This is a genomic window from Acidovorax sp. sif1233, from assembly GCF_019218755.1.
GTDB lineage: Bacteria > Pseudomonadota > Gammaproteobacteria > Burkholderiales > Burkholderiaceae_C > Acidovorax.
This window is the reverse complement of record NZ_JAHUWZ010000002.1, coordinates 392,016-447,708: the sequence shown is the minus strand read 5'-3', so window position 1 is coordinate 447,708 and position 55,693 is coordinate 392,016. Positions and strand designations below refer to the sequence as shown.

Below are 55,693 nucleotides of genomic sequence, written 5' to 3'. Positions count from 1 at the left end.
TTCTGGACCTGCTGTGCGCCGTGGACCTCGCCAGCGGCCACTGCGAGCACGCCGCGGGCACCCGCAGCCACCGCGACCGCCACGGCATCCAGGAGATTTTGCGGCCCGTCGGGCGTGAGCGCCGTGGCCGGGCGCATGGCGCAGGTCAGCACCACGGGTTTCAGCCGGGTATCCAGCACCTGGTTCAGGAACCAGGCCGTCTCCTCCAGCGTATCGGTGCCGTGGGTGATGACCACCCCGCGCACGGAAGCATCCTGGAGGTGGTGGGCGCAGCGCAGCGCCAGGGCCTGCCACACCCCGCCATCCATGTCCTTGCTGTCGATCTGAGCCACCTGCTCCGCCACGAGCATGCCACCGGCCGCCTCCTGCAATCCGGGGACCGCTGCCAGCAGCTGCTCCACCCCGACCTGCGCGGCGGTGTACCCGATGTTGTCACCCGCCTGTGCCGACGTGCCGGCAATGGTTCCTCCAGTGCCCAAAACCACAATTTTTTGCCCACTCACTTGCATACTCCGAAAAACTGGTGAAAAATACAGTTACTGGATTAAAAAACAGTTGTCCTTCACTGTAGCCGCCTCCACCGGAAACCACCATGCTCGACAACCCGAAACTCACGGCCCGCCAGCAACAGATCCTGGACCTCATCCAGACCGCCATTGCACGCACAGGGGCGCCTCCCACCCGCGCCGAAATCGCGGCTGAACTGGGCTTCAAGTCGGCCAATGCGGCAGAAGAACATCTGCAGGCCCTCGCACGCAAGGGCGTGATCGAACTGGTGAGCGGCACATCGCGGGGCATCCGGTTGCGCAGCGACACGCTGCGCTCCATCAATGCAGCGCGCGGCAGCCAGTTCCACCTGCCCATTCCCGGGCTCTCCCAGCTGGTCCTGCCCCTGGTGGGGCGGGTGGCGGCGGGTTCGCCCATTCTCGCGCAGGAACACGTCGACCAGACCTACAGCGTGGAAAACAGCCTGTTCCAGCACAAGCCCGACTACCTGCTCAAGGTGCGTGGCATGTCCATGCGCGATGCCGGCATCATGGACGGCGACCTGCTGGCCGTGCAGTCCACCCGCGAGGCGCGCAACGGCCAGATCATCGTGGCCCGCCTGGGAGACGACGTGACGGTCAAGCGCCTGCGGCGCACCGCCACGGCCATCGAGTTGCTGCCTGAAAACCCGGACTACCCGGTCATCGTGGTACAGCCTGGCGAACCTTTCGAAATCGAAGGTCTCGCGGTAGGCCTCATTCGCAACACCATGCTGATGTAGCCGGTCCCGGCTGCTGGTCCATTCACTACCGCATTGCAGGTGGCGGGCGTTTGGTGTGCCGGGCAAACCGGCACGCCAGCCCTGCGGTGCGGGTTCAATTTGCAATCCTGCCTATGTCCAACCCCCGACCTTCGGAGTTTTCACATGGGAATTGCCTTGATCACCTTTTCCACCTTGTCCATGCCGCTGCGCTCGCTGACGCGCTGGTTTCACTCGACCGCCGCGCTCGCGGTGCCGTCTGCGGCAGGTTCGCCCCCACCCCGTTCCCACCATGATGACACGGACCGCAGCGACGGCCGGGGCACGGCCGGCTCCAGGAGCATCCACCGCCCGCAGGGTCTCCCTGGCCCACGTCCGCTGCGCGGCAACTGGCCCTTCACGGTCAACACGCCCCAGACGCCCCCCGCCGAAGGCCCCGGGCGGCAGGCCGGCACCCGCAGAGCACCGCCCGCGATGCCGGTACCGCCCGCAGGAAGCCGCAGCGCCTGCGCCGCGCCGCGGCCCACCGATGGATCGGGCCGCCGGACCGCCAAGGTCTTGCGCAGGATCTCAGCCCCCGGCACGGGCCGGCTGGTGATCGCCGGCAGGATGGCCGACGTGTGCGCGGAACTGGACCGCATGGTGGCCTGCGAGGGAGCCCTGCAGGCCTCTTGAGACCAAGATACTTCCTTCATCACGGGCCAACGGCGCCAACGGCACGGTCCTCGTTGGCGTGTGGCGTTCCTTCTCGAAAGAGATGGATCTGCGGGCGTGAGAAAAACGGCCGGGGAGCGATGGCACGGCCCCGCCACGTCCTGCCATGGGCGGCAGCGTTTTGCGGGATGCGCCAACACTCCGTCACCAAAAGCCCCGTACTTTGATGCCCCAGGACGGCGGCCCGGTGAATGCCGGTGGCGCCACCAAGGCACAATATCGGGATGAACATTGTGATTCTCGACGACTACCAGGACGCAGTCCGCAAGCTGCACTGCGCATCCCGGCTCGACGCGTACACCGCCAAGGTCTACACCAATACCGTCAAAGGACTTGGGCAGCTTTCTGTCCGCCTGAAGGATGCCGACATCATCGTTCTGGTGCGGGAGCGCACACAGATCACGCGCCAACTGGTGGAAAAGCTTCCCCGCCTCAAACTGATCGCGCAAACCGGCAAGATCGGCAGTCACATCGACGTGACGGCGTGCACGGAGCGGGGCATTGCCGTGGCCGAGGGCATAGGGTCCCCGGTGGCCCCGGCCGAACTGACCTGGGCCCTCGTGATGGCAGCCATGCGCAGGCTGCCGCAGTACATCGCCAACCTCAAGCACGGCGCCTGGCAGCAGTCGGGGCTGAAGACCGCATCCATGCCCGCCAACTTCGGCCTTGGCAACGTGCTGCGCGGCAAAACGCTGGGCATTTGGGGATATGGCCGCATCGGACAGCTCGTGGCTGGCTACGGACGCGCTTTCGGCATGAACGTGCGTATCTGGGGCCGCGAGGCGTCCCGCGCCCAGGCCTTGACGGACGGCTACCAGGCCGCGACCACGCGCGAGGAGTTCTTCTCGCAGTGTGACGTGATCTCGCTGCACCTGCGCCTCAACGATGAAACGCGCGGCATCGTCTCGCTGGAAGACCTGTCTTGCATGAAGCCCACCTCCCTTCTCGTCAACACGTCGCGGGCCGAATTGATCGAGCCTGACGCGCTGATCGCAGCGTTGAACCGGGGCCGTCCCGGCATGGCGGCGGTCGATGTGTTCGAGAGCGAACCCATCCTTCAGGGCCACGCCTTGCTGCGGCTGGAGAATTGCATCTGCACGCCCCACATTGGCTATGTCGAGCAGGACAGCTATGAGCTGTACTTTGGCGCGGCATTCGACAACGTGGTGAATTTCATCAAGGGCACGCCCACCAATATCGTGAATCCAGGCTCGCTTCAGGTAAGACGCTAGCCAGCAGGGCAACAACCGGGCCGCTTGCGCCATCGACGGCGCGGGTGCCCAATAAAAAAGGCTTCCCGAGGGAAGCCTTTTTTGAGCCCTGCAGGGCACAGGGGCCCTGCAGCGCGGTACCGCGCTGACTAATTACAGCGGGGTCTTCTTGCCGTCCTTGTAGACGTACAGGGTGATGGCGGGGTTCTTCATTTCGCCGTTGGGTTCGAAAGCGATGGTGGAGGTCACACCCTTGAAGCTGGCCTTGGCCAGTTCGTTCACGTACACCTTGGGGTCCACGGAGTTGGCACGCTTCATGGCGTCCACCAGCAGGAACGTGGCGTCATAGGTGTAGGGGCTGTACACCTGGAACTGGTTGGGGTACTTGGCGTCGTACTTGGCCTTCCAGGCCGTGCCGCCAGGCATCTTGGCCAGCGAAGAACCGCCTTCGGCGCAGATCACGTTGCCCAGGGTCTTGGCACCGGCGGCCAGCTTGGCGATTTCCGACGTGCAGACGCCATCACCACCAAAGTACTTCACGTTGCCCATGCCCAGCTGTTCCATCTGGCGCAGCATGGGGCCGGCTTGTGGGTCCATGCCGCCGTAGAACACGGCATCAGGGTTCTTGGACTTGATGGCGGTCAGGATGGCCATGAAGTCGGTGGCCTTGTCGGTCGTGAACTGCTCGTCCACCACCTTCATGCCCTTGGCCGTGGCCGTCTTCTTGAACACGTCTGCCACGCCTTGGCCGTAAGCGGTACGGTCGTCGATGATGGCAACGGTCTTGAGCTTGAGCGTGTCGACCGCGTAGAAAGCCAAGCCAGCGCCCAGGGCGTTGTCGTTGGCGATGATGCGGAAGGTGGTCTTGTAGCCTGGCTTGGTCAGGTTGGGGTTGGTCGCAGCGCCCGTCACCATCGGAATGCCGCAGTCGTTGTAGACCTTGGATGCTGGGATGGTGGTACCGGAGTTGAGGTGACCGACAACGCCTGCGACCTTGGAGTCGCACAGCTTTTGTGCAGCGGCCGTGCCCTGCTTTGGATCGGCTGCATCGTCTTCGGCCTGCAGTTCGAACTTGATCTTCTTGCCGCCGATGGTGACGCCTTGAGCGTTCAGCTCTTCAATGGCCATGCGGGCGCCATTTTCGTTGTCCTTGCCGTAGTGGGCTTGGGCACCGGAAACCGGAGCCACGTGGCCGATCTTGACCACCTGCTCTTGTGCAGAGGCCACACCAGCAGCAGCCGCGATAGCAGCAACCACGGTCAGTTTCAACTTCAATTGCATATCAATCTCCAGTAAAGATAAACGCTGAGAATATTCTTGTGTCTCAACGCAGGCGAACATATCGCAATTTACGGGCCAGATCATTAGGGAACACGATTAAAAGCGAGAGAAACCACAGGGGAATACCCTGTCATCCCTTTGGCACCGAGGGCGTCCCGCTGGCCAGCTCATCCGCCACCGCCTCGTACACAGCGTGCCGGACCACCGATTCAATCTCTTCGCGCAGCCGTGGCAGCACCGATCGTGTCTGCTCCTGCACCACCGTGGCGATCGCTTCGCGCAAACGTTGATCCAGCACAACGTCCACGCGCTGCATGACCCTGTGCACCATGTATTCCTCCATGCCCTCCGGCAATGGTCGGGTCAGCGCAACCGGACTCACGGCCCCCACGGACACGGGCGGCGCCACGGTGCCCGCTGCCGGAGCATTGCGGGCCGGCGCGGGCACGATGCCCGGCGGGGCGGCGGGCCTTGGCGGGACCACGGCGGGCCGATGGGCACCGGACACGAAGGAACCCGAAGGCTGCGCCGCCTGGTGCACGGCGTTCGCCGCCGGCCGCGCCTCGGGCAGCATGGAGGGATGCATGACCGTGGTGCGCGATGGTGCAGCAGCCGCGGCCTGCGATGGGGCGGAATCCGGCGCCCGCACCACTTCGGTGAGGGTGGGGACAAAGCGCGGAGGCGTCTTGGGGGGCAGCGCCATCAGCCGGCTTTCAGCACCAGGTCGTGGCGGGTGATCTCATACCCGCGCGAGGCATAGTGGCGCCAGCGCGACCTCGCCTCGCCGCGATCGGCCTCATCCTGCGCGCTCACCACCTCGACCAGGCGATCAAACCGGCCAAACCCTTCCGGCACTTCGGCGTGCAGGTTCAACAGCACCTCGTGGTGCGCGGCGGAACGCGCGTCGGCCGTCAGCAGCACGGGCGATGCATGGACCAGTTCTTCGTCGGCACCGCCCAGGCAATGGGCCACAAAATCCTGCGGCGCCAGCACCCAGAGCATGCGGTCCAGCACCGCCAGCGTCTCGGCCGGTGCTGCAATCACCAGCCGTGCACCGCTGCGCTGCACCTTGCGCGCAAAGCGGCATGCATAGGCCAGCTTGTCCGGCGCATTGAAGTGAAACGCGACCTCGGTCATGGCGAGATCAGCCGAGCTTGGCGCGCGGCGCCTTCACCGTCGCCGGCCTGGGGGAGGCCGCGCGCGCGGCCGAAGAGGCCTTGGAGGCGGGCTTGGTGTTGGCCGCCTGCCCCAGAAGGTAATGCACCAGCAGCCCGACCGGCCGCCCCGTGGCCCCCTTGGCGGCCCCACCCTTCCAGGCCGTCCCCGCGATATCCAGATGGGCCCAGGGCAGGTCGCCCACATATTTCTGCAGGAACTTGGCCGCGGTGATGGAACCGCCCGCGCGGCCCGCCACGTTCCCCATGTCCGCGAAATTGCTTTTGAGGCCATCCGCGTAATCGTCGTCCAGCGGCATGCGCCAGCAGGGGTCCTGCGCGGCCTCCCCGGCCTCCTGCAGCGCGGCTGCGAGGGGATCGTTGTTGGCAAACAGCCCGCTGCGCACGCCACCCAGCGCAATCACGCACGCGCCGGTCAACGTGGCGATGTCCACCACGGCGGCGGGCTTGAAGCGGGACGCATAAGTGAGCGCATCACAGAGCACCAGCCGGCCTTCGGCGTCGGTGTTGAGGATCTCAATGGTCTGGCCGCTCATGCTCGTGACCACGTCGCCGGGCTTGACAGCACGGCCGTCGGGCATGTTCTCGCAGGCGGGGATCAGCCCCACCACGTTGATGGCGGGTTGCAGCTCGCCCAGCGCGCGGAACGTTCCCAGCACGCTGGCGGCGCCGCACATGTCGAACTTCATCTCGTCCATCTCCGGCGCGGGCTTGATCGAGATGCCCCCCGTGTCGAACGTGATGCCCTTGCCCACCAGCACGACAGGCACCTGGTCCTTGGCCGCGCCGCTGTAGCGCAGCTCGATGAACCGCAAAGGCTCCTCGGACCCCCTCGCCACGGCGAGGAAGGCGCCCATTCCCAGGCGGGCCACCTCGGCCGGGCCATGGACCTTGCACTGGATGCGGGGCAGCTTGGCCAGTGTCTTGGCCGCATCGGCGAGCAGGCTGGGCGTGGCGTGGTTGGCGGGGCGGTTGCCCCATTCCCGCGCGAACTCGACCCCGGCGACCAGTGCCACGCCGGCATCGAAATCCTCGCGCACCTCGGGGACGCTGTGCACACCCACCACGCAGCGGTTCAGGCTGCGCGCCTCCACCTTTGTCTTGGTGGTCGTATAGACGTAGCTCGCTTCGGCCACGGCCTGCACGGCGGCACTGACGGCAGCTGGCTGCGCAGCACCCGCAAAACAGAGCGCCACCCGCTTGGTCTGCGGCGCCTTGATGGCCGATCCCAACGCCTGCAGGGCCTGGCGCGTGGCGCGGGCCGCGCCGTCGCCCTGCCCGACCAGCACCACCCGGCGGGCCGCAACGGCAGGCACCTGGTACAGCTGCAGGTGCTTGCCTGCCTTGGTGGACAGATCTCCGTTCTTGAGCGCCAGCGCCGCCAGGGCAGACAGCGCATCCTTGCCGGGCTTGAAGCCCTCGGGAAGCAGGACGACCAGCAGGTCGCATTTTTCCGAAGCTGCCGCAGCAAGGTCAAGGGTCTTGAGATCAAAGTTCATAATCGGTGTTTTCCTTTTGAGCGTGCTATGCACTTTGACATGCACGCAAAAGTGCATAGCGCGCTCCTAGCCAATGTTATTCGATTCATCCATCCGCAAGGAGCTGGCGCGCAGCTTCGGCGCGACCCTCGTGGTGCTGGTGACCGTGGTCATGACCATGATGCTCATCCGCACGCTGGGCCAGGCATCGCGGGGCAGCGTGAGCCCTTCCGATGTCATGCTGGTCATGGGGTTCACGGTGCTGGGCCAGTTGCCCACCATCCTGAGCCTGAGCCTCTTCATCGCCGTGGTCGGGACGCTGTCGCGCATGTACCGAGACAGTGAAATGGTCATCTGGTTCGCCAGCGGCCGCGGACTGGTCAGCCTGCTGCGGCCCTTGCTGCGTTTTGCCTGGCCGGTGATGGTCATCATCGCCGTGCTGTCGCTGCTGGTCTGGCCCTGGGCCAATTCCCAGATCCAGGAACTCAAGACGCGCTATGAACAGCGCAGCGACATCGACCGCATCGCACCCGGCGAGTTCCAGGAATCCTCCAATGGCAGCCGGGTGTTCTTCATCGACAAGGACAGCCCGGACACCCAGGCAGGCAACAACATCTTCATCGCCGCCACCGACGGTGCCCGCGAATCCGTCACCTCCGCGCGCAGCGCCCGGCTGGAGACACGGGGCGGCGAGCGCATGGCCGTGCTGAGCGAGGGCCAGCGGCTGGAGACCTCACGCGACAAACCCGGCGTGAAAATCAGCGAGTTCGTCGAATACGGCACCCGCATTGGCTCCGCGCCCGCGGGCTCGGCCGAAGAGCTCTCCGTCAAGACCCGCGCCACGCACGAGCTGCTCATGCAGCCCCTGCCCGCCTACAGGGCCGAGCTGGGCTGGCGCCTGGGGCTGGCGCTGGCGGCGCTCAACTTCGTGGTACTGGGGCTGGCCGTGGCCAGCGTCAACCCGCGCGCCGCGCGCAGCACCAGCCTGGTGTTCGCGCTCTTTGCCTTCATCGTGTACTACAACCTCATGACGCTGGGGCAAAGCTGGGTGGGCGCAGGCCGGCTCGGCCTGGTGAGCTTCATGGTGCTGCTGCACGGCGGCATGCTGCTCATGTCGCTGCTGGTACTGGCCGCGCGCCACAACCACTGGACGCTGCGGCGGCTTTGGCAGCCCACGCCGCCAGGGAGCCCCGCATGAAAACCATCCGCCGCCTGATCCACCGCGAAGCCCTGTTCGCGGTCGCTTTCGTCACCGCCGGGTTTCTGGCGCTGTTCTTCTTCTTTGACCTGGTGGACGAACTGCGCTGGGTGGGCCGCACCGGCGCCGAGGGTTACCAGCTCTCGCACGCGTTCCTGTTCGTGGTGCTGAGCATTCCCAGCCACCTATACGAGCTGCTGCCCATCACGGTGCTCATCGGCACCATCTTCGTGATGGCGCGGCTCGCCCAAAGCTCCGAGTTCACCATCATGCGCACGAGCGGCATGGGCCCCTGGCGTGCCTTGCGCACGCTGGTGGCGCTGGGCGGCTTCTTCGTGCTTCTGACCTTCGCCGTGGGCGACTACATTGCGCCGCTGACCGACCGCGCCGCCCAGCTGGTCAAGGTGCGGTACCTCGGGCGCCTGACCACGGGCGCCACCGGCGCCTGGCTCAAGGAGCGCCAGGACGACCACTCCTATGCGGTGAACGTGCGCGCGCTCACGACCAACGGCGGCATGCTGGACGTGCGCATCTTCGAGTTCGATGCCAAGGGCCGGCTGGCATCGCAGACACGGGCGGCGGCGGGACAGTTTGGGCCGGACGGCGCGTGGAATCTGGAGAAGGTGCAGCGCAGCCGCTTCGAGCAGCGCGGCGGCGACGAAGCGCGCGTGGAGCACCTGGATGCCCCCACCCTGCAATGGCCCACCCGCATCAGCGCCGACATGGTGGCCGCCTCGCTGCTCAAACCCGACCGCATGGCCACCATCGACCTGTTCCAGTACATCCGCCACCTCGACGCCAACGGCCAGTCCGCCCAGCGCTACGAGATCGAGTTCTGGCGCAAGGTGTTCTATCCCCTCAGCTGCCTGGTGATGGTGGTGCTGGCCCTGCCTTTTGCCTACCTGCACTTCCGCTCGGGCGGCATCGCGGGCTATGTGTTTGGCGGCGTCATGGCCGGCATCAGCTTCTTCCTGCTGAACAACGTGTTTGGCTATGCGGGCAACCTGCAGAACTGGTCGCCGTGGCTCACGGCGGCCGCGCCCGGGCTGATCTACTCCGTGCTTTCGCTCGCGGCCTTTGGATGGCTGGTGCTCCGGCGCTAGCCCCGGCTGTCACCCTGCCCCGATCTGCAACCCATGAACCACCGCGCCATCGTCCTGTTCTCCCACGGCTCGCGCGACCCCCTGTGGCGCGCCCCCATGGAAGCCGTGGCCGCCCGCATCGGTGGGCAGCACCCGGGCCGCCCTGTGGCCTGCGCGTACCTGGAGCTGTGCACCCCCACGCTGGCACAGGCCACAGACCAGCTCGTCGCGCAGGGAGCGGCCCATGTCACGGTCGTGCCCATGTTCCTTGGCACGGGCAAGCATGCGCGGAACGACCTGCCGCTGCTGGTGGAGGAGTTGCGAGCGGCCCATCCCGCCGTGCGGTTCCATGTGCAGCCCGCCATTGGCGAAGACCCGCGCATGACGGCTTTGATGGCAGAAATTGCCTGTGAGGTGCCTTCCGCTGAAATCCCTTAGATAGCTGCAGCATAATGATGCAACTCTTTAGGCGATATCAGATATGAATCTGCACCAATTCCGCTTCGTTCAAGAGGCTGCGCGCCGCAATCTCAACCTGACCGAAGCGGCCAAGGCCCTGCACACCTCCCAGCCGGGCGTGTCCAAGGCCATCATCGAGCTCGAAGAAGAACTGGGAGTGGACATCTTCGCGCGCCATGGCAAGCGCCTCAAGCGCATCACCGAACCCGGCCAGCACGTGCTCAAGAGCATCGAGGTCATCATGCGGGAGGTGGGCAACCTCAAGCGCATCGGCGAGCAGTTCAGCGCCCAGGACAGCGGCACCCTCAGCATCGCCACCACCCACACCCAGGCCCGCTACGTGCTGCCCGTGCCCGTGGCGCGCCTGCGCGAGGCCTATCCCAAGGTCAACATCAGCCTGCACCAGGCCACACCGCACGAAGTGGCGCGCATGGTGATCGATGAAGTGGCCGAGATCGGCATGGCCACCGAATCCCTGGCCGACTACCCCGAACTCGTCACCCTGCCCTGCTATGAATGGCAGCACGTGCTGGTGGTGCCCAACGCCCACCCGCTGGCGCAGAAGGAGCGCATCGGGCTGGACGACCTGGCCCACGAGGCGCTGATCACCTACCACCCCTCCTTCACCGGCCGCGGCAAGATCGACCATGCCTTTGCCGCACGCAAGCTGCAGCCGCGCATCGTGCTCGAGGCCATCGATTCCGACGTGATCAAGACCTACGTGCGCCTGGGCCTGGGCATCGGCATCGTGGCCGAAATGGCCATGCGCGACGACCCCGTGGGTGACCTTGCCGTGCGTCCCGTGGGGCACCTGTTCGGCCAGAGCGTGGCGCGGGTGGCCTTCAAGCGGGGTGCGTACCTGCGCAACTTCGTCTACAAGTTCGCCGAACTGCTCAGCGACCGGCTGAGCCGCGAGCTCATCGCCCGCGCGATGACCGGCCACGTCAACGACTACGAACTCTGACACCGGCACCCGCCCGATTGCCCATTCCACCGCCCCATTGCTTCCCAGCCTGACCTTCCGCCACAGCGCCATGACTGAGACCACCGACACCGCCCGCACACCCGCCTTCCCCAGCAAGCTGCCCCAGGTGGGTACCACCATCTTCACCGTGATGTCGGCCCTGGCGGCCGAGCACGGCGCGGTCAACCTGGGCCAGGGGTTTCCCGACTTCGAATGCGCCCCGGAGCTGGTGGACGCCGTGACGCGGGCCATGCAGGCCGGCCACAACCAGTACCCGCCCATGCCCGGCATCCCGGCCCTGCGCGAGGCGGTCGCCAGCAAGATCGCGGCGCTGCACGGCCGCCGGTACAGCCCGGGCACCGAGATCACCATCACGGCCGGCGCCACGCAGGCCATCATCACCGCCATCCTGGCCATCGTGCACCCGGGCGATGAAGTCATCGTGCTCGACCCCTGCTACGACAGCTACGTGCCCAACATCGAACTGGCGGGCGGCAAGGCGGTGCGCGTGCCGCTCACGCCGGGCACCTTCCGCCCCGACTTCGGCAAGATCGGTGCGGCCATCACGCCGCGCACGCGCGCCATCCTCATCAACAGCCCGCACAACCCCAGCGCCACCATCTGGACGGCCCAGGAGATGCGCCAGCTGGAAGACCTGCTCGCGCCCACCGACATCCTGCTCATCAGCGACGAGGTGTACGAGCACATGGTGTTCGACGGCGCCGAGCATGAAAGCGCCGCACGCTTTCCCGGCCTGGCGGCACGCGCCTTCATCGTGTCGAGCTTTGGCAAGACCTTTCACGTCACCGGCTGGAAGGTCGGCACCGTGGCCGCCCCCGCAGCGCTGACGGCCGAGTTCCGCAAGGTGCACCAGTTCAACGTGTTCACCGTGAACACGCCCATGCAGCACGGCCTGGCCGCCTACCTGCAGGACCCGGCGCCCTACCTGCAGCTGCCCGCGTTCTATCAGGCCAAGCGCGACCTGTTCCGCCAGGGCCTGGAGGGCTCGCGCCTGAAGCTGCTGCCGAGCACCGGCAGCTACTTTCAGTGCGTGGACATCTCGGCCGTGAGCGACCTGAACGAATCGGACTTCTGCCAGTGGCTCACCCGCGAGGTGGGCGTGGCGGCGATTCCGCTGTCGGCGTTCTACGGCGACGGATTTGACCAGCGCGTGGTGCGTTTCTGTTTTGCCAAGAAGGACGACACGCTGCGCGCCGCACTGGAGCGGCTGCGCAAGCTCTGACCAGGCAACGGCCCCCGGCCCTACCGGGTCTGCCGGGCCAGCCAGACACCCAGAACCGCCAGCGCCATGCCCGCCAGCGCCCAGCCGCCGAGCGTCTCGCCAAACACGGCCCAGGCGATCAGCGCGGTGGTGGGCGGGGTCAGGTAGAACAGGCTGGCCACGTTCACCGCGCCACCACGGCGGATCAGCAGGTTCAGCAAACTGACGGCGCCCAGGGACAGCACCAGCACCAGCCAGCCCAGCGCGAACAGGAACTCGCCGCTCCACTGCACGGCCATGGTTTCCGTCGCGTACGCCAGCACTGCCATGGCCACCACGCACGGCAGGTACTGGATAACCGAGCCGGTGCGCAGGTCGAACGCGGGGCAAAAGCGCTTTTGGTACAGCGTGCCGGCCGTGATGCCCAGCAGCGCCACCACGGCCGGCAGCAGCATGCCCACCAGCGCACCGCCCGGCACGGTGGCCACCTTGCCGGCCACCACCAGCGCCACGCCGGTAAACCCCAGCGCCAGGCCCGCCCACTGCGCGGGCCGCACCTTCTCGCCCAGCAGGGCGCCCGCCACCAGCGCGGTCAAGAGCGGCTGCAGCCCCACCACCAGCGCCGTGATGCCCGACGGCAGCCCGTGGCCGATGGCGATGAACACCCCGCCCAGGTACACCCCGTGCATCAAGAGGCCCGACACGCCGATGTGCAGCCAGGCCCTGCCCGATGGCGGCCACGGAGCACGCACCAGCGTCACCACCGCCAGCATCAGCACGGCGACGATCGCGAAACGAATGGCCAAAAAGGTGAGCGGCTCCACATACGGCAGCCCCAGCTTGGCGCCGATGAAGCCGGTGCTCCACAGCGCGACGAAGAGCAGGGGAATGAGCGCGTCGAGCGTGCCCGGCGTGGCGGTGGGGTGCTGCTGGGGCTGGGGCGTTGCCTGGGTCATGGAATGTCAATAGAGGAAGAAGCGCGGACCGGCATCACAGCCGAAACAAGACGAAGTTGACAACACAAGGACGCCAAGCTCACGGGGGCACATCCACGGTGGCCTGGTCATGACCGTTGTCCGCCCGCGCGGCAAACCAGTCCACCACCCAGGCGCGAAAGGCCGCCATCGCCGCCGTGCTGAAGCGTGCCGAGGGCCGCACCAGATAGATCCCCGCGTCGGTGTTGAGCTGCCACTGCGGCAGCACCTGCACCAGCTGGCCCGATGCGATGCCGGGGTCGATCAGCCAGTCGCCGCCCGCCAGGATGCCCACGCCCAGGATGGCGGCCGCGAGCAGTGCCTCATTGTCGTTGCTGACCAGCGATCCGCGCACCACCACGCTGTGGCTCGCCCCCGCCTGCGTGAGCTGCCATTCAGGGTAGGACTGCAGGCCGGTGAAGCCCAGGCAGTTGTGCTGCGCCAGGTCCGCGGGCACCTGCGGGGTGCCGTTCTTCGCCAAGTAGCCCGGCGCCGCCGCCATGATGCGGCGGTGGCTGCACAGCCGCGTGGCCACCAGCCGGCTGTCGGCCAGCTGGCCGATGCGGATCGCGGCGTCGAAGCGCTCGCCCACGATGTCCACCAGCCGGTCGGCGTACTCCAGCTCCAGCGTGACCTGCGGATGGGCCAGCGCAAATTCGGCCACCATCGGGCTGAGCAGGCGCCGCCCCATGGCGGCGGGCACCGACACGCGCAGCCGCCCGCGCACCTGCGCCGCGCCATCGGCCGCTTCCTTCTGGGCCTGTGCGATCAAATCCGTCGCCTCGCGCACCTTCTCGACCAGGCGCTGGCCTTCGTGCGTCAGGTGCAACTGGCGGGTGGTGCGCTCGACCAGCCTCACGCCCAGGCGGCGCTCCAGCGCGTTCAAACGCTTGGACAGCACCGAGGGGTGGCGCTGCAGCGCGCGGCCCGCCGCCGCGAACGAACCCGCGTAGCTCAGGGCAATAAGGGTGGCCAGTTCATCGGCGTGCTGGCTGTCGAGCAGGTCCATCGGGTATCAAAAGCGCCATGGCATGGCGCGAGGGGCTACGGAGCCAGGATGATCGCACCTTGCGAGCGCCCCTGCTCCAGGTCGGCATGTGCCGTGCCCGCATCGGCCAGCGCGTAGCGGCGCCAGATGCGCGGCGTGATGACGCCGTCCGCCACGGCCCGCAGCACGTCCTGGGCGCGCTCCTGGTACTCCGCCGCCGTGGCCGTGTGCGCGGCCAGCGAGGGGCGCGTGAGGAACAGCGAGCCCTTGGCATTGAGCGTGCCCACCGCGATGGGCGCCGGCACGCCCGAGGTGGCACCGAAGGACACCAGCAGGCCGCGCGGGCGCAGGCTGTCGAGCGAGGCCTCCAGCGTGGCCCGCCCGATGGGATCGTACGCCACGTCGGCCCCGCTGCCGTGCGTGGCCTCGCGCACCTGACCCGCCAGCGTGGCGGAGTCGAACACGAACACCGCGTCGCAGCCCGCCGCCCGGGCGCGCTCCACGCTCTCGGGCCGGGAGACCACGCCCATCACAAAGGCGCCCAGGTGACGGGCCCAGGCGCACATCAGCTGGCCCAGCGCGCCGCCCGCGCCATAGATGAGCACCTTCGAGCCCGGGGCCACGGAATATGTCGTCTTGAGCAGGTACTGCGCCGTGATGCCCTTGAAGAGCACCGCCGCCGCCTCGTCCAACCCCAGCGCATCGGGCAGCCTGACCAGCCGCTCGGCCGGGAACAGGCGCGCGCTGGCATAGGCCCCCAGCGGCCCGGTAGCGTAGCCCACGCGATCTCCCACCGCCACATTCAGCACCCCCGGCCCCACGGCCGCCACCTGCCCCGCGCCTTCCAGCCCCAGGCCGGACGGGAACGGGATGGGCACCGCGCCCTTGCGCTGGCTCACATCCAGCGGGTTCACGCCGATGGCCGCCTGTGCGAGCCACACCTGGCCTGGGCCGGGCGCCTGGGGCTCCACCCCTTCCAGCCGCAGGACATCGGGCCCTCCGGCTGCATCGATCCGCACGCGGTGGTGCATGGGTTTTTCCTTGTCGGTTGATTCCATGCACAGAGCGTAAATTGTGGTGCCGTATCCAGCAATCGGGGGGCATGCAGTTGACTCCTGCAACGGGTGCAGCAGTTGCCAGGAAGGGCCCGGCTCTGGTGGCCGGAGCGGGATCGGCCATCGATGCCTGCCACAGCCCCCCAAGGGCTCATGCCGTGCAGCGCAACGCCCGCTCGCCCGCCACCCGCAGCCGCTCCTTCAGCGATGCCGGCGCGAGCACCTCGAATTCGACATCGAGCGCCATCAGCCAGTAGACCAGGGAGTCATTGGCCGCGCACTCCAGCTGGCACCGCAGCCCCTTGCCCAGGGTGGAGACCACGCCCGCGGACTTGGGAATGCGGCGCGACATCACCGCATACGGCGCATGCAGCACGACGCGCGCCTGCTCGGCGTGGTGCGGCGCCGAGATGGAGCGCGCAACGTAGCCCTTCAGATCGCCGCCGTCAGGCGAGGCCCGGGGCGCGAAATGCGCGCCCACCTGGGGGTCGCCCACGATGCGGTCGATGCGGAAGGTGCGCCAGTCGGTGCGCACCCGGTCCCAGGCGACCAGGTACCAGCGCTCGCCGGTGTGCACCACGCCTTGCGGCTCCACCTGGCGCTGTGCGCTGCGGCCCTTGCCGTCCTCGTAGCTGAACTCGATGCGCAGCTGGTCGCGGCAGGCGGACGCCAGCGTGGCCAGCAGCGATGCTTCCACCACCGGCCCGGTGCGGTCCAGCGGCAGGATGGCCGAACGCAGCGCGTCCACGCGTTTGCGCAGGCGCGCGGGCATGGCCTGCTCCAGCTTGACCAGCGCCCGGAGCGCGGGCTCCTCGATGCCGCCCACCGCGCCGGCCGTGGCGGTGCGCAGCGCGATCGACACGGCCAGGGCCTCATCGTCGTCCAGCAGCAGGGGCGGCAGCGCCTGCCCGGCCCGGAAGGCATATCCACCCGCCACACCGCTGCTTGCGTGCACGGGGTAGCCCAGCTGGCGCAGGCGGTCGATGTCCCGCCGCAGGGTGCGCGGGTGCACCTCCAGGCGCTCGGCCAGTTCTGGCCCCATCCAGTGGTTGCGCGTCTGCAGCAGCGACAGCAGGCGCAAAAGACGGGTCGATGACGTGAGCATGGTGCGACTGTACTTTTTATTGAGGACCGAAACTGTCCGCAATGGAATCTACAGTGGCACCACCTTTTCTTCCACCACCACCAAGGAGTTTTCCATGTCCATCGTCCTCTACTGGCACCCCATGTCCAGCGCCAGCCCCATTGCCTGCGCCCTTGCCGAACTGGGCGTGCCCCACGAGCGCGTGAAGATCGACATCCGCACTGGCGAGCAGCGCCGCCCGGAGTACCTGGCCCTCAACCCCAACGGCAAGGTGCCCACCCTGACCGTGGACGGCGCCCCCATGTTCGAGGCGCTGGCCATCCACCTGTGGCTGGGCCACCGCTACGGCATCGAGCGGGGGCTGTGGCCCGCCGCGGGCACGCCAGAGGCGCTGCAGGCCCTGTCGTGGTGCGTCTGGGCCTATGTCACCTACGGCACGGTCCTGGTGCGCCTGCAGGTGGCCACGCAAGGCGACGAGGCCCTGCGCAGCCCCGCGCACGCCGAGGCCGCCACCCGGGGGCTGAACGAACTGCTGGCGCTGCTGGATGCACGGCTGGCCGCGCAGCCCTGGATGCTGGGCGCGGACTACTCGCTGGTGGACCTGGTGGTGGGCTCGGTCCTGGGCTACAGCGTGTACCTGGGTGCGCCCGTCAACGCACACCCCCACGTGCAGGCCTGGCTGGCGCGCGTGCAGGCGCGTCCGGCGATGCAGATCGAAAGCTGAGCTGGCGGCGAAAAAGGCGGCCAGGGCTAGAGCAGCACGATGTCGTACTGCTCCTGCCCCATCGCGCTTTCGGACTGCAGCGAGATCGGCTTCTTGATGAAGTCCGAGAGACCGGCCAGGTGCTGGCTTTCCTCGTCCAGGAACAGCTCCACCACCCGCGGCGAGGCCACCACGCGGAACTCGCGCGGGTTGAACTGGCGGGCTTCGCGCAGGATCTCGCGCAAGATGTCGTAGCACACGCTGCGCGCGGTCTTCACGCTGCCCTTGCCCTGGCAGGCCTCGCAGGGTTCGCACAGCATGTGGGCCAGCGATTCGCGGGTGCGCTTGCGCGTCATCTCCACCAGGCCCAGCTGCGAGAAGCCGCCGGCCATGGTCTTCACGCGATCGCGGCCAAGCTGCTTTCGGAACTCCGCCAGCACGGCCTGCTGGTGGTCCTCGCGCACCATGTCGATGAAGTCCACGATGATGATGCCGCCCAGGTTGCGCAGGCGCAGCTGGCGCGCAATGGCCTGCGCGGCCTCCAGGTTGGTCTTGAAGATGGTGTCGTCGAAATTGCGCGCGCCCACGTAGCCACCGGTGTTCACGTCGATGGTGGTCAGCGCCTCGGTCTGGTCCACGATGAGGTAGCCGCCGGATTTCAGATCGACGCGCCGGCCCAGCGCCTTCGCCACTTCCTCGTCGATGGAGTACAGGTCGAAGATCGGGCGCTCGCCCTTGTAGTGCTGCAGCTTGCCGGCGGCGGCGGGCATGAACTCCACACCAAACGCCCGCAGCCGCTGGAACTGCTCCATCGAGTCGAGCCGGATGGTCTGCGTGTGGTCGCCCACCAGGTCGCGCAGCACGCGCTGCAGCAGGTCCAGGTCCTGGTGCAGCAGCGACATCGCGGGCAGCTTGAGCGATGCCTCCTTGATGCGCGCCCAGGTCTTGCGCAGGTAGGCGATGTCCTCCGCCAGCTCGGCGTCGGTCGAATCCTCTCCGTTGGTGCGCAGGATGAAGCCGCCGCCACCGCCCGTGGCCTTGTCGCCCACCAGCGCCTGCAGCCGCGCGCGCAGCGCATCGCGCTCCGCGCCGGGGATTTTTTGCGACACGCCCACATGGTCGTCCTGCGGCAGAAACACCAGCAGGCGCCCGGCCACGCTGATCTGCGTGGACAGGCGTGCGCCCTTGGTGCCGATCGGGTCCTTGATGACCTGCACCATCAGCGACTGGCCTTCGAACACCTGCTTTTCAATGGGTACCTGCGGCTCGTTCTTGCGGGCGAATGCCGGCGGCTCGCCATCGGGCTGGCGTTGCCACACATCGGCCACGTGCAAAAAGGCCGCGCGCTCCAGCCCGATGTCGATGAAGGCCGACTGCATGCCCGGCAGCACACGCGAGACCTTGCCCAGGTAGACGTTGCCCACCAGGCCGCGCTCCAGCGTGCGCTCGATGTGCAGCTCCTGCACGGCGCCATGCTCCACCACGGCCACGCGGGTTTCCTGGGGCGACCAGTTGATCAGGATGTCTTGTTGCATGGCTTCTTCTTTTCTGAAATCGGTCGCGTTCTTGCTGCTGTTGGAATCACCGGGGCGCTACGCCAGGGCCGCCGGGGAACTGGCCTTGCCAGGCCCCTGGCGGCGTCCCCCTGGGGGGAAGGCGCCGCAGGCGACTCAGGAGGGTCATATCTGAAACCCGGCGGCGCGCAGGAGTTGCGCTGTCTCGTACATCGGCAACCCCATGATGCCCGAATAGCTGCCAGCCAGGTGCTCCACATAGGCAGCAGCCCGGCCCTGAATACCGTAAGCCCCGGCCTTGCCCAGTGGCTCACCCGTGGCCACGTAGGCATCAATCTGCGCGGGCGTCATGGCGGCGAAGGTCACGCGCGACACCGACAGCGCAGAAAGGCGCCTGGGGCCCACCTGCAGCGCCACGGCGGTGAGCACGCGGTGCTCGTGCCCTGCCAGTTCGGCCAGCATGCGCGCAGCGTGTTGCGCGTCGTCGGGTTTTCCGTAAATCGTGCGGCCCAGGGCCACGGTGGTGTCGGAGCACAGGATGGGCGCATCCGGCAAACCCCGGCGCGCGCGCCGGGCCACGGCGGCATCCAGCTTGAGGCCGGTCACGCGCTCCACATAGGCCGTGGGCGCCTCGCCGGGCAGCACCGCCTCGATGGCCTCGGCGTCTTCGGGCTCGTCGCCGTCCACGTTGGGCAGCAGCAGTTCGTGGCGCACGCCCAGCTGTTCGAGCAGCTGGCGCCGGCGGGGGCTCTGGGAGGCAAGGTAGATGAAATCGGGCATGAACGGATTTTGAGAAGAAAACCGGCTCTAGCGCTTATCCATCAAGCGCTAGCAGCTATAAAAAATATAGTATTTCGCCCGCACGCCGATCCAGCCCTCATTCGCGGTGGTAAGGGTGCCCGGCGTTCACCGACCAGGCGCGGTACAGCTGCTCGATGAGCAGCACGCGCACCATGGCGTGGGGCAAAGTCAGGTCCGAGAGGCGGATGCGCTCGTGCGCGCCCTGGCGAAACGCCGGATCGAGCCCGTCCGGGCCGCCGATGACCAGTGCCACGTCATCGCCACCCAGCTGCCAGCCCTTGAGCCGTTCGGCCAGGGCCTTGGTGGTGAGGTTGGTGCCGCGCTCGTCCAGCGCCACCACGCGCGTGCCGCGCGGGATGGCCGCCTCGATGCGCTCGCGCTCGGCGGCGTACAGCGTCTCCAGGGTCTTGGAGCCGCGCGGTTCGGTCTTGACGGCCTTGAGTTCGACCTTGAGTTCGGGCGGAAAGCGTTTGGCGTAGTCGTCGTAAGCCGTTTGCGCCCAGTCAGGCACCCGCTGCCCGACCGCCACGATAAGCAGCTTCATGTGATGTGCACCTGGGGTTCAGAGGGGGGCGCCGTGCGCAGGCGTAGCGGCCAGCACACAGCCCCGCCCACGCATCAGCCCTTGCGGGCTGGAGCCTTCTTGGCCGCGGGCTTGGCCGCTGCGGCGGCGCCAGCGGTCCTGGACGCCGGCTTGGCGGCCGCGCGCGCAGGCGCCTTGCCCACGGGGGCCGATGATTTCTTGGCTGCGGGCTTTTTCGCGCCGCCTGGCTTCACGACCACGGTCTTGACGGGTGCCTTGGGCGCTGCGGGCTTCCTGGCGGCTGCCGTGCCGGCAACCTTGCCCGCGGTCTTGCTGGCGGGTTTGGCGGCGGGCTTGCCAACGTGGGCCTTCGCAGCCGGCTTGGCGGCAGCAGACTTGGCCGGCGCAGCCGCGGCAGTCTTGGCGGCGGTCCTGGCCACGGCCTTCACCGTGGCCTTGCCGGAACGGGCCGCCACGGTGGGCGCCGCCGTCTTTTTTGCAGGCGCCTTGCCAGCGGCCTTGGCGTCGGATTTCGCCGCCTTCTGGGCCGACTTCTTCTCGGCCAGCTCGGTGGCCGCGCTGGAGACCGGCTTGGCCGCGCCGAGCTTCAGGCGCACGGGCGTGTCGCCCCACAGCTCTTCCAGGCGGTAGTACTGGCGGATGGCGGGCTGCATGATGTGCGCCACGGCGGCGCCGCAGTCCACGATGATCCATTCGCCGTTGTCTTCGCCCTCGATGCGCGGCTTGGTAAAGCCCGCTTCTTTCACCGCGTCGCGCACGCTCGCGGCGAGGGCCTTGGTCTGGCGGTTGGAGGTGCCCGATGCCACGATCACCCGTTCAAACAGCGGCGAGAGATGCTCGGTGTTGAAGACCTGGATGTCTTGCGCCTTGACGTCCTCCAGGCCATCGACGATGGCGCGCTGGAGTTTGGTGACGTCTTTCTTGGCGGCGGTTTCCGATTTGGTGGAGGTGGTCATCAGGCGGTGAATAGAGAGGGAATGGAATCAATATAGCGTGCAACGCAGCGCACAGCCAGCGGGCTGAGCCTTGGGTGTTGCGCTGGTGTTGTGCTTTGGCGCTGCAGCAGTTTGAGGTGTTTTTGGCCTCTTGCGCTGGTGTGAAAAGCGCGGGCAGCTATTGAAATTATAGCTTTTGCGGTGCTCACACCCTTGGACCCGGCTTTCAGGCGGTGGGGGCGGCACCTTCGGCAAGCCAGTCGCGGCGCACCAGGAACCTCTGCAACAGCGCCGCCTCGGCCGAATCGGCGGCATCGGAGCGCTGGTACGACCACGACACCAGCGGCGGCATGGACAGCAAAATGGACTCGGTGCGCCCCCCCGACTGCAGGCCAAAGTGGGTGCCCCGGTCCCACACCAGGTTGAACTCCACATAGCGGCCCCGGCGGTAGAGCTGGAAGTCGCGCTCGCGCTCGCCAAACGGCAGGTTCTGGCGCTTCTCCACGATGGGCAGATAGGCCTTGAGGAAGGCGTCGCCCACCGACTGCGTCATGGCCAGGCTCTGGTCAAAGCCCAGCTCCGAGAAGTCGTCATAGAACACCCCGCCCACGCCACGCTGCTCGTCGCGGTGCTTGAGGTAGAAGTATTCGTCGCACCACTGCTTGAAGCGTGGATACTTGTCGTCGCCAAAGGCGCTGAGCGCATCGCGGCAAGTGCGGTGAAAGTGCACCGCGTCTTCCTCGAAGCCGTAGTACGGCGTGAGGTCCATGCCACCGCCAAACCAGCAGGTCGGCGCCTGCCCCGGATGGCCCGCCGCGATCATGCGCACATTCATGTGCACGGTAGGCACATAGGGGTTGCGCGGGTGGAAGACCAGCGACACGCCCATGGCCTCGAACGGCGCACCGGCCAGCTCGGGCCGGTGCTGCGTGGCCGAGGGTGGCAGCTGCGGGCCGCGCACATGGCTGAAGCCACAGCCCGCGCGTTCGAACACCCGGCCGCCTTCCAGGATCTTGGTGATGCCGTCGCCCTGCAGCAGCTCGCCGGGCGGCTTGCTCCAGGCATCGGCCAGAAAGCGTGCACCGCCCTCTCCTTCCACGGCCTCGAGCGCATCGGTGATGCGCGCCTGCAGGCCCTGCAAGTAGCTGCGTACGGTCGCCACGGTCGTGGCCGGATTCAATCCAGGTTGTTGCATTTCAGTTGTCCATTGCCATCGGCGCCATGCGCTGCCGGTAAAACTGGCGCGGCCCAGGCCAGGGACGCCCAGCAAGGGCCGCCCCCGCAAGGGCGTCGTCCCCTGCGGGGGAAGGCGCCGCAGGGGGCGACTCAGGAGGGGGCTATTTCACCGCGCGGAAACCAATGTCGCGGCGGTACTGCGCGCCATCGAACTGGATGCCACGCGCCACGTCGTAGGCACGCTGCTGCGCCTGCTTGACGCTGTCGGCCAGCACCGTCACGCACAGCACCCGGCCACCGGTCACGCTGACCACGCCGTCTTTCAGCTGCGTGCCGGCATGGAACACCACGGCATCGTCGGCCTCGGCGGGCAGGCCGGTGATGGGGTCGCCCTTGCGCGGGTTCTCCGGGTAGCCGTGGGCTGCCATGACCACGCCCAGCGCGGTGCGGCGGTCCCATTGCAGCTCCATCTGGTCGAGCTTGCCATCGGCCGCGGCGGCCATCACATCGCTGAAATCGCTTTTCAGGCGCATCAGGATGGGCTGGGTCTCGGGATCGCCCATGCGGCAGTTGAATTCGAGCGTCTTGGGGTGGCCCTTGGCGTCGATCATCAGCCCGGCATACAGAAAACCGGTGTAGGGAATGCCGTCCTTTTCCATGCCCCGGATGGTGGGCAGGATGATCTCGCGCATGGCGCGGGCGTGCACGTCGGCCGTGACCACGGGCGCGGGCGAGTAGGCCCCCATGCCGCCGGTGTTGGGGCCTTCGTCGCCGTCTTTGAGGCGCTTGTGGTCCTGGCTGGTGGCCAGCGCCAGCACGTTCTTGCCATCGCACAGCACGATGAAACTGGCTTCCTCGCCTTCGAGGAATTCCTCGATCACCACGCGCGCGCCACCTTCGTTGTGCGTCACGCCGTACTTGTTGTCCACCAGCATGAAGTCCACGGCATCGTGAGCCTCCTGCAGCGTCATGGCCACGACCACGCCCTTGCCAGCGGCCAGGCCGTCGGCCTTGATGACGATGGGGGCGCCCAGGCGGTCCACGAAGGCGTGGGCGGCGGCCGGGTCGGTGAAGGTGTCGTAGTCGGCCGTGGGAATGCCATGGCGGCGCATGAAGGCCTTGGAGAAGGCCTTGGAGCTTTCGAGCTGCGCAGCGGCCTTGGTGGGGCCGAAGATGCGCAGGCCGTTGGCACGGAACTCATCGACCACGCCGGCGGCCAGCGGCGCCTCGGGGCCCACCACGGTCAGCGCGATCTTCTCGGCCTGCGCCCACACGCGCAGCTCGCGCACGTCGGAGATGGCCACGTTGTCGAGCTTGGGGTTCAGCGCGGTGCCACCGTTGCCGGGCGCCACATACACCTTGGTCACCTTGGGGGACTGGCTCAGTTTCCACGCCATCGCGTGTTCACGGCCGCCGCCACCAATCACAAGTACTTTCATAGGAGCCTTTGGTGAACCCGGCCCACAGCACCGGGCTGCGTGGCGGGGTTCGGGGAAATATCAGTCGGAAAACAGGTCAGCGCAAGAAAAAATCGGCGATCCAGCGGCGCCGAGGTCAGAGCGCGGCGTTGTGGTAGACCTCTTGCGTATCGTCCAGGTCTTCCAGCACGTCCAGCAGCTTTTGCATCCTGGCGGCGTCGTCGCCGGTCAGTTCAATGGTGTTCTCGGGCCGCATGGTCACGCCCGCCACCTCGGCAGTGAGGCCCGCCGCCTCCAGCGCGTTCTTCACGGCCTCGAAGTCGGCCGGGGCGGTCAGCACCTCCACGGCGCCATCGTCGTCGGTCACCACGTCTTCGGCGCCCGCCTCCAGCGCCACTTCCATCACCTTGTCCTCGCTGGTGCCAGGGGCAAAGATCAGCTGGCCGCAGTGCTTGAACTGGAACACCACCGAGCCTTCGGTCCCCATGTTGCCACCGTGTTTGCTGAACGCGTGTCGCACTTCGGCCACGGTGCGCACCCGGTTGTCGGTCATGGTGTCGATCATGATGGCCGCGCCGCCAATGCCATAGCCTTCGTAGCGGATTTCCTCGTAGGTCAGGCCTTCGGCGTTGCCCGTGGCCTTGTCGATGTTGTATTTGATGCGGTCGGCGGGCATGTTGGCCGCCTTGGCCTTGTCCACCGCCAGGCGCAGGCGGGGGTTGGCAGACAGGTCGCCGCCGCCCGAGCGGGCAGCCACGGTGATTTCGCGAATGATGCGGGTCCAGATCTTGCCGCGTTTTTCATCCTGCCGCCCCTTGCGGTGCTGGATATTCGCCCATTTGCTGTGTCCTGCCACGAGAGATCCTTTTGTATTGATTTAATCTACTGAGCGCGATTTTACTTTTTGCCGAACCTGTACCCCCGAGGAAACCCCAAATGGCCGAACCCCTGCTGATTGCCAAGCACGACACCATCGAATGCCACCTGCTTCCAGGGCTGGCCAACCGCCACGGGCTCATCACCGGCGCCACCGGCACGGGCAAGACAGTGACCTTGCAGACCCTGGCCGAGAACTTCTCGCGCATCGGCGTGCCGGTGTTCATGGCCGATGTGAAGGGCGACCTCACGGGCGCCAGCCAGCCCGGCAAGATCGGCGACAAGCTGGCCGCCGTGCTCAAGGAGCGCGGCCTTCCCCTGCCCGCCCCCCTGGCCTGCCCCACCACGCTGTGGGACGTGTTCGGCGAACAGGGCCACCCGGTGCGCGCCACCGTGTCCGACATGGGCCCGCTGCTGCTGGGCCGCATGCTCAACCTCAATGAAACCCAGCTGGGCGTGCTCAACCTGGTGTTCAAGATCGCCGACGACAACGGCATGCTGCTGCTGGACCTCAAGGACCTGCGCGCCATGCTGCAGTACGTGGGCGACAACGCCAAGGAGTTCACCACCGAATATGGCAACGTGAGCGCCGCCAGCGTGGGCGCCATCCAGCGCGGGCTGCTGCAGATCGAGCAGCAGGGCGGCAGCGAGTTCTTCGGCGAGCCCATGCTCAATATCCAGGACTTCATGCAAACCGTCGATGGCCACGGTGTCGTCAATATCCTGGCGGCCGACAAGCTCATGAACTCGCCGCGCCTGTACGCCACTTTCCTCTTGTGGATGCTGTCCGAGCTGTTCGAACAACTGCCCGAGATCGGCGACCCCGAGCAGCCCAAGCTGGTGTTCTTCTTCGACGAGGCCCACCTCCTGTTCAACGAGGCGCCCAAGGTGCTCATCGAGCGCATCGAACTCGTGGTGCGCCTGGTGCGCTCCAAGGGCGTGGGCGTGTACTTCGTGACGCAAAACCCGCTGGACATCCCCGACAGCGTGCTCGCCCAGCTGGGCAACCGCGTGCAGCATGCGCTGCGCGCCTTCACGCCACGCGACCAGAAGGCCGTGAAGGCCACGGCCACCACCATGCGGCAAAAGCCGGGCCTCGACATCGAGACCGCCATCACCGAACTGGCCGTGGGCGAGGCGCTGGTGAGCTTTCTCGATGCCAAGGGCCGCCCGAGCATCACCGAACGGGTGTTCGTGCTGCCGCCCGGCAGCCAGCTCGGTCCCATCACGCCGCAGCAGCGCCAGATGCTGGTGGCCAACTCGCTGGTCGCGGGCGTGTATGAAAAGGTGGTGGACCGCGAGTCGGCCTACGAAAAACTCAAGGGCCGCGCGGCCGAAGCCAGTGCCCAGGCGCCAGCCAATGGCAGCAAAGGCACGCCCGCCAACACGGAAGACAGCGGCGGCGGCCTGATGGGCGGGCTCAACGACGTGCTGTTTGGCACCACCGGCCCGCGCGGCGGCAAACGCGATGGCCTGGCCCAGACCATGGCCAAGTCGGCCGTGCGCACCATGGGCACCTCGCTGGGCAAGGAGATCCTGCGCGGAGTGCTGGGCAGCATCTTCGGCGGCAGCAAGCGCCGTTGACCACGGGCGGGGCGCAGATTCCCGCCCCTGCCCTGCGTCCCCGGCGCGGCACTGTCGCCGCGGCTGCAGCAGGGTGGTGATGGTGCGGCGGGCACACCAGCCGTGCCCCCTGGCGACACCACCCGAAGTGTCATCAATCGGTCACAAAACCGCCGTGAAATCGCCACACAACAACAAAAAAGGAGGGACGATGAAACGCATCGACAACATGCTGCTGTGGTGGGCAAGCAAGGTCGTGCCGCTGGCGATTGCCGTGTGGGTGGTTGCCATCGCCGGGCTCCTGGGCGGCGCCTGGCGCCTGCGCTGGCCCTGGCTCCTGTATTTCCTTGCCACGGTCATCATCACGGCCCTGGCGATCCAGTGGACCCGCGCGGTGCGCCAGCGCACCATCCGCGAAGCCCCCCTGCCCCGCTTTCTGCAGCGCAAGCTGCGCGAAACCTACCCCCACCTGAGCACGCGCGACTGCGAGCTGGTGGAGCGGGGCCTGCGCCAGTTCTTCATGGCCTGCCTGCGCGGCAACAAGCAGTTCGTGGCCATGCCCTCCAGGGCGGTCGACGTGCTGTGGCATGAGTTCATCCTGCACACCCAGGCCTACAAGCACTGGTGCCACCATGCGCTGGGCTTCTTCCTGCATCACACGCCCGCCGAGGCGCTGGGCGCGAAGGCCCGGCACAACGACGGCCTGCGCCGCTGCTGGTACTGGGTGTGCAAGGAGGAATCCATCGACCCCAAGGCCCCCAGCCGCCTGCCCCTGCTGTTCGCGCTGGATGCCAAGTTCGCCATCCCGGGCGGCTTTGCCTACGTGCCTGACTGCTCCGACATCGCCCGCAAGAGCGATGCCGGCGGCAGCGGCGGCGACAGCTACTGCGGCACCAGCTTCTCGGACGGCGGCTACAGCGGCAGCTCGGGAGACTTCGGCGGCGCCGACAGCTCGGATGGAGGCGGGAGCGACGGCGCAGGGGATGGCGGCGGCTGCGGCGGCGGGGGCGGGGGCGGCGATTGACGGGCCATGCCACGGCCGTCTGCCACCCTCGTGCAAACGCTCCTTATTTGATAGCTATTGGCGCTTGATAGATAAGGGCTTGAAGCCAGAATCGTCCAAAGTCACCCAGGCGACGACACTGCCGGGGCCAGCGGGTCTACAGTGGCACCCCATGAACAAGACCCTCACCTGCTTCAGCCTCGGCATCTCCCAGCATGTCGCCCACCTGGTGATGAACCGGCCCGAGGCCATGAACACCATGCACCCCACCTTCTGGCGCGAGCTGGACGAGGTGCTGGCCCACCTGCAACAGGCGGGCGAGGCGCGCGCGCTGGTCATCAGCAGCACGGGCAAGCATTTCAGCGCGGGCATGGCGCTGGAGACCTTCGGCGGCGCCATCACCATGGACGACCAGAGCCCCGAAGGCCGCGCCGCCATCTTCGACCTGCTCACCGACATGCAGGCCACCTTCACCCGCATCGAGAACCTGCGCATTCCCGTGATCATGGCCATCCACGGCGGCTGCATCGGCGGCGCGGTGGACATGGTGACGGCGGCCTGCGTGCGCTACGCCACGGCGGATGCGTTCTTCTGCATCCAGGAAATCAACATCGGCATGGTGGCCGACGTGGGCACGCTGCAGCGCCTGCCCAAGCTCATCCCGCTGGGCGTGGTGAAAGAACTGGCCTACACCGGCCGCCGCCTGGGCGCCGCCAGGGCCCTGGGCCACGGGCTGGTCAACGAGGTGTTCGACACGCAGGAGGCCATGCTGGCCGCCGCCCTGCAATGCGCCCAGGAGATCGCCGCCAAGCCCCCCGTCGCCATCTGGGGCACCAAGCAGGCCGTGAACTACGCGCGCGACCACAGCGTGGAAGACAGCCTGCGCCAGATGGGCTGGCTGCAGGGCGCCATCTGGAGCAACCAGCACGTGCGCGAGTCGGTCACGGCCATGAAGCAAAAGCGCGCGGGCGACTTCCCGGCCCTGGCGCCGCTGGTACGGTTCAGCGAACTGGGCTGAGAGCGCCGCGCCGCGAGACCGGCGCGAAAAGTCAAAATTGATAGCTGCCCGCGCTGACAGGACAACCGGCAGAGGCCTTTTCGGCGCGCGGCGATCGCGTCTGGGGCTATCATGTGGCGAACACGGGCAACCCCTTGCCCGCCCCTGCCCCGAGGACGCCGCCATGACATTGCCCAGTCTGACCCCGCCCACCTACGACGACGTGGCCGCCGCCGCGCACCGGCTCAAGGGCATCGCGCACCGCACGCCGGTGCTGCGCTCCACCACCGCCGACGAAATGCTGGGCGCCCAGCTCTTCTTCAAATGCGAGAACCTGCAGCGCACGGGCGCGTTCAAGTTCCGCGGCGCCTTCAACACGCTCGCCCAGTTCACCGACGAGCAGCGCGAACGCGGCGTGCTGGCTTTCTCGGCCGGCAACCATGCGCAGGCGATCGCGCTGTCGGCCCGCCTGCTGGACATGCCCGTCGCCATCGTCATGCCCGAAGACGCGCCCGCCTCCAAGATGGCGGCCACGCGCGCCTATGGAGCCCAGGTCGTCACCTACGACCGCTACACCGAGGACCGCGAGGCCATCAGCCGCCGCCTGGCGCTGGAGCGCGGCATGACGCTGGTGCCTCCGTTCGACCATCCCCACGTCATCGCGGGCCAGGGCACCGCGGCGCTGGAGCTTTTTGAAGAAGTGCCCGACCTCGACTACCTGTTCGTGTGCGTGGGCGGCGGGGGCCTGCTGGCAGGCAGCCTGCTGGCCGCGGGCGCCCTGGCACCGCGCTGCCGCGTGATCGGCGTGGAGCCCGAAAACGGCAACGACGGCCAGCAGTCGCTGCGGGCGGGGCAGATCGTGCGCATCCCGACGCCGCACACCATCGCCGATGGCGCGCAGACCCAGGCGCTGGGCGAGCTCACCTTTCCCATCATCCGCGAGCGGGTGGAAGACATCCTGAGCGTGAGCGACGCCCAGCTCATGCAGTCCCTGCGCTTCTTCGCGGAGCGCATGAAGATCGTGGTGGAGCCCACGGGCGCCCTTGCCTATGCGGGCGCGCACGCGTTCTCGGGTGTCGATGACGGCGGCAAGCTGCTGCAGGGCGAACGGGTGGGTGTCATCATCAGCGGCGGCAATGTGGACCTGGCGCGCTATGCGCGGTTCCTGTCGGATTAGACTCACCCATGCGCCGCGCCGCCGCCACCAGCCCCAGAGGGCGACGCCAGCGGCCCGCCACGGCCAGCCACACGGCAGCACGGCAGCCCGCAACCCTGACAGTGCCTGCCGCCAGCGCCTCTGTCAGGTAAAAATGCGGGCGCGCCTCTTTCCATCCCCCAAAACACAGGCCCAGCCATGAGCAACGTCACCGTCATCAACCACCCCCTCGTCCAGCACAAGCTCACGCTGATGCGCAAGAAGGACGCCAGCACCAACAGCTTTCGCCGCCTGCTGGGCGAGCTCAGCACGCTCATGGCGTACGAAGTCACGCGCGACATGCCCCTGCAGGACGTGCAGATCGAAACCCCGCTGGAGACCATGACCGGCCAGGTGATCGACGGCAAGAAGCTGGTACTGGTCTCCATCCTGCGCGCGGGCAACGGCTTCCTCGACGGCATGCTCAACGTGGTGCCCGGCGCCCGCGTGGGCCACATCGGGCTGTACCGCGACCCGGCCACGCTGCAGCCGGTGGAGTACTACTTCAAGATGCCGTCCGAAATGGACGAGCGCGACATCATCGTGGTGGACCCCATGCTGGCCACCGGCAACTCGGCCGCCGCCTGCGTGGACCGCCTGAAAAAGCTCAACCCCCGCTCCATCAAGTTCGTGTGCCTGCTGGCCGCCCCCGAAGGCGTGGCCACGCTGCAGAAGGCCCACCCCGACGTGCCGATCTTCACCGCCGCCATCGACCGCGAACTGAACGACCACGGCTACATCCTGCCGGGGCTGGGGGATGCGGGGGACCGGATCTTCGGCACCAAGTAGGCGCACGGCACGCCATCGCGAACCAGCCACCGCGGGGCCAGGCCCTCCGGTGGTTTTTTTGGCGCTTCATTTTTTTACCAACTGGTGGCTTTCCTCTGGCAGACTTGCCTCCGGCCTCGTGCCACCGGGCGGCTGCCCATTGGCGCGCTCCTTGCTTGGCTGCTGACACCCATTCCTCCTTGTTTGCCTGTCTGAAGGACTCCACCATGACCACTCGCCGCATCTTCACCGGACGCCTGCTCTGCACTTCCATGGCCCTTTCGGCCGCCATGGGCCTGGCACCCTCGCTGGCCCACGCGCAGTCCAAGCTCAAGGTCGCGGCGATCTACACGGTGCCCTACGAGCAGCAGTGGGTGAGCCGCATCCACAAGGCCCTGAAGGCCGCCGAAGCGCGCGGCGAGATCGAATACAAGGCCAGCGAGAACGTCTCCAACGCCGACTACGAGCGCGTGATGCGCGAGTACGCCACCGGCGGCAACCAGCTCATCGTGGGCGAGGCCTTCGCGGTGGAGACCGCCGCCCGCAAGGTGGCCAAGGACTTCCCCAAGACCTCGTTCCTGCTGGGCTCCTCGGGCAAGCCGCAGGCGCCCAATTTCAGCGTGTTCGACAACTACATCCAGGAGCCCGCCTACCTGTCCGGCATGGTCGCGGGCGGCATGACCAAGACGAACAAGATCGGCATGGTCGGCGGCTTCCCCATTCCCGAGGTCAACCGCCTGATGCACGCCTTCATGGCCGGCGCGAAGGAGACCAACCCCAAGGTCGAGTTCACCATCACCTTCATCAACAGCTGGTTCGACCCGCCCAAGGCCAAGGAAGCCACCTTCGCCATGATCGACAAGGGCGCCGACGTGCTCTATGCCGAGCGCTTTGGCGTGTCCGACGCGGCCAAGGAAAAGGGCAAGCTGGCCATCGGCAACGTGATCAACACGCAGGACAAGTACCCCGACACCGTGGTCGCCTCCGCGCTGTGGCACATGGAGCCCAGCATCGAACGCGCCCTCAAGCTGGTCAAGGACGGCAAGTTCACAGCCGAGGACTACGGCCCCTACTCGATGATGAAGCACAAGGGCTCTGAATTGGCGCCGCTGGGCACGTTCGAGAAGAAGGTGCCCGCCGACATCGTGGCCAAGGTCAAGGCCAAGGAGGCCGACATCCTGGCCGGCAAGTTCAGCGTGAAGGTGGACGACAGCCAGCCCAAGTCCACGGCCAGGTAGGCACCCCGGCGCGCGGGCACCGGCTGCGCTGTGGCCTGCGCCGCCGTGCGCTGCGCTGCGCTGTACGATTTTTCCTTTTCTTCTTTTTCCCGACAAGGAGCGCCATGCCCGCACCGCTTTCCCACCGCCCCGAGACAACCGCCCTGGCCGCGCGGTGCATGCGCCTGCTGGGCGCCCTGGCCCTGGCCACGCTGGTGGCGGGTTGCGCCGCGATCGCGCCGGGCCAGGCGGCACGGCTGGACAGCACCCCGCGCATCGCCGTCATCTCGGCCTTTGCACCCGAGCTGACGGTGCTGCTGCCCCAGGTGCAGCAGCCGGCCAGGCACAGCGTCAACGGCGTGGAGTTCACCACCGGCACGCTCTCGGGCAAGCCCGTGGTGGTGTTCCTGTCGGGCATCAGCATGACCAACGCGGCCATGAACACGCAATTGGTGCTGGACCGCTTCAACGTGAGCCACATCGTCTTTTCCGGCATCGCCGGCGGCGTGAACCCCGGCCTGCACATTGGCGACGTGACCGTGCCCGCGCAGTGGGGCCAGTACATGGAATGGCTGATGGCGCGTGAAGACCAGCCCGGCCAGTACAGCGCCCCCGCGTGGATGAAAAGCGAGCTGACGATGCCCGCCTTCGGCATGATGCATCCGCGCCCGGTCGAGGTGAGGTCGGCGGCCAAGCCCGGCATCACCAAACAGTTCTGGTTTGAGGCGGACCCCCAAATGCTGGCCACCGCGCGCGGCCTGCAGGACGTGGGCCTGGCGCATTGCCTGGCCAGCACCTGCCTGAAACAGCGCCCGCAGCTCGTGGTGGGCGGCAACGGTGTGTCGGGCCAGGCCTTCGTGGACAACAAGGCTTTCCGCGAATACGCGTTCAAGACCTTCGAGGCCAATGTGCTCGACATGGAGACCGCCGCCACCGCCATGGTGGCCCACAGCAACGGCGTGCCCTACATCGCCTTTCGCTCGCTGAGCGATCTGGCCGGTGGTGGCGAAGGCGAGAATGAAATGGGCACCTTCATGGGCCTGGCGGCGGCCAATTCCGCCAAGGTGCTGCTGGCCTTTCTCTCGAACTGGAAATGACGGACCCCTCCGGCCCCGTCCTGCGGCTGCAGGGCATCACCAAACGCTTCGGCAAGCTGGTGGCCAACGACGGCATCAGCCTTGCGCTGCAGCGCGGCGAGGTGCTGGCACTGCTGGGGGAGAACGGGGCGGGCAAGTCCACGCTGATGTCCATCCTGTTCGGCCACTACATGGCCGACGCGGGCCACATCGAGGTCTTCGGCCAGCCGCTGCCGCCCGGCCAGCCACGCGCGGCGCTGGCGGCGGGCATCGGCATGGTGCACCAGCATTTCACCCTGGCCGACAACCTCACGGTGCTGGACAACGTGCTGCTGGGCACCGAGCCCTTGTGGCAGCCCTTCTCACGGCGCGCGGGTGCGCGCGAGCGCCTGCTGGCGGTGTCCCGCCAGTTCGGCCTGCCCGTGCGGCCCGAGGCGCTGGTGGGCGGCCTCTCGGTCGGCGAGCGCCAGCGCGTGGAGATCCTCAAGGCGCTGTACCGGGGCGCGCGCATCCTCATCCTGGACGAACCCACCGCCGTGCTCACGCCGCAGGAAAGCGAAGCACTGTTCGACACGCTCGCGCAGATGGTGGCGCAGGGCCTGTCCATCATCTTCATCAGCCACAAGCTGGCCGAGGTGCTGCGCGTATCGCACCGCGTGGCCGTGCTGCGCCAGGGCAAGCTCGTGGCCGAGGCGCCCGCGCAGGGCACCACGCAAGGCCAGCTCGCGCAGTGGATGGTGGGCCATGCCATCGAGGCCAGCGAACGCCGCCCCGCCCGGAGCGTGGGTGCGCCGGTGTGCGCGCTGGCCAACGTATCCACGGCATCCACGGGTCGTGATCGGCTGCAGGGCGTATCGCTCACCCTGAACGCCGGCGAGATCGTCGCCATCGCCGGTGTCTCGGGCAATGGCCAGGTGGCGCTGGCCGATGTGCTGTGCGGCGTGCGCGCCGCCACCGCCGGCCAGGTCACGCTGCTGGGCACGCCGCTGCAGGCCCGCCCGGCTTGGGTGGTGGACCAGGGAGTGGCCCGCATCCCCGAGGACCGCCATGCCGTGGGCGTGGTGGGCGACCTGCCAGTGTGGGAGAACGCCGTGTCCGAACGCCTGCGCAGCCACTGGTTCGCCCACCCCTGGTTCCGGGCCTTCTGGGTCAAGCGCGGCGCCGCGCGCCAGCATGCCCAGCGCGTGGCCGAGACCTTCGACGTGCGCGGCGGCGGGCCCGACACCCCTGCCCGCGCGCTCTCGGGCGGCAACATGCAAAAGCTCATCCTGGGCCGCGCCCTGCTGCCGCCCTACGACGCCAGCCAGAGCGCCCCTGCGCCGCGCCTCATCGTGGCCCACCAGCCCACCTGGGGGCTCGATATCGGCGCCGTCACCTTCGTGCAGCAGCAGCTCATCAACGCGCGCGACGGCGGTGCCGCCGTGCTGCTGATCTCGGACGATCTCGACGAGGTGCTGGCCCTGGGCGACCGCGTGGCGGTGATGCACGAGGGGCACCTGAGCGCAGCGCGGCCCGCAGAGGGCTGGACGCGCGAGGCCATCGGCCTGGCGATGGCGGGCGCCGCCAGCAGCGCGGAGGAAACCCCGTGACTGCGCAGGCGCCGATTCAGCGCCCGGGCCCTTACCCGCCGCCCATGCCAGCCAGTGTCCTGAAGACAAGCCAGGTGAACACCAGGGCCGGCAGGTACAGCGCGGAGGCGATGGACAGCTCCCACCACGACAGGGCGCGCCGCCACCACACGCCGAGCATCACGGGCGCACACCCCATCACCATCAGGATGATGGATGGAAAGAACCACACCCCCGCCAACAGGAACAGGGGCGCCCACAGCAGCACGCGGCTGATCTTGAAGGCCATGGGCCGGCCGCTGCGCCAGGTATGCAGCAGCAGGCCGAGAAAGCCTGCCACCAGGGCCGACACCACGCCGATGGTGATGCGCCTGTGCCGCACCCGACCTTCTTCCTGCAGCCTGCGTGTGTGGTCCAGCCATTCGTTGATGTCGGCGGTGTATTCCGCTTCGTTCTTCAGCGGCAGGTCCGGCGGGGCGACCGGCGCAGCCGTTGCCGGGCCCTCGCCGGTCAATGCCTGTGCCATGGCACCTGCGCAGCCCAGCGCCAGCGCGCCGCACAGCAACATGCGCCCAAGCCATCCCCACACCAGGTTTTGCATGATCTCTCCCTCCCGTTATTGGCGGCCTGCGTGGTGCAAGCCGAACGTCGCCGCCGCGGATGGTAATCCGATGCCCTCCATTCCCCACGAAGCGCCGACCCATGCGGCTTGAAAAACGCAACCACATCTCCCCCGCCGCCTACGTAGCGGCGCCGGTGGGCGCCGTGGTGTTCACCCTCGTCATCAGCGGCCTGCTGGTGCTGTGGGCCGGCGCGCCCGTGGGCCAGACCTATGCACTGCTCGTCAAGGGCGCCTTCGGCTCGGTCTTCGCGCTGACCGAAACCCTCACGCGCGCCACGCCGCTGATCCTGACCGGGCTGGCCGCGGCGGTGGCCTTTCGCGCGCGGCTGTTCAACATCGGTGCCGAGGGGCAGCTGTATGCCGGCGCGCTGGCCGCAGTGGCCGTGGGCGGCCTGCATGGCGGCACGGGGCTGGAATGGTCGCCCTGGCTGCTGTTCCCGGCGATGATGCTGGCGGCGGCCCTGGCCGGCGCCCTGCTGCTGCTGGGCCCGGCACTCATGAAGTCGCGCCTGGGGGTGGACGAGGTGGTGACCACGCTGCTGCTCAACTTCATCATGCTGCTGCTGGTCTCGGCCCTGCTCGACGGCCCCATGAAAGACCCGCTGTCCATGGGCTGGCCGCAGAGCGTGGCGCTGCAGGGAGACCTGGAGCTGTCCAGGCTGGTGCCGCAGACGCGCCTGCACACGGGACTGCTGTGGGCCATCGGCCTGGCACTGATCCTCTGGGCCATCCTGCGGCGCACGGTGCCGGGCTTCGACATCCGCGCGGCCGGTGCCAATGCGCGGGCCGCCGCGTTTGCCGGCGTGCCCATCACCCGCACCGTGGTGCTGGTGGCCCTGCTCTCGGGCGGGCTGGCGGGGCTGGCCGGTGCCATCGAGGTGGCGGGCCGCACCGGCTACGTCACGCTCGACATGTCGCCGGGCTATGGCTACAGCGGCATCGTGATCGCCATGCTGGCCGGGCTGCACCCGCTGGGCGTGATCGCGGCGGGCACCTTCGTGGCCGGCGTGCTGGTGGGTGCCGACAGCATGAGCCGCGCGGTGGGCGTGCCCACCTACATCGCCGACGTGATCGTGGCCACCTCGCTCATCGCGGTGCTCGTCGCCACCCTGCTCACGCAGTACCGGGTGAGGTGGAAATGACCGAACTCCTCGACATCCTGGCCAATCCGGCCTTCTGGATCGCCACCTTGCGCGTGGCCACGCCGCTCATCCTGGGCACGCTCGGGGTGCTGCTGTGCGAGCGCGCCGGCGTGCTCCACCTGGGCATCGAGGGCATCATGGTGGCGGGCGCCTTCACGGGCTGGCTCACGGTGTACGCCGGGCACGGCCTGTGGACCGGGGTGCTGGTGGCGGCGCTCACGGGGGGCGTGTTCGGGCTGCTGCATGCCTGGCTCACGGTGGGGCTAGCGCTGTCGCAGCATGTCTCGGGCCTGGGCATCACGCTGCTGGCCACGGCGCTCAGCTACTACGGCTACCGCGTGAGCTTTCCGAAGGTGAACACGCCGCCCACCATCGAGCCCTTCGCCGCCACGGACTGGCTGGGCGTGCCCATTCTCTCAGCGCAGACGCCACTCACGCTGCTGGCGCTGGCCCTGGTGCCGATACTGGCCTGGGTGCTCATGCGCACGCCGCTGGGCCTGGCCGTGCGCATGGTGGGCGAGAACCCGCAGGCCGCCGAGGGCCAGGGCATCCCGGTGGCGGCCACGCGCACGGGGGCCATCGTGGCGGGCTCGGCGTTGATGGGTGTGGCGGGGGCCTTCCTCACGCTGTCGGCGTTCAACGCTTTCTTCTTCAACATGGTGAACGGGCGCGGCTGGATCTGCGTCGCGCTGGTGGTGTTCGCGTCGTGGCGCCCCGGCAAGGCACTGCTGGGCGCGCTGCTGTTCGCTTTTTTCGATGCGCTGCAGCTTCGGCTGCAGCAGGCGGGCGGCGCGTGGCTTCCGTACCAGGTGTATCTGATGCTGCCCTACCTGCTCTCCATACTGGCCCTGGTGCTGGTGGCGCGCAAGGCAGCGTACCCGCAGGCGCTGATGAAGCCCTACCGCAAGGGCGAGCGGTGAGGCGCGCGCCCAGCCCCATCGCGCCTTGGCTGGCGGCCGCGCTGCTGGCCTGTGCGGGGCATGCCCACGCGCTGGGGCAAGACATGCCGTATGAATCCTTCACCGCCGCGCCCGATGTGGACTGGGTCAAGGTTTGCGGTCAGTGGCCCGCCCCGGTGCATCCGGGTGAAGGCGGCGGCACGTACCGCATCGTGCACGCCACGCGCTACGCGCAGTCTTTTCTCTACCTGCAGTGGATCGCGCGGGACCGCACCGACAGCGCCGCCGCGGTTCACACCGAGGGTTTTGCGCAGATCAACAACGACCATGCCGCCATCACCCTGAGCCAGATGAGCTGCCTGCCCACGCGCCGGGGCATTCGCTTCACAGCGCGGGCGCAGTCTGGCCATGACGACAGTGTGTTCCGTATCACCATCGACGCAGGACACAACCCGGGCGAGGTGCGCTTTCGCACCACACAAAAGCGCTGACGGCGGGCCTGCCATGCCAGACGTGCCGCCTTCTCTCAGCACCAGCCCCTTGCTGCCACTGACCGTGCTGGCGCGCTGGCAGTTCGACACCACCGATGCCAGTGCCACCACGGTGCTGCCCGATGGCTGCAGCGACCTCATCCTGCATGTGGAGGCTTGCGGGCACTCCGCCTGGCATATCTCACCACTGGCCGACGCTGCCATGGAGGTGCCCGGACGCGCTGGCGAGCAATGGCTGGGCTACCGCCTGTGTCCCGGCACCACCATCGATGCAGCAGCATTGCTGCAGTCCGCACGGGCCATCTGGCACCAGCACAGGCGCCGCGCTGGGCCACGCTCCTGCGGCCTGGGCCACGACACCACGGCGCTAGAAGCCTTGCTGCTGGAGGCCATCGACCACCACACCGACAGGGACCCACGCGTCCAAGAGGCGCTACACGCGCTGGCGCATGCAGCCACGGTGGGCGCGGCAGCACACGGCCTAGGGGTGTCCGAACGCACGTTGGAGCGCCTGACCCAACGCTCCACCGGCCAATCGCCCCGCTTCTGGCGCGCGCTGGCCCGCGTGCGCCGTGCAGCGCAGGCGCTCGGCACGGCCAAACCGCTGGCGGAGATTGCAGCCGACAACGGCTACGCCGACCAAGCCCACTTCCACCGCGACTGTCTGCGCTGGCTTGGGCAGACGCCTGCAGCGCTGCGCCGCACACCACAACTGCTGGCCACGGTGGCGCAGGCGGGCTATGGCTGAATTGCATGTGAAACCCACGCCCCGGGGCCGGCACCACCGTCTACGCCTGCGCCACTACGACCGTTCAAACGGCTGGCGGCCCCATGGGCGTGCACAGCTCCACCAGCGCGCCGTTGATGTCCGCGACATAGGCCACCGTCTGGCCCCAGGGCATCTGCCCGGGCGCCTGCACCAGCCGGGCACCGGCATCCACCGCGCGCTGCACGGCAGCGGCCACGTCGGTGGTGGTGAACGCGATCTCGAAACTGGGCGCCTCGGCCGACGCGCGCTGCGGGTTCTTGCCCAGCTCGGCCATCAGCCGCAGCGACGAGAAGGCCAGCGCGGTGGCGCCCGTGTCCAGCTCGCCGAAGTCGCCGGCCTCGTGCACGAAGCGGCGGGTGAAGCCGAAGGCGGCCTCATAAAAAGCGATGGTCCTGGGAACATCTTCGACGTAGAGAATGGTGTAGCCAAATTGCATGAAGACTGCCTTTGCAAAAATGCGCTGAAATAGATGCGCCCTGTGAGACACCCAGCTTAGGCACAAAGCCCGCCACGGTCTTGAAAAAACCCGACACCCCGACACCAGACGCCCCCACCATGCTCGACCTGCTCATCACCCACGCCACCCTGCCCGACGGCCGCCAGAACATGTCGATTGCCGTGCAGGACGGCCGCATCGCCGAGGTGACCGAGGGCCTGCAAGCCCCCGCGCACGAAACAGTGGATGCGGGCGACCTGCTCGTCAGCCCACCGTTCGTGGACGCGCATTTCCACATGGACTCGACCCTGAGCTACGGCCAGCCGCGCGTGAACGAGAGTGGCACGCTGCTCGAAGGCATTGCACTGTGGGGCGAGCTCAAGCCGATGCTGACGCACGAGTCCATCGTAGAGCGCGCCCTGCGCTATTGCGACATGGCCGTGGCGCGCGGACTGCTGGCCATTCGCAGCCATGTGGACACGAGCCACCCCAGCCTGCTGCCCGTGCAGGCCCTGCTGGATGTGAAACAGCGCGTGGCGCCCTACCTGGACCTGCAGCTCGTGGCCTTCCCACAAGACGGGGTGCTGCGCGCGCCGGGGGGGCTCGACAACCTGAAACGGGCTCTGGATATGGGCGTGGAGGTGGTGGGCGGCATTCCGCATTTCGAGCGCACCATGGCCCAGGGCGCCGAGAGCGTGAAGGTCCTCTGCGAACTGGCGGCAAGCCAGGGCAAGCGCGTGGACATGCACTGCGACGAATCCGACGATCCGCTGTCACGCCACGTCGAAACCCTGGCCTTTGAGACCCAGCGCCTGGGCCTGCAGGGCCGCGTGACGGGTTCGCACCTCACCTCCATGCACAGCATGGACAACTACTACGTGAGCAAGCTCATCCCGCTGATGGCCGAGGCCGACCTGGGCGTGGTGGCCAACCCGCTCATCAACATCACGCTGCAGGGCCGCCACGACACCTACCCCAAGCGCCGGGGCATGACCCGCGTGCCCGAGCTGATGGCCGCGGGCCTGACCGTGGCGTTCGGCCACGACTGCGTGCTGGACCCCTGGTACAGCGGCGGCAGCGCCGACATGCTGGAGGCCGCGCACATGGGCCTGCACGTGGGGCAGATGACCAGCCAGGCCGCGATGCGGCAGTGTTTTGATGCGGTGACGGTGAATCCCGCCAAGCTGCTGGGGCTGGAGGGCTACGGCATCGAGCCGGGCGCATATGCCGACTTCGTGCTGCTGCACGCACGCAATCCCGTGGAAGCAATCCGCCTGCGCGCCGCGCGCCTGGGCGTGTGGCGGCGCGGCAAGCTACTGGCCAGCAGCCCGCCCCCCGTGGCCCAACTGCACCTGCCGGGGCGGCCCGACAACGTGAATTTCACATCAAATTAGCCTCTCGCGCTTATGTATCAAGCGCAGGCAGCTACACATTCCATAGCATTACAAGCATCTACGCCATGCGCGCAATCGTCTTGCGAAACCGCGCCAGCGCCAGGCTGAACAGCACGGCCCCAATCCCCAGCAGCCACACCAGCGACGGCCACACCACCGCCCAGCCCGCGCCCCGGTAGAGGATGGCCTGGGCCAGTTCGGTGAAGTGGGTGGTGGGCGCCAGCGCCATGCCGTACTGCACCCACAGCGGCATGCTCTCGCGCGGGGTGACGCCGCCCGACAGCATCATCACCAGCACCATCAGCAAGCCAAACTGCGGCATGCTGCGCGCCACCGTGGCCATGAAGATGCCCATGGACGTGGTGGCAAACAGGTGCAGCGTGGCCCCCAGCAGGAACAGCGGCACCGAACCCTCGATGGGCACGCCAATCGCCCAGCGGATCACCGCCGTGAGCGAAATCCACGTGGCGACCAGCACCACCAGCGCCATGGCCCAGACCTTGGCCAGCATGATCTCGCCCGGGGTGACGGGCATCACCAGCAAATGCTCCACCGTTCCATGCTCGCGCTCGCGGATCAGCGCGGCGCCGGTGAGGATGATGGAGAGCATGGTCACGATGTTGATCAGCTCCATGAGCGAGCCGAACCACGCGGGGTTCAGCGCCGGGTTGAAGCGCGAGCGCACCGTGAGCTCGATGGGCTGCTCGGCCACGGAGCGGTCGCGCTGCACGAACTCGGCCACCTCCAGCTGCACGATCTGCTGCACCGCCCCATTGGCCGCGAACGCCTGCCCCATGCGCGTGGCGTCGATGTTGAGCTGCACCTGCGGCACCCGGCCTGCCAGCACGTCGCGCTGGAAGTGGGCGGGGATGTGCAGCACCAGCGTGAAGCGGCCGGCGTCCAGGCCCGGGTCCACCTCGCGCATGCTGATCATGGCGGGGCGCGTGAACTGGGGGGCGTAGAACGCGGTGGCGATGCGCTGGGACAAGGCCGAGTCGTCCTCGTCCACGATGGCAATGGGCACGTGGTGCAGCGTCTCGGGCTGCGCCATGCCCGCCGAGTACACCGCGAGTGTGGTGGTGTAGACGATGAGGAACAGCATGGCCGGGTCGCGCCACAGGCTCCAAAGCTCCTTGATGCCTAACCGAAAGATGTTGGACCACCGTCCACGCAACGCCATGTCAGGTCTCCTGCTTCTTCAGCAAGGCAATGGCGGCACCGACGATGACCGGCACCGCCACCAGCATGGGCCAGAACTCGGCCTGCAGGTCCTGCAATCCCAGCGCCTTGTTGAACACGCCCCGGCTGATGGTGAACATGTGGCTGGCCGGGTAGACCTCGCCCACCCAGCGCGCAAACCCCGTCATGGACGACACCGGGTTGATGAGCCCCGCAAACTGCACGGCGGGAATGATGGTGCCCACCATGGCGAAGAACATCGCCGCGATCTGGCTGCGCGTGACGGTGGAGGCCAAGAGGCCCATGCCCGTGGAGCACAGGCTGAACACCACGGCGGCCAGCGTCAATGTGGCAAAACTTCCCGTCATCGGCACGCCAAAAACCGTCACCGCCGCCAGGCACATCAAGCCAAAGTTGAACAGCGCCAGCAGCACATAGGGCAGCTGCTTGCCCAGCATGAATTCGGTGCGCGTGGTGGGCGTCACATACAGGTTGATGATCGAGCCCAGTTCCTTCTCGCGCACCACGGCCAGGGCCGTGAGCATGGCGGGCAGCATGAGCAACAGCAGCGGGATCACGGCAGGCACCATGGACGGCAGGCTGCGCACGTCGGGGTTGTAGCGGTAGCGCGGCTCCACCTCCAGAAGGCCCCGGGGCACCACGCCCGTGCGGCTGCGGCTTTGCTCCACCAGCCATTGCTGGTGCAGGCCCTGGGCGTAGCCGATGACGGTTTCGGCGCGCTGGGGCATGGCCCCGTCCACCCAGGCACCGATCTGCACCGGCTGGCCGCGTGCCACGTCGCGCGCAAAGCCGGGCGGGATCTCCAGCGCCAGCGATATCTCGGCGGAGCGCATGCGCGCGTCCAGCTCGGCGTAGGTGGCAATCGGCGGCTGCTCGGTGAAGTAGCGCGAGCCCGCGAGGTTCAGGGTGTAGGCGCGGCTCAGCGCGGTCTGGTCGCGGTCCAGCACGGCAAAGCGCAGGTTCTCCACGTCCATGCTGATGCCGTAGCCCATCACGAACATCAGGATCAGCGAGCCCAGCAGCGCCATGGCGCCCCGCACGGGGTCGCGGCGCAGCTCCAGAGATTCGCGCCACTGGGTGCTGTGGATGCGGGCCAGGCTCTGGCGCAAACGAGTGGGCCAGGTGGAGGCGTTGGGTGTGGGTACAGCCGATAGCCTGGTGTGGTCCGAAGCCTCCACGGGTACAGGGGCCTGGGCCGTGCCCGCGGCATCTTCCAGGTAGCCGATGAAGGCTTCCTCCAGCGTGGCAGCACCGCGCTTGGCCACGATGTCCTGCGGCGCGGCGCTCTCCAGCACACGCCCCGCGTGCATCAGCGAGATGCGGTCGCAGCGCTCGGCCTCGTTCATGAAGTGGGTGGAGATGAAGATGGTGACCTTGTCGCGCCGCGCCAGCTCCACCATCAGGCGCCAGAAGTTGTCGCGCGCCATGGGGTCCACGCCCGAGGTGGGCTCGTCCAGGATCAGCAGCTCGGGCTGGTGCACCATGGCCACGGCCAGCGACAGGCGCTGGCGCATGCCCAGCGGCAGCTTCATGGGCAGCGAGCCGCGCGCGGCCTGCAGGTCAAAGCGCTCGAGCATGGCCGTCACGCGCGCGGGTACCTCGGCCTCGGGCACGTGGAACAGCCGGGCATGCAGCACCAGGTTCTGCTCCACCGACAGCTCGCTGTACAGCGAAAACGCCTGCGACATGTAACCCACCCGCCGCCGCGTGGCCATGTCCTTGGGGTCCACCGGCTGGCCAAACAGCCAGGCCTGCCCGTCGCTGGCGGGCAGCAGGCCGGTGAGCATCTTCATGGTGGTGGACTTGCCGCAGCCGTTGCTGCCCAGAAAGCCAAAGATCTCGCCCCGCTGGATGCGAAAGCTCACATGGTCCACCGCCACAAAGTCGCCAAAGCGCATGGTGAGGTCGCGCGCCTCGATGGCGACGTTGGCAGCGTCGTCTGCCTGCGACCGGTCCAACGGCGGAATCTGCACCGCCCGGTGGCCCCGGCGCTTGGCCTCGGGCAGCAGGGCCACAAAAGCCTGCTCCAGCGCATCGTGCCCGGTGCGGGCCATCAGCTCGGCAGGCGTACCGGTGGCCAGGATGCGCCCTTCGTCCATGGCCACCAGCCATTCAAAACGCTGCGCCTCTTCCATGTAGGCCGTGGCCACGATCACGCTCATGCCCGGCCGCGCGGCGCGGATGCGGCCGATCAAATCCCAGAACTGCGCGCGCGCCAGCGGGTCCACGCCGGTGGTGGGCTCGTCCAGGATCAGCAGGTCGGGGTCGTGGATGAGCGCGCAGCACAGGGCCAGCTTCTGCTTCATGCCGCCCGAGAGCTTGCCCGCTGGCCGCGCCAGGAATGGATACAGCCCCGTGCTGCGCGTGAGTTCGTCAATGCGGCGGCGCCGCTCGGCCGCGTCGTGCCCGAACAGGCGGCCAAAAAACTGCAGGTTCTCTTCCACCGACAGCGTGGGGTACAGGTTCTTGCCCAAGCCCTGGGGCATGTAGGCGATGCGGGGGCACACCCGGCTGCGGTGGCGGCTTTGGGCCATGTCGCCGCCCAGCACCTCCACGGTGCCCTGCTGCACCGCCCGCGCGCCCGCCACCAGGGCCAGCAGGCTGGACTTGCCCACGCCATCCGGCCCGATCAGGCCCACCATGCGGCCGGCGGCCACCTCCAGGTCGATGCCCTCCAGCGCCACCGTGCGCCCGTAGCGCTGGCCCACGCCGCGCAGGCGGGCCACGGGTGCAGCGCCGGCCGCTGGGTTCACTGGCCAGCCTTGACGGCGAGTTCTGCGGGCCACTCCACCGCAGGGTCCACCCGCAGCCAGGCCACGCCGGGCAGTCCGGTCTTGACCTGTTCCTGGTGGCGCAGCAGCAGCGCCTTGTCGATCTGCGCGCGCACGCGGAACATGAGCTTCTGGCGCTCGCTCGCGGTTTCCACCGTCTTGGGGGTGAACTGCGCGGTGCTGGCCACGAACGACACGGTGGCCGGGATGACGAAGCCCGGCGCGGCATCGAGCACGATGCGCACCTCGCTGCCCAGCGCCACGCGGCCCGCCACGGTCTCAGGCAAAAAGAAGGTCATGTACACGTCGCTCAGGTCCACCAGCTGCAGCACGCGCGCACCCGCACCCACCACCTCGCCGGGCTGCACCACGCGGAACTGGACGCGGCCATCGCGCGGCGCCTTGAGCTCGCTGTCGGCCAGCTCCACATCGATGCGGGCCAGCGTGGCCTGCAGCGCGCGCACATTGGCCTCGGCGCTGGTCACCTGCGTGCGCGACGCACCGATGCCCGCCTGCGCGGCCTTCGCCTGGGCTTTTGCAGCGGTCACAGCGGCTTGCTGGCTGCGCACCTTGGCGCGGTCGTCGTCGAGCAACTGGCTGGAGAAAAAGCCCTCGCGCGCCAGCTGCTCGGAGCGCGGCAGGCGGCGGCGGGCGGTGTCGAGGTCGCTCTCGCGCTGCGCGACCACGGCCAGCGCGGCCTGGTAGTCGCTATCACGCTGGGCCACCTGCACCTGGGCACTGCCGATGGCCAGCTGCGCCTGCTGCAGCCGGGCCACCGCCTCTTCACGCTGGGCCTGCAGGCTGTCGATCTGCATGCGGGCCAGGGGTTGCCCGGCTTTCACGAAATCGCCCTCGGCCACCAGCACATCGAGCACCTTGCCCGCGAGTTTGGTGGCCACGGCGATCTCGGTGGCCTCGATGCGGCCGTTGCCGCTCACGAAGCCGGGGCCTGGCCACTTGGCCTGCCAGGGCGCCCAGCGCAGCAGCAGCCCTCCCCCCAGCAGCACCACGGCCAAAGCCGCAGCGATCTTCCATTGCTTGCTCATGGTCCATCCTTGTGGGCACTTGGGCCCGTCGAGGGATGGTAGCTTTGCACCCCGCGTTACCCCAAGCCGCAGCACGCCCTCCCTTGACCTGCATCAATCGCCACCCGAACATCCGGCCTGCACCTGCCGCGCGTGGCGGCCCCTTGAACCGACACCCATGACTGCCCTCACCACCCCGCCCCTTTCAGACACCCTGGCCTGGCTGCTGGGCCGCCCTGTCAGCCCCGAAGACGGGCTGCCGGAAGATGAACTGGCCGCCGCAAGCCATCGCCTGGGTGGCCCAGTGCCCCCTGCCCTGCACGCTTATTACGCCGCCGTGGGCAGGCGTGCCGATTTGATGGCCGGTTTTCAGCGGTTTGCGCCGCCGCAAGACTGGGAGTGCCTGGGCGACAAGCTGCTGTTTCTGGAAGAGAACCAGGGCGTGTGCTGGTGGGCCACCGATGCCCGGCAGCGGGTGTGGCAGACCACCGACCTGGATTCCCCGGACTGGTTCGAGGAAGCCGTGGGCCTGGAGGCGTTTTTGCACACCGTCTCCTACTACCAGATGGCACAGGGCGGCTATCCGTTCTGCGGCATGCGCACGTGCGGGGCGTTCTCAACGCCCGGCGAGTTGGCGTCGCTGCTGGACGCCCTGCGGGCGCGGCCCGTCGTGGACATGGCGGGGCTGCGCATCTTCACCGTGGGCCCGCAGGCGCTGGTGTGGTACCTGCACTCCGAGGGGGAGCTTGCGGAACCCGGTGTGTTCCTGAGCGTGCTGGACGCCCTGCGCTTTGACGCCCTCTGCGCCCAATGGGATTTTGACGATCTGGGCTGAGAGAGAATGGGCACATTCGGGTGAAATATGCCTCTGGCGCTTTCTGGACAAGCGCCAATAGCTATAACTTCAATAGCATCCAGCCGGCATCCGCATGGCATGGAACTGCACAGGGCCGCGCAGCCCGCGCTCAGCCCCCTGCGTCAAACGCCGACAGATGATTGGCCAGGTGCATGGCGTGCGCCTGCTCGTACTGCGCCTTGTCCAGCGCCCCGTAGGCGAAGTGCGGGTGCAGCGGCCCCGCGTGCACGGAGAAGTCCTGCACGGCTTGGCGCAGCCGGGCCAGGGCCGCCGACGCCCCGGGCGTGGACGCATCCAGCGCGGGCGCGCCCGGGATGGGCTCCGCCAGGTCGTGGCTCATGCGGCCGCGCAGGGCAAACACGTTGAAAGCAGCCGCACCCAGGGTGTTCTGGAACAGCGCCGACCTGGGCGCCGGGAAGCCCCGCAGCGAGAACTCGATGCTCTGTGCGCAGTGCTCCAGCGTCTGCGGCCAGTTCCAGGCCGTGGCGGGCGCCAGCGGCTGGACCGCAGCGCCCGCAAGGCGCTCGACCTCTTGCATGGCGCGCGCCAGGGTGCCAAAGACGAGTTGCCGGTCGTTGCCCGGCCGGTACAGCAGGTAGCCTGCCCCGGCGGCCGCCGCCACACCCAGGGCGGCCAGCCCCGTGCCGGATGCCAGGAACGCCCTGCGCTGCGCTGCGGGCGCCGACGGCGATGCACCGGGCGCGGTGCCCGGGCCCGCGCCGCCGAGCGGGTTGCTGCCGAGGGGATTCAATGCCATGGGGAATGGTGGTGGTCTGGGAATGGACGGGACGAGGCAAGGCCACCATTGTGCGGCGGCGCGCTGCGCGGCGGCACGCCCGAAGGTCGGGCAGCCGACACAGGCAGCGTTTCAGGCCCATCAGGCAAGCGGCAGGGCCCGGCGGCGCGACCGCACGCGCGCCTGGTGGAAGCTGGCTACAGCACCGCCGCGCTGCGCGCGGTGCCTGGCCGCTCCGCGGGGCGCGGCCACTTCAACGGCACGGGATCGTCCGGCAGCGCCACGACCTCCACCCGGTTGCGCCCGCGCGCCTTGGCAAGGTACATCGCCTCGTCCGCTCGCTGCAGCACCGCCTCGGCCGAATCCCCGCTGGTGGACAGCGTGATGCCGATGCTCACGGTCAGGGCCACGCGACGCCGTTCGGCATCCATGGGCTCGGACTCGACCAGCGCCCGCAGGCGTTCGGCCACGCCGGCGGCACCAGGGCCGTCCGCGTTGGGCAGGAAGATGGCGAACTCCTCCCCACCCAGGCGGCCCATCACATCCTCCCGGCGCAGGCAGCGGTGGGCCAGGTCCACGAAGTGGCGCAGCGCGTCGTCCCCGCACTGGTGGCCGCCGGTGTCGTTGATCTTCTTGAAGTGGTCGAGGTCCATCACCAGCACGGGCAGCGCGGCCCGGGTGCGCTGGGCATTGCTCAGGCCCTTGTCCAGCAGCGTGATGAAGGCGCGGCGGTTGAACACGCTGGTGAGCGGGTCGATCTCGGCGAGGTGGCGCAGCTCGCTCGTCACGAATTCATTGGTCAGCATCAGCACGCCAAACGCGATCATCACGAGGGCCACCGTGGCCTCCAGCACCACGAACTGCGACAGCTGCGTCAGCAGGCCGGCATCCGAAGGGGCGGCCAGCCGGAAGATCACGGGGCGCACCAGCACGCACACCCCATGGAAGGCCATGACGCCCGCGAGCAGGTAACGCGCCGGCACACGGCGAAAGCCACCCTGCGCCAGCGTGCGCGCCGTGAGCAGGAAGCACACGCCCGCGAACCAGCCCGCCAGGGCGAACCGCGCGCCGGGATGGGGCTGCGCCACCGTGAAATACACCGACAGCGCCACCAGCGACACGATGGCGGCCGCGGCATACCGGTGGGCGATGGGCGGGCGCCCCATGTAGGCGCGGCTGCCCAGCCAGCACAGGTAGGCCGCCAGCGCATTGGCCCCCTGCGCCAGCACCACGGCCGGCACTTCGGGCATCCGCTCGCGCGCCAGCAGCGTGGCGCAGAACACCGACGCGCCCAGGAATGACAGCGTCCACAGCCGCAGGCCCGGGATGTTCTTGTTGAAATGCCACACGGCATACAGCACTGCGGTAACCAGCGCCGACAGGATGGCCGCGAGAATGACGAGTGTGGGGCTGTGCACGGAGACGGAACGGGGCAGCGGCGTAAGGGAGCCCCGCGGGGCTGGCATGAAGGGATTGCGGCAGGACAAGAAACGCGCTGAATGTTAACCGAGCCGTTGCGAAATGCAGGAACTATCGCGCGGGGCCACGCGGCGGCGCCACGGGCGCGGGCCGCCGGTGCCAGCGCCCATGCCCCAGGCCGCGGCCGGCCACCTCTTCCTTGGTGCTCAGTCGCCCACCACGTTGCACTCCCGGCGCAGCAGTGCCAGGGCGTCGTGCATCTGGTAGTCCATGTCGCTGAGCAGGGTCTTTTCCGCGTCCTGCACGAAGCCGGTCCACAGGGCGATGTAGTCCTGCTGGTGCACGCCGGGCGCATGGGCGCGGATGAAGTCGGCCGCCAGCGCGGGCTGCAGGCCCGATTTGCGGATCTTTCGGACGAGGCTCGCGGCGGTCTTCTCGGTCAGCAGCGTCTTCTTGGGGGCCCCGGCCGCCAGGCACAGGCACAGCGTGAGCAGCGAATGTTCGTCATCGTTGCCCTGCACCGTTCTCGTCCAGGTCTTGCTCGCGGGAAGCGGGGGTTCCTCACCCTCCTCCAGCGCATCCAGGCTGCGGTGGAAGTTGTCCACCTCGGCCAAGGGGTCGTCCAGCAGAAAGTAGCGCGCGCGGAAAGCGCCGGTGGGGCGCAGCAGCGTGCGCACCGGTGTGGCCGCGTCGAGTAGCTTGGGCAGGTCGGCCAGCACGCTGGCGCAATGCGCCTGCACCACCTCGCGCAGTTCGGCGGGCAAGCCGGCAGGCAGGCGCAGCTGCACGGGCGGCGCGAGCTTCTTCTTGCGCTGTGCCATCAGCACTTTTTCGAACGACACGGTGTTGGGCCACTCGCCGAGGTCCATGGCCTTGGGCGCCAGGGCCACCATGAGCAAGCCAGCGCGGATGACGGCTTCCGCGTCGGCGCCCGCGGCTTCCAGCTCGTCGGGGTCCAGGTCGAACTGCCCGGCCAGCCACTGGGCGGCCCGGATGGCCTGCGCAATCTGCGTGCGGCGCGCCAGCTCGGCCCGGTAGTCGGCGTGGCTGCGCAGCGACCACACGGCCAGCAACGGGGTTTCGGCATCGGCATAGCCGGCCATGCCGAAATTGCTGCTCTCGGGCATGGCGATCAGGCGCTTGAGCATGTCCGAGCCCCCCTTGGAGCGCGACAGGAACGAATGGTCGCGCAGCGAGACGGCGGCCTCGTGCAGGTCGCCCCCGGTGGTGTCCAGCAGGTACAGGCTGATGAGGTTGACCATGCGGTCGCGCGCCTTCTCCAGCTCGGGCCGCAAGAATTCGCTGCCGAAGTAGCGCGCGATCTGCACCATGCCCTTGGGCGCATCGGCATTGATGGCCGCGAGCTTGTCGGCACCCAGCACGCCATGCTGGACGCCATGCGCCAGCGCCTTTTCAAAGAACGGGCGGGCGTCGTGGAGCTGCAGCGCGTTGGCGGCTGCAATCTCGTCAGTCGTTGAAGAAGGCGTGTTGGGCACAGTCATATCAGTATCTATCGCGCTTCGCAGTGCTCATGGGCCATGAAACTGGCACGCTCCAGGCCAGAACCGCCGCGCAAGGGCCGCCCCGCCTCGCTGGCGGTGTCCCCCTTCCCGAATGGCGCAGCCATTCGAGAGAAGGGGGAAGGCGCGAAGCGCCACAGGGGGTTGTCATCTAAATCGCGGATTCTTCGTCGGACGTGCGGGCGGCGGGCGTGGCCTTGCCACGGTCGGTTTCGCTGGTTTCGAACTTGCCGTCGTCTTCCTCGGCGGGCGATTCGTCGCCCTCTTCCAGGCCCAGGTCAAAGGCGCGGGCCTTGGCGCGCAGCACCAGCAAGGTTTCGATGAACAGGTCGCGGCACTCGTAGCGCAGCAGCCAGGCCATCTGCATCCAGTCGCGGTCCGCCACCTCGTCCTGGTCGATGCGCGGCTGCACATAGCCCGAGGCGAGGAGTTCGTCGTCGGTCAGCGTGGGGCCGTAGTCTTCCACCGCGTCGAACGTGCCGGTGCGGGCAAAGGCTTCGATGCGGCTCCACTTTTCGGCGAAGTAGTTGGCCAGTGCCTCGGCGCCGCCTTCCAGGTCGCCGATGGCCGTGAGGAACTCGACGGGATCGGCGTCGTCGCGGAAGATGACGGCATTGACCATGTTGCGCAGGTGCGTGTGCGTGAGGTCCTTGTACTGCTTTTCCAGCACCATCGCGCGCGCGAACTGCTCGGGCGTGACCAGCAGGTTGACCACCGAGGCCTTGGAGTCGTCGTACTCGCGCATCACGGCCAGGATGTCCTTGGGCGCGAGCTGGTCCAGCACCACCATCAGCGCGCCGTCCCCGTCGGTATCGGCCAGCTCGGCCAGCGCCGACTCGGCGCCCACGATGTCGCCGGCCGCGATCAGGCTGGTGGTCCTGGTGATCAGGGCGAGGTGGGTGTTGTTGCTGCTCATGCGTATTCCTTGGTGTGTCGCTGCGCCGGGCGCAGACCGCTAAAAACTGGCGCGCCGCCGTCGCCAGCGCCGCCTTGCCTTGGTCCGGCTTTGCCGGTCCGCAGCAGGCGTCCCCCTCGCGGGGATGGCGCGCAGCGCCTCGGGAGGGCCTCAGTCCTTCCTGTCGAACCCCACATCGGCCAGCCAGTTGGAGCTGGCTTCCTCGCGGGTGCGGCTGTTTTGCGGGTCCACGGCGTCGTCGGCGCTCAGGGCGCTGAAATCGTCATCGTGTTCCGCCGCATCCGCAGCGTCTTCGCCCTGGTCGCCGTCGCCCTCGGCCGCGTGCGCCGCGGGGGCCATGCGGGCATGCAGGTGCAGGTACTCGAGCCCGGCCGCCACCGCCATGAACCGGGCGCCCTGCGGCTCGCGCAGCACGGTCTGCGCCAGGCTCTGGGCCCAGGGCTCGAGCGTGACGGCATGGGCCAGGCTGTGCCAGTCGGGCAGTTCGTCCACCGGCAGGCCCAGCAGGTGCTCCACCGCGCCGGGCTTGGTGAAGCGAAAGCCGTGGTGAAAGACCACTGCGACCATCTCGGGGGCCAGCTCCATCATCTGCACCAGAAAGGCGATCTCGTTGCGCTTTTCCGCCAGGCGCTTGCGCAGGACGTCTTTGCCCTCGGAGTCGGAGACCAGGTCATCCAGCTCGGCCTGGTAGGCGGAGCGCAGATCGTAGAAGTAGGGAGATAGTTTCACGAAGCGGAAGAAGGAGAGGAAAGGATGCGCGAGGAGTAGGCCTGCCAGATCTCCTGCGCGGTCTGCAGCGGGTCGTCCAGCAGGTTGCGGCGGCGGTTGTCGTCGTAGGCCTGGCGGGCGGTGTCGTCCGACAGCACTTCGTAGGCCTTCTGCACGGCCTGGAACCGCTGGGCGGCGTCGGGCGCGTCGTTGCGGTCCGGGTGGTAGAACGACGCCTTCTGGCGAAAGGCCTTCTTGATGTCGGCGAGCGACGCGTTGGCCGCCAGCCCGAGGGCTGCGTAGTGGTCTGCGGTCATGGACAAGTCAATTGCGAGGGCGATGCAGGGAGCGTGCCCGGCCGCGAAGCCGGCGCACCGGCATCAGCCGCCCAGGCTCACGAACACGTTCTGGACGTCGTCGTTGGAGTCGATGGCCGCCAGGAAGTTCTCGACCTCTTCGAGCTGCTCGGGCGAGAGGTTGGCGGGATTCACGGGGTTCTTGGGCTTGTAGCCCAGCTTGACCGACAGCACATTGAAGCCATGGGCGGGCAGCGCGCGGCTCACCAGGTCCAGGTCGGTGGGGTCGGTCCAGAAGGTGGTGGTGCCTTCCTCGTCGCCAGCCTCGAAATCCTGCGCGCCCGCCTCGATGGCAGCCAGTTCGGGGTCGGCATCGGGCGTGGCGGGCTCGGCTTCGATCATGCCCACATGGTTGAAGTCCCAGGCCACCGATCCCGAAGTGCCCAGCTGGCCCTTGCGGAACAGCACGCGCATCTCGGGCGCGGTGCGGTTCACGTTGTCGGTCAGGCATTCGACCATCACCGCCACCTGGTGGGGTGCGAAGCCTTCATAGATCACGCGCTCGTAGTTGACCGCGTCGGCGCCCGTGCCCGAGCCTTTCTTGATGGCGCGCTCCAGCGTGTCCTTGGGCATCGAGGCCTTGCGGGCCTGCTCGACCACCAGGCGCAGGCGCGCATTGCTGGCCGGATCGGCGCCGCCGCGCGCGGCCACGGTGATTTCCTTGACCAGCTTGCCAAACAGCTTGCCCTTGGCATCCGCCACCTGTGCCTTGCCTTTTGCTTTCCACTGCGCGCCCATGTTGGATCTCTTTTCGTTGGTGTTGCGGCGCGCCAGGCGCCTGAGGATGTGTGGTGCGGCCCCCGCAGGCGCGGGAAAAGCGCTTCCCAAAGCCCCCGCACGGCGGTAAACCGAACCCTATAGGGTACCACTGACCCATCCGTTGCCTGCCAGCCACGGTATCGGCGGGTGTTGCGCGGCAAGCCGGGTAACCTTGGCGGCATGCAGGCTGATCCCCCCACTCTTCCCGGTACCCCCTGATGCTCAACACCCTGTGGCTGGGCTTTTTCCTGACCGCCGCGGTGGCGGCGCTGGCGCAGTGGCTCGTGGCGGGCAACGCGCAGATCTTCGCCGCCATGGTCGAGGCGCTGTTCGCCATGGCCAGGCTCTCGGTCGAGGTGATGGTGCTGCTGTTCGGCACGCTCACGCTCTGGCTGGGCTTCCTGCGCATCGCCGAGAAGGCGGGCATCGTGGACGCCCTCGCGCGCTGGCTGGCGCCGCTGTTCCGCCGCCTCATGCCCGGCGTGCCCAGCGGCCACCCGGCCCTGGGCTTCATGACGCTGAACTTCGCGGCCAACGCGCTGGGGCTGGACAACGCGGCCACCCCCATGGGCCTGAAGGCCATGAAAGCCCTGCAGGAGCTGAACCCAGAGCCCGACACCGCCACGAACGCGCAGATCCTGTTCCTGGTGCTCAATGCCTCCTCGCTCACGCTGCTGCCGGTGACGATCTTCATGTACCGCATGCAGCAGGGCGCGCCCGACCCGACACTCGTTTTCCTGCCCATCCTGCTGGCCACGTCCGCATCCACCCTCGTGGGCCTGCTCAGCGTGGCGGTGGTGCAGCGCCTGCCCTTGTGGAGCCCCGTGGTGCTGGCCTACCTGTTGCCCGTGGCGCTGGTGCTCGGCGGTTTCATGGCACTCCTGACCACGCTGAGCGCGGCGGCGCTGTCGCAGCTGTCTTCCCTGCTCGGCAACCTCACGCTGTTCATGCTGGTGGTGCTGTTCGTGGCCCTGGGCGCCTGGCGCAAGGTCGCCGTGTACGAGGCTTTCATCGAGGGTGCGCGCGAAGGCTTCGATGTGGCCAAGGGCCTGCTGCCGTACCTGGTGGCCATGCTGTGCGCCGTGGGGGTGTTCCGGGCATCGGGGGCGCTGGGCTATGTGCTCGACGGCATCCGCTGGTGCGTGCAGGTGCTGGGCGCGGACACCCGGTTCGTCGATGCGCTGCCCACTGCGCTGGTCAAGCCATTCTCCGGCAGCGCCGCGCGTGCCATGCTCATCGAGACCATGCAGGCCCAGGGCGTGGACAGCTTTGCCGCGCTGGCAGCGGCCACCATCCAGGGCAGCACCGAGACCACCTTCTACGTGCTGGCGGTGTACTTCGGCGCGGTGGGCATCCAGCGCACCCGTCACACCGTCAGCTGCGCGCTGCTGGCCGAGCTGGCGGGCGTGGTGGCGGCCATCGTGGTGTGCTACCGGTTCTTTGGGTAGGGAAAAAAGTCTCCCGGCATGTCTTGCCCCTCCCCCCGACAAGCCGGCTTCGCGGTGGCACGGGTGCGGACCGCGCCGGGCGGAGGCAGCGGGGGCGGTGCCAGTCCTGCATTCCCTGCACTACGGATCAAATCGGCGCCCCCCCTTGAAAGGAAAGCGCTGAAAGCTATTAATTCGATAGCAAAATTCACCCCAGCGCCGTATCCAGCAGCATCATGATCACGAAGCCCAGCATCAGGCCGCCGGTGGCCCAGGCCTCGTGGCCCTTGCGGTGCGACTCGGGGATGATTTCGTGGCTGATCACGAACAGCATGGCCCCGGCCGCGAAACCCAGCCCCCAGGGCAGCAGGCTTGCGGAGTAGCTGACCACGGCGGCTCCCAGCACGGCGCCCACGGGCTCCACCAGCCCGGAGGCCATCCCGAGCACCACGGCCAGCAAGCGCCGGTAGCCCGCGGCGAGCAGCGCCACGGCCACCACCAGGCCCTCGGGCACGTCCTGGATCGCGATGCCGGTGGCCAGGGCGCTGGCGCGCAGGGCATCGCCGCCCGCGTAGGCCACCCCGATCGCCAGCCCCTCGGGCAGGTTGTGCAGCCCGATGGCGAAGACGAACAGCCACGTGCGCCGCAGCGTGCGCGAGGCCTGCCCGCCCTCCACGCCCTTGATGAAGTGCTCGTGCGGCAGCAGCCGCTCCATCATCAGCAGCACCAGCGCGCCCAGCAGGATGGCCGCCCCCACCGTGCCCCCGGCCGCCCAGGCACCGGCGCCGCCCGCGCGTGCCGCCTGGATGCCGGGGATGATGAGCGAGAACGAGCAGGCGGCGAGCATCACGCCCGCGCCGAAGCCGAACAGCGTGTCCTGCGTGCGCTCGGAAAGGCGCTGCGAGAGCAGCACCGGCGCGGTGCCCAGCGCCGTGGCCAGCGCTGCCGCCAGGCCGGCCCAGAGCGCACCCAGCACCACCGGCTGGCCGGCGATCCAGGCCCATGCCTGCGCCGAGCCCGCCACGATGCCAAGCAGCACGATGCCCAGCCCGAGCCACTGCCGCCCACGCAGGGTGGCGACGCGGCGGGCCGCCGAGGCGGAACGCGCCAGCGGTTCGAGAACCGTATGGGTGGAAGCGGACGGGGTCTGCATGGCGGCTCCTGGGGTTGTCGGGGGGCGGTTTTCAGAATGCGGGTGGTGGAGCGGGCGCGATGGCCCGTCAGGCCCGGGCAAGCGCATGGCGGCGGGCCACCTCGGCCCAGTCGATGACGTTGTAGAACGCGGCGATGTATTCGGGACGCCGGTTCTGGTACTGCAGGTAATAGGCGTGTTCCCACACATCAAGCCCCAGCACGGGCGTGTGGCCCGACATCGGGCCCGCCATGAGCGGGCTGTCCTGGTTGCCCGTGCTTTCCACCACCAGCTGGCCCGCCTTGGTCACGCAAAGCCAGGCCCAGCCGCTGCCAAAGCGCGTGAGCGCGGCCTTGGTGAAGGCCTCCTTGAAGGCGCCGAACCCGCCCAGATCCGTATCGATGGCCCGCGCCAGCTCTCCCTGGGGCTGGCCGCCGCCCCGGGGCGACATCACGCTCCAGAAGAGGCTGTGGTTGGCATGGCCGCCGCCATTGTTGCGGACCGGGCCCTGCAGGCTCTCGGGCAGCAGCACCAGCCGCGCCACCAGCTCATCGATGGGCAGGTGGGCGTGCGGCGTGCCTTCCAGCGCGGCGTTCAGGTTGTTGATGTAGGTCTGGTGGTGCCGGGTGTGGTGGATCTCCATCGTGCGGGCATCGATGTGGGGCTCGAGCGCGTCATAGGCATAGGGCAAGGCGGGCAAGGTATGGGGCATGGTGTCCTTGGATCGGAAACGGAGTGGATAAAAAGGCCGGAGCGCGTCGTCTTTCGGGCCATGGCACCCCACGGCCAGGAAGCGGCACGCCCTTCAGTGCGGCCCCGGGCCGTGGGCCAAATGGGCCGAGGCCAGGGCCTGCGTGACGGACGGGTGCGCGCCATGGGCCTGCACATGGCGCAGCAAGGCGGCATGGGTTTCGCGGCTGTGGCGCCACGCGGCCTGCCGCAGGCCCGCGCCGTGGCGTGCATCGGCCATCAGGCCCAGCAGCACGGCATGGGCGCGGCACAGGATCTGGGTGGCGTCGTCCACGGCGCCCGCCTGCACCTGCAGGTCGGCCACATTGAGGTGCGAGACCACGACCGCTGCCACGCAGTCGTCCTCGCGCCCCGGTGGCGGCGTGTGCTCCAGCAGCCGCAGCGACAACGCGAGGGCCTGGTGCTGATAGGCAGTCGCCATGCGCCATTGGCCCGTCTGCTGCGCTGCCCGTGCGCGCTGCACGGCATGCTGCCACCGCGCCAGCGTGGCGGGCGCGTGGTGCACGGCTGCGCTCTGGTGGGAGTTGGTGTGTACGCCGGTGTCCATGGCAATGCTCCTTGAAGAGGGACAAGCCTTTTGCGGTGGACGGGTGTGGCGTACTCAGGCATCTAAATGATACTGATTCTCATTCATATTGTCGAGATGGGACGCCATCCCGGAAACGCCGGGTCAAAGGCCGGCGGGATAGCCAGTCAATTCGCCGCCCGCACTCCGCCTACGCTCAACCCGTCGCCGCCGTGGTGCCGTCAGAGACACCGCCCGGCCCCCTCCATCGTTCCACCACTGTTTGCCATGCATTTTTCGCCCCTGCTGCTTCGACCCCGGTCCCTTTTGCGCGCCTGCCGCTGGCGCGTGGCCCTGGCAGCCGCCGCTGCCGCG

55 protein-coding genes (1 of these 55 running past the window's edge) are annotated in these 55,693 nt (G+C 68.0%); 24 read left to right on the top strand and 31 right to left on the bottom strand.

Annotated features, from left to right (window positions below):
* A protein-coding gene (locus KW843_RS09490) for an asparaginase (RefSeq protein WP_218294886.1) crosses the window boundary here: on the bottom strand, nt 1-509 show its 5' portion. The gene continues 448 nt to the left of window position 1, outside the view; only the first 509 of its 957 coding nucleotides appear in the window; its start codon is at nt 507-509; the stop codon falls past the left edge of the window.
* A gap of 83 nt (nt 510-592) precedes the next feature.
* On the opposite strand from KW843_RS09490, the gene lexA reads away from it, so the two are divergent.
* The 3 genes from lexA to KW843_RS09475 all read left to right on the top strand — a co-directional run bounded on the left by lexA (nt 593) and on the right by KW843_RS09475 (nt 3,192).
* Nucleotides 593-1,267, top strand: coding sequence for a transcriptional repressor LexA (lexA, locus tag KW843_RS09485; RefSeq protein WP_218294885.1), 675 nt, complete (start codon nt 593-595; stop codon nt 1,265-1,267).
* 156 nt (nt 1,268-1,423) lie between these two features.
* Nucleotides 1,424-1,921 carry a hypothetical protein gene (locus KW843_RS09480; protein ID WP_218294884.1) on the top strand — a complete coding sequence of 166 codons (498 nt, stop codon included), beginning with the start codon at nt 1,424-1,426 and terminating at the stop codon, nt 1,919-1,921.
* 263 nt (nt 1,922-2,184) lie between these two features.
* Nucleotides 2,185-3,192 carry a D-2-hydroxyacid dehydrogenase family protein gene (locus KW843_RS09475; protein WP_218294883.1) on the top strand — a complete coding sequence of 336 codons (1,008 nt, stop codon included), beginning with the start codon at nt 2,185-2,187 and terminating at the stop codon, nt 3,190-3,192.
* A 132-nt stretch (nt 3,193-3,324) separates the two neighbouring features.
* On the opposite strand, the gene KW843_RS09470 is transcribed toward KW843_RS09475, so the two are convergent.
* The 4 genes from KW843_RS09470 to KW843_RS09455 all read right to left on the bottom strand — a co-directional run bounded on the left by KW843_RS09470 (nt 3,325) and on the right by KW843_RS09455 (nt 7,126).
* A complete protein-coding gene (locus KW843_RS09470) occupies nt 3,325-4,452 on the bottom strand; it encodes a branched-chain amino acid ABC transporter substrate-binding protein (protein WP_218294882.1) in 1,128 nt (375 codons plus the stop codon).
* 130 nt (nt 4,453-4,582) lie between these two features.
* On the bottom strand, nt 4,583-5,155 hold the full coding sequence (locus tag KW843_RS09465) for a hypothetical protein (RefSeq protein WP_218294881.1): 573 nt from the start codon (nt 5,153-5,155) through the stop codon (nt 4,583-4,585).
* Nucleotides 5,155-5,589 carry a DNA polymerase III subunit chi gene (locus KW843_RS09460; protein ID WP_218294880.1) on the bottom strand — a complete coding sequence of 145 codons (435 nt, stop codon included), beginning with the start codon at nt 5,587-5,589 and terminating at the stop codon, nt 5,155-5,157. Before KW843_RS09460 ends, KW843_RS09465 begins: the two co-directional genes overlap by 1 nt.
* Before the next feature lie 7 nt (nt 5,590-5,596).
* Nucleotides 5,597-7,126, bottom strand: a complete 1,530-nt coding sequence (locus KW843_RS09455) for a leucyl aminopeptidase (protein WP_218294879.1) — start codon at nt 7,124-7,126, stop codon at nt 5,597-5,599.
* 73 nt (nt 7,127-7,199) lie between these two features.
* On the opposite strand from KW843_RS09455, the gene lptF reads away from it, so the two are divergent.
* The 5 genes from lptF to KW843_RS09430 all read left to right on the top strand — a co-directional run bounded on the left by lptF (nt 7,200) and on the right by KW843_RS09430 (nt 12,051).
* Nucleotides 7,200-8,303, top strand: a complete 1,104-nt coding sequence (lptF, locus tag KW843_RS09450) for an LPS export ABC transporter permease LptF (protein WP_218294878.1) — start codon at nt 7,200-7,202, stop codon at nt 8,301-8,303.
* Nucleotides 8,300-9,406, top strand: a complete 1,107-nt coding sequence (gene lptG / locus KW843_RS09445; protein ID WP_218294877.1) for an LPS export ABC transporter permease LptG — start codon at nt 8,300-8,302, stop codon at nt 9,404-9,406. Before lptF ends, lptG begins: the two co-directional genes overlap by 4 nt.
* A 33-nt stretch (nt 9,407-9,439) precedes the next feature.
* Nucleotides 9,440-9,823: a sirohydrochlorin chelatase gene (locus KW843_RS09440; RefSeq protein WP_218294876.1), complete on the top strand. Its 384-nt coding sequence runs from the start codon at nt 9,440-9,442 to the stop codon at nt 9,821-9,823.
* 43 nt (nt 9,824-9,866) lie between these two features.
* Nucleotides 9,867-10,808 (top strand): CysB family HTH-type transcriptional regulator, encoded by a 942-nt coding sequence (locus tag KW843_RS09435; RefSeq protein ID WP_218294875.1) that lies wholly within the window; start codon nt 9,867-9,869, stop codon nt 10,806-10,808.
* A gap of 70 nt (nt 10,809-10,878) precedes the next feature.
* Nucleotides 10,879-12,051: a pyridoxal phosphate-dependent aminotransferase gene (locus KW843_RS09430; protein WP_218294874.1), complete on the top strand. Its 1,173-nt coding sequence runs from the start codon at nt 10,879-10,881 to the stop codon at nt 12,049-12,051.
* Between the two features lie 20 nt (nt 12,052-12,071).
* Here KW843_RS09430 and KW843_RS09425 read toward each other — a convergent pair whose 3' ends face one another.
* From KW843_RS09425 to KW843_RS09410, 4 genes are all read right to left on the bottom strand, one after another.
* Nucleotides 12,072-12,986, bottom strand: a complete 915-nt coding sequence (locus tag KW843_RS09425) for a DMT family transporter (RefSeq protein WP_218294873.1) — start codon at nt 12,984-12,986, stop codon at nt 12,072-12,074.
* Nucleotides 12,987-13,065: 79 nt separating this feature from the next.
* Nucleotides 13,066-14,013: a LysR family transcriptional regulator gene (locus KW843_RS09420; protein ID WP_218294872.1), complete on the bottom strand. Its 948-nt coding sequence runs from the start codon at nt 14,011-14,013 to the stop codon at nt 13,066-13,068.
* 35 nt (nt 14,014-14,048) lie between these two features.
* Complete coding sequence (locus tag KW843_RS09415) at nt 14,049-15,050, bottom strand: quinone oxidoreductase (RefSeq protein WP_370628471.1); 1,002 nt, start codon at nt 15,048-15,050, stop codon at nt 14,049-14,051.
* Nucleotides 15,051-15,198: 148 nt separating this feature from the next.
* Nucleotides 15,199-16,152, bottom strand: a complete 954-nt coding sequence (locus KW843_RS09410) for a YafY family protein (RefSeq protein WP_218294871.1) — start codon at nt 16,150-16,152, stop codon at nt 15,199-15,201.
* Nucleotides 16,153-16,246: 94 nt separating this feature from the next.
* Here KW843_RS09410 and KW843_RS09405 point away from each other — a divergent pair, with 94 nt between their 5' ends.
* On the top strand, nt 16,247-16,855 hold the full coding sequence (locus KW843_RS09405; protein ID WP_218294870.1) for a glutathione S-transferase family protein: 609 nt from the start codon (nt 16,247-16,249) through the stop codon (nt 16,853-16,855).
* Nucleotides 16,856-16,881: 26 nt separating this feature from the next.
* Here the strand turns inward: KW843_RS09405 and rng are convergent, their stop codons facing one another.
* From rng to KW843_RS09370, 7 genes are all read right to left on the bottom strand, one after another.
* Nucleotides 16,882-18,369 (bottom strand): ribonuclease G, encoded by a 1,488-nt coding sequence (rng, locus tag KW843_RS09400; protein WP_218294869.1) that lies wholly within the window; start codon nt 18,367-18,369, stop codon nt 16,882-16,884.
* 144 nt (nt 18,370-18,513) lie between these two features.
* Nucleotides 18,514-19,128, bottom strand: a complete 615-nt coding sequence (locus KW843_RS09395) for a nucleoside triphosphate pyrophosphatase (RefSeq protein WP_218294868.1) — start codon at nt 19,126-19,128, stop codon at nt 18,514-18,516.
* Nucleotides 19,129-19,225: 97 nt separating this feature from the next.
* Nucleotides 19,226-19,693: a 23S rRNA (pseudouridine(1915)-N(3))-methyltransferase RlmH gene (rlmH, locus tag KW843_RS09390; protein ID WP_010458753.1), complete on the bottom strand. Its 468-nt coding sequence runs from the start codon at nt 19,691-19,693 to the stop codon at nt 19,226-19,228.
* Nucleotides 19,694-19,767: 74 nt separating this feature from the next.
* Entirely contained in the window at nt 19,768-20,649 is an 882-nt protein-coding gene (gene rsfS, locus KW843_RS09385; RefSeq protein ID WP_218294867.1) for a ribosome silencing factor, read from the bottom strand.
* A 205-nt stretch (nt 20,650-20,854) separates the two neighbouring features.
* Nucleotides 20,855-21,823, bottom strand: coding sequence for an oxygen-dependent coproporphyrinogen oxidase (gene hemF / locus KW843_RS09380; protein WP_218294866.1), 969 nt, complete (start codon nt 21,821-21,823; stop codon nt 20,855-20,857).
* Nucleotides 21,824-21,965: 142 nt separating this feature from the next.
* Nucleotides 21,966-23,243 (bottom strand): phosphoribosylamine--glycine ligase, encoded by a 1,278-nt coding sequence (purD, locus tag KW843_RS09375; RefSeq protein ID WP_218294865.1) that lies wholly within the window; start codon nt 23,241-23,243, stop codon nt 21,966-21,968.
* 115 nt (nt 23,244-23,358) lie between these two features.
* Entirely contained in the window at nt 23,359-24,078 is a 720-nt protein-coding gene (locus tag KW843_RS09370) for a YebC/PmpR family DNA-binding transcriptional regulator (RefSeq protein WP_218294864.1), read from the bottom strand.
* Between the two features lie 80 nt (nt 24,079-24,158).
* On the opposite strand from KW843_RS09370, the gene KW843_RS09365 reads away from it, so the two are divergent.
* The 8 genes from KW843_RS09365 to KW843_RS09330 all read left to right on the top strand — a co-directional run bounded on the left by KW843_RS09365 (nt 24,159) and on the right by KW843_RS09330 (nt 33,506).
* Nucleotides 24,159-25,682: a helicase HerA-like C-terminal domain-containing protein gene (locus KW843_RS09365; protein ID WP_218294863.1), complete on the top strand. Its 1,524-nt coding sequence runs from the start codon at nt 24,159-24,161 to the stop codon at nt 25,680-25,682.
* Between the two features lie 190 nt (nt 25,683-25,872).
* Complete coding sequence (locus tag KW843_RS09360) at nt 25,873-26,685, top strand: hypothetical protein (protein WP_218294862.1); 813 nt, start codon at nt 25,873-25,875, stop codon at nt 26,683-26,685.
* A 151-nt stretch (nt 26,686-26,836) separates the two neighbouring features.
* Entirely contained in the window at nt 26,837-27,682 is an 846-nt protein-coding gene (locus KW843_RS09355) for an enoyl-CoA hydratase-related protein (protein ID WP_218294861.1), read from the top strand.
* Between the two features lie 163 nt (nt 27,683-27,845).
* The gene (locus KW843_RS09350; protein ID WP_218294860.1) at nt 27,846-28,838 is read left to right on the top strand and encodes a threo-3-hydroxy-L-aspartate ammonia-lyase; all 993 of its coding nucleotides are present in this window, start codon (nt 27,846-27,848) and stop codon (nt 28,836-28,838) included.
* Between the two features lie 177 nt (nt 28,839-29,015).
* Complete coding sequence (gene upp, locus KW843_RS09345) at nt 29,016-29,645, top strand: uracil phosphoribosyltransferase (RefSeq protein WP_218294859.1); 630 nt, start codon at nt 29,016-29,018, stop codon at nt 29,643-29,645.
* A 206-nt stretch (nt 29,646-29,851) separates the two neighbouring features.
* Nucleotides 29,852-30,862, top strand: a complete 1,011-nt coding sequence (locus KW843_RS09340; RefSeq protein ID WP_218294858.1) for a BMP family protein — start codon at nt 29,852-29,854, stop codon at nt 30,860-30,862.
* Nucleotides 30,863-30,966: 104 nt separating this feature from the next.
* On the top strand, nt 30,967-31,938 hold the full coding sequence (locus KW843_RS09335) for a 5'-methylthioadenosine/S-adenosylhomocysteine nucleosidase (RefSeq protein WP_255594649.1): 972 nt from the start codon (nt 30,967-30,969) through the stop codon (nt 31,936-31,938).
* On the top strand, nt 31,935-33,506 hold the full coding sequence (locus KW843_RS09330) for an ABC transporter ATP-binding protein (protein ID WP_218294857.1): 1,572 nt from the start codon (nt 31,935-31,937) through the stop codon (nt 33,504-33,506). The genes KW843_RS09335 and KW843_RS09330 overlap by 4 nt, the downstream gene beginning before the upstream one ends.
* 31 nt (nt 33,507-33,537) lie before the next feature.
* Here KW843_RS09330 and KW843_RS09325 read toward each other — a convergent pair whose 3' ends face one another.
* The gene (locus tag KW843_RS09325; RefSeq protein WP_218294856.1) at nt 33,538-34,086 is read right to left on the bottom strand and encodes a hypothetical protein; all 549 of its coding nucleotides are present in this window, start codon (nt 34,084-34,086) and stop codon (nt 33,538-33,540) included.
* Nucleotides 34,087-34,187: 101 nt separating this feature from the next.
* On the opposite strand from KW843_RS09325, the gene KW843_RS09320 reads away from it, so the two are divergent.
* From KW843_RS09320 to KW843_RS09305, 4 genes are read left to right on the top strand one after another with little or no spacing between them, the layout of a single operon-like run.
* Nucleotides 34,188-35,249 (top strand): ABC transporter permease, encoded by a 1,062-nt coding sequence (locus tag KW843_RS09320; RefSeq protein WP_218294855.1) that lies wholly within the window; start codon nt 34,188-34,190, stop codon nt 35,247-35,249.
* Nucleotides 35,246-36,169, top strand: a complete 924-nt coding sequence (locus KW843_RS09315; protein WP_218294854.1) for an ABC transporter permease — start codon at nt 35,246-35,248, stop codon at nt 36,167-36,169. Before KW843_RS09320 ends, KW843_RS09315 begins: the two co-directional genes overlap by 4 nt.
* Nucleotides 36,166-36,639 (top strand): hypothetical protein, encoded by a 474-nt coding sequence (locus KW843_RS09310; RefSeq protein ID WP_218294853.1) that lies wholly within the window; start codon nt 36,166-36,168, stop codon nt 36,637-36,639. Before KW843_RS09315 ends, KW843_RS09310 begins: the two co-directional genes overlap by 4 nt.
* A gap of 13 nt (nt 36,640-36,652) precedes the next feature.
* Nucleotides 36,653-37,387 (top strand): helix-turn-helix domain-containing protein, encoded by a 735-nt coding sequence (locus KW843_RS09305; protein ID WP_218294852.1) that lies wholly within the window; start codon nt 36,653-36,655, stop codon nt 37,385-37,387.
* A 64-nt stretch (nt 37,388-37,451) separates the two neighbouring features.
* Here the strand turns inward: KW843_RS09305 and KW843_RS09300 are convergent, their stop codons facing one another.
* Nucleotides 37,452-37,844, bottom strand: a complete 393-nt coding sequence (locus KW843_RS09300; protein WP_218294851.1) for a VOC family protein — start codon at nt 37,842-37,844, stop codon at nt 37,452-37,454.
* A gap of 119 nt (nt 37,845-37,963) precedes the next feature.
* On the opposite strand from KW843_RS09300, the gene KW843_RS09295 reads away from it, so the two are divergent.
* Nucleotides 37,964-39,238, top strand: coding sequence for an amidohydrolase family protein (locus tag KW843_RS09295; RefSeq protein ID WP_218294850.1), 1,275 nt, complete (start codon nt 37,964-37,966; stop codon nt 39,236-39,238).
* Nucleotides 39,239-39,296: 58 nt separating this feature from the next.
* On the opposite strand, the gene KW843_RS09290 is transcribed toward KW843_RS09295, so the two are convergent.
* Genes KW843_RS09290 through KW843_RS09280 form a run of 3 tightly spaced genes read right to left on the bottom strand, consistent with a single transcriptional unit; the run spans nt 39,297 to nt 44,255 of the window.
* Nucleotides 39,297-40,418, bottom strand: coding sequence for an ABC transporter permease (locus tag KW843_RS09290; RefSeq protein WP_218294849.1), 1,122 nt, complete (start codon nt 40,416-40,418; stop codon nt 39,297-39,299).
* A 1-nt stretch (nt 40,419) separates the two neighbouring features.
* A complete protein-coding gene (gene rbbA, locus KW843_RS09285) occupies nt 40,420-43,191 on the bottom strand; it encodes a ribosome-associated ATPase/putative transporter RbbA (RefSeq protein ID WP_218294848.1) in 2,772 nt (923 codons plus the stop codon).
* Nucleotides 43,188-44,255, bottom strand: coding sequence for an HlyD family secretion protein (locus KW843_RS09280; protein WP_218294847.1), 1,068 nt, complete (start codon nt 44,253-44,255; stop codon nt 43,188-43,190). The genes rbbA and KW843_RS09280 overlap by 4 nt, the downstream gene beginning before the upstream one ends.
* A gap of 157 nt (nt 44,256-44,412) precedes the next feature.
* Between KW843_RS09280 and KW843_RS09275 the strand changes: the two genes are divergently transcribed.
* On the top strand, nt 44,413-45,069 hold the full coding sequence (locus KW843_RS09275) for a hypothetical protein (protein WP_218294846.1): 657 nt from the start codon (nt 44,413-44,415) through the stop codon (nt 45,067-45,069).
* A 130-nt stretch (nt 45,070-45,199) separates the two neighbouring features.
* On the opposite strand, the gene KW843_RS09270 is transcribed toward KW843_RS09275, so the two are convergent.
* The 7 genes from KW843_RS09270 to KW843_RS09240 all read right to left on the bottom strand — a co-directional run bounded on the left by KW843_RS09270 (nt 45,200) and on the right by KW843_RS09240 (nt 51,483).
* On the bottom strand, nt 45,200-45,847 hold the full coding sequence (locus KW843_RS09270; protein WP_218294845.1) for a DUF1569 domain-containing protein: 648 nt from the start codon (nt 45,845-45,847) through the stop codon (nt 45,200-45,202).
* A 176-nt stretch (nt 45,848-46,023) separates the two neighbouring features.
* A complete protein-coding gene (locus KW843_RS09265) occupies nt 46,024-47,292 on the bottom strand; it encodes a GGDEF domain-containing protein (RefSeq protein ID WP_218294844.1) in 1,269 nt (422 codons plus the stop codon).
* 159 nt (nt 47,293-47,451) lie between these two features.
* On the bottom strand, nt 47,452-48,747 hold the full coding sequence (locus KW843_RS09260; protein ID WP_218294843.1) for a hypothetical protein: 1,296 nt from the start codon (nt 48,745-48,747) through the stop codon (nt 47,452-47,454).
* A gap of 169 nt (nt 48,748-48,916) precedes the next feature.
* A complete protein-coding gene (locus tag KW843_RS09255) occupies nt 48,917-49,681 on the bottom strand; it encodes a hypothetical protein (protein WP_218294842.1) in 765 nt (254 codons plus the stop codon).
* Between the two features lie 150 nt (nt 49,682-49,831).
* Nucleotides 49,832-50,410 carry a hypothetical protein gene (locus tag KW843_RS09250; RefSeq protein ID WP_218294841.1) on the bottom strand — a complete coding sequence of 193 codons (579 nt, stop codon included), beginning with the start codon at nt 50,408-50,410 and terminating at the stop codon, nt 49,832-49,834.
* Nucleotides 50,407-50,706 carry a DnaJ domain-containing protein gene (locus tag KW843_RS09245; RefSeq protein WP_218294840.1) on the bottom strand — a complete coding sequence of 100 codons (300 nt, stop codon included), beginning with the start codon at nt 50,704-50,706 and terminating at the stop codon, nt 50,407-50,409. Before KW843_RS09245 ends, KW843_RS09250 begins: the two co-directional genes overlap by 4 nt.
* A gap of 63 nt (nt 50,707-50,769) precedes the next feature.
* Nucleotides 50,770-51,483 (bottom strand): YebC/PmpR family DNA-binding transcriptional regulator, encoded by a 714-nt coding sequence (locus KW843_RS09240; protein ID WP_218294839.1) that lies wholly within the window; start codon nt 51,481-51,483, stop codon nt 50,770-50,772.
* Nucleotides 51,484-51,722: 239 nt separating this feature from the next.
* Here KW843_RS09240 and KW843_RS09235 point away from each other — a divergent pair, with 239 nt between their 5' ends.
* Nucleotides 51,723-52,952, top strand: a complete 1,230-nt coding sequence (locus KW843_RS09235) for a nucleoside recognition domain-containing protein (RefSeq protein WP_218294838.1) — start codon at nt 51,723-51,725, stop codon at nt 52,950-52,952.
* A gap of 187 nt (nt 52,953-53,139) precedes the next feature.
* Here KW843_RS09235 and KW843_RS09230 read toward each other — a convergent pair whose 3' ends face one another.
* From KW843_RS09230 to KW843_RS09220, 3 genes are all read right to left on the bottom strand, one after another.
* A complete protein-coding gene (locus tag KW843_RS09230) occupies nt 53,140-54,084 on the bottom strand; it encodes a ZIP family metal transporter (RefSeq protein WP_218294837.1) in 945 nt (314 codons plus the stop codon).
* Between the two features lie 67 nt (nt 54,085-54,151).
* A complete protein-coding gene (locus tag KW843_RS09225) occupies nt 54,152-54,775 on the bottom strand; it encodes a superoxide dismutase (protein WP_218294836.1) in 624 nt (207 codons plus the stop codon).
* Between the two features lie 93 nt (nt 54,776-54,868).
* Nucleotides 54,869-55,360 carry a hypothetical protein gene (locus tag KW843_RS09220; RefSeq protein WP_218294835.1) on the bottom strand — a complete coding sequence of 164 codons (492 nt, stop codon included), beginning with the start codon at nt 55,358-55,360 and terminating at the stop codon, nt 54,869-54,871.
* Between the last annotated feature and the right edge of the window lie 333 nt (nt 55,361-55,693).

Coding starts and splice junctions, on each gene's coding strand:
- hemF (WP_218294866.1), bottom strand. CDS start 21,823: ATGCAACAACCTGGATTGAATCCGGCCACGACCGTGGCGACCGTACGC.
- KW843_RS09270 (WP_218294845.1), bottom strand. CDS start 45,847: ATGGCATTGAATCCCCTCGGCAGCAACCCGCTCGGCGGCGCGGGCCCG.
- KW843_RS09405 (WP_218294870.1), top strand. CDS start 16,247: ATGTCCATCGTCCTCTACTGGCACCCCATGTCCAGCGCCAGCCCCATT.
- KW843_RS09225 (WP_218294836.1), bottom strand. CDS start 54,775: ATGCCCCATACCTTGCCCGCCTTGCCCTATGCCTATGACGCGCTCGAG.
- KW843_RS09365 (WP_218294863.1), top strand. CDS start 24,159: ATGGCCGAACCCCTGCTGATTGCCAAGCACGACACCATCGAATGCCAC.
- KW843_RS09290 (WP_218294849.1), bottom strand. CDS start 40,418: ATGGCGTTGCGTGGACGGTGGTCCAACATCTTTCGGTTAGGCATCAAG.
- KW843_RS09235 (WP_218294838.1), top strand. CDS start 51,723: ATGCTCAACACCCTGTGGCTGGGCTTTTTCCTGACCGCCGCGGTGGCG.
- KW843_RS09330 (WP_218294857.1), top strand. CDS start 31,935: ATGACGGACCCCTCCGGCCCCGTCCTGCGGCTGCAGGGCATCACCAAA.
- KW843_RS09320 (WP_218294855.1), top strand. CDS start 34,188: ATGCGGCTTGAAAAACGCAACCACATCTCCCCCGCCGCCTACGTAGCG.
- KW843_RS09340 (WP_218294858.1), top strand. CDS start 29,852: ATGACCACTCGCCGCATCTTCACCGGACGCCTGCTCTGCACTTCCATG.
- KW843_RS09475 (WP_218294883.1), top strand. CDS start 2,185: ATGAACATTGTGATTCTCGACGACTACCAGGACGCAGTCCGCAAGCTG.
- KW843_RS09245 (WP_218294840.1), bottom strand. CDS start 50,706: ATGACCGCAGACCACTACGCAGCCCTCGGGCTGGCGGCCAACGCGTCG.
- KW843_RS09430 (WP_218294874.1), top strand. CDS start 10,879: ATGACTGAGACCACCGACACCGCCCGCACACCCGCCTTCCCCAGCAAG.
- lptG (WP_218294877.1), top strand. CDS start 8,300: ATGAAAACCATCCGCCGCCTGATCCACCGCGAAGCCCTGTTCGCGGTC.
- KW843_RS09455 (WP_218294879.1), bottom strand. CDS start 7,126: ATGAACTTTGATCTCAAGACCCTTGACCTTGCTGCGGCAGCTTCGGAA.
- KW843_RS09305 (WP_218294852.1), top strand. CDS start 36,653: ATGCCAGACGTGCCGCCTTCTCTCAGCACCAGCCCCTTGCTGCCACTG.
- KW843_RS09420 (WP_218294872.1), bottom strand. CDS start 14,013: ATGGACCTGCTCGACAGCCAGCACGCCGATGAACTGGCCACCCTTATT.
- KW843_RS09460 (WP_218294880.1), bottom strand. CDS start 5,589: ATGACCGAGGTCGCGTTTCACTTCAATGCGCCGGACAAGCTGGCCTAT.
- KW843_RS09295 (WP_218294850.1), top strand. CDS start 37,964: ATGCTCGACCTGCTCATCACCCACGCCACCCTGCCCGACGGCCGCCAG.
- lptF (WP_218294878.1), top strand. CDS start 7,200: ATGTTATTCGATTCATCCATCCGCAAGGAGCTGGCGCGCAGCTTCGGC.
- KW843_RS09240 (WP_218294839.1), bottom strand. CDS start 51,483: ATGGGCGCGCAGTGGAAAGCAAAAGGCAAGGCACAGGTGGCGGATGCC.
- KW843_RS09275 (WP_218294846.1), top strand. CDS start 44,413: ATGACTGCCCTCACCACCCCGCCCCTTTCAGACACCCTGGCCTGGCTG.
- KW843_RS09465 (WP_218294881.1), bottom strand. CDS start 5,155: ATGGCGCTGCCCCCCAAGACGCCTCCGCGCTTTGTCCCCACCCTCACC.
- KW843_RS09360 (WP_218294862.1), top strand. CDS start 25,873: ATGAAACGCATCGACAACATGCTGCTGTGGTGGGCAAGCAAGGTCGTG.
- rng (WP_218294869.1), bottom strand. CDS start 18,369: ATGCAACAAGACATCCTGATCAACTGGTCGCCCCAGGAAACCCGCGTG.
- purD (WP_218294865.1), bottom strand. CDS start 23,243: ATGAAAGTACTTGTGATTGGTGGCGGCGGCCGTGAACACGCGATGGCG.
- KW843_RS09315 (WP_218294854.1), top strand. CDS start 35,246: ATGACCGAACTCCTCGACATCCTGGCCAATCCGGCCTTCTGGATCGCC.
- KW843_RS09415 (WP_370628471.1), bottom strand. CDS start 15,050: ATGGAATCAACCGACAAGGAAAAACCCATGCACCACCGCGTGCGGATC.
- KW843_RS09280 (WP_218294847.1), bottom strand. CDS start 44,255: ATGAGCAAGCAATGGAAGATCGCTGCGGCTTTGGCCGTGGTGCTGCTG.
- KW843_RS09440 (WP_218294876.1), top strand. CDS start 9,440: ATGAACCACCGCGCCATCGTCCTGTTCTCCCACGGCTCGCGCGACCCC.
- upp (WP_218294859.1), top strand. CDS start 29,016: ATGAGCAACGTCACCGTCATCAACCACCCCCTCGTCCAGCACAAGCTC.
- KW843_RS09220 (WP_218294835.1), bottom strand. CDS start 55,360: ATGGACACCGGCGTACACACCAACTCCCACCAGAGCGCAGCCGTGCAC.
- KW843_RS09425 (WP_218294873.1), bottom strand. CDS start 12,986: ATGACCCAGGCAACGCCCCAGCCCCAGCAGCACCCCACCGCCACGCCG.
- KW843_RS09335 (WP_255594649.1), top strand. CDS start 30,967: ATGCCCGCACCGCTTTCCCACCGCCCCGAGACAACCGCCCTGGCCGCG.
- KW843_RS09350 (WP_218294860.1), top strand. CDS start 27,846: ATGACATTGCCCAGTCTGACCCCGCCCACCTACGACGACGTGGCCGCC.
- rsfS (WP_218294867.1), bottom strand. CDS start 20,649: ATGACCACCTCCACCAAATCGGAAACCGCCGCCAAGAAAGACGTCACC.
- KW843_RS09265 (WP_218294844.1), bottom strand. CDS start 47,292: ATGCCAGCCCCGCGGGGCTCCCTTACGCCGCTGCCCCGTTCCGTCTCC.
- KW843_RS09325 (WP_218294856.1), bottom strand. CDS start 34,086: ATGCAAAACCTGGTGTGGGGATGGCTTGGGCGCATGTTGCTGTGCGGC.
- KW843_RS09255 (WP_218294842.1), bottom strand. CDS start 49,681: ATGAGCAGCAACAACACCCACCTCGCCCTGATCACCAGGACCACCAGC.
- KW843_RS09300 (WP_218294851.1), bottom strand. CDS start 37,844: ATGCAATTTGGCTACACCATTCTCTACGTCGAAGATGTTCCCAGGACC.
- KW843_RS09470 (WP_218294882.1), bottom strand. CDS start 4,452: ATGCAATTGAAGTTGAAACTGACCGTGGTTGCTGCTATCGCGGCTGCT.
- KW843_RS09435 (WP_218294875.1), top strand. CDS start 9,867: ATGAATCTGCACCAATTCCGCTTCGTTCAAGAGGCTGCGCGCCGCAAT.
- KW843_RS09410 (WP_218294871.1), bottom strand. CDS start 16,152: ATGCTCACGTCATCGACCCGTCTTTTGCGCCTGCTGTCGCTGCTGCAG.
- KW843_RS09395 (WP_218294868.1), bottom strand. CDS start 19,128: ATGCCCGATTTCATCTACCTTGCCTCCCAGAGCCCCCGCCGGCGCCAG.
- rlmH (WP_010458753.1), bottom strand. CDS start 19,693: ATGAAGCTGCTTATCGTGGCGGTCGGGCAGCGGGTGCCTGACTGGGCG.
- KW843_RS09230 (WP_218294837.1), bottom strand. CDS start 54,084: ATGCAGACCCCGTCCGCTTCCACCCATACGGTTCTCGAACCGCTGGCG.
- KW843_RS09260 (WP_218294843.1), bottom strand. CDS start 48,747: ATGACTGTGCCCAACACGCCTTCTTCAACGACTGACGAGATTGCAGCC.
- lexA (WP_218294885.1), top strand. CDS start 593: ATGCTCGACAACCCGAAACTCACGGCCCGCCAGCAACAGATCCTGGAC.
- KW843_RS09355 (WP_218294861.1), top strand. CDS start 26,837: ATGAACAAGACCCTCACCTGCTTCAGCCTCGGCATCTCCCAGCATGTC.